This window comes from Nitrosospira sp. Nsp1, from assembly GCF_900100985.1.
GTDB lineage: Bacteria > Pseudomonadota > Gammaproteobacteria > Burkholderiales > Nitrosomonadaceae > Nitrosospira.
Genome location: NZ_FMUF01000007.1, coordinates 1 through 57,671 on the forward strand (window position 1 = coordinate 1; position 57,671 = coordinate 57,671).

A 57,671-nucleotide genomic window follows, 5' to 3' on the forward strand; every position below is an offset into this window, starting at 1 on the left:
ACCCAGAATATCGCTACCAGCAGCATGGTGATGAGCCCGAATTTGTACCACCTCGAGTCATACCACTCCGACATGTCGTAGTCCCGGCCGCTTGCTTTGGCGTGACCCGACGTTCCTAGTGTTGTTGCCATGTTGTTTCCTCCTGTTGCCTTGTTTCGTTGATCAAGTGCTGCGCGCTCTACCGGCTTATCCTGCCCCTTCCGTTCCTGAACTTACCTCTGTTCCTGAACTACTCTACGCCGGTGGAAGCTTCGATAATTTGTTGCTGTCCTTCAATCTGGTGTTGCTCGATACTTCAGGTGTTGCTTATGCTGCGGATGTTGCTCGATACGGCCCAACTTGTTTCATCTGTTTCTCTATGTCTGCGTTTCTGAATACGGTGTTACTAATACGTTACATACCCATAACCCCATAAAGACTATCCCCGAAGATGCCCTAAGTCAAGCAGTTTGTCGGGACTACAATAGAGCATCTTGTATAGCAATTTCCATGCCAAAAATGTTGGGGTTTACATACATTCTTCGCTCATACTGATCTTTATTTGAAACTTAAAAAAAGTAAAATTTGAATTCAGTCTGTTACCGCAAAACTGCATAAGCAGCATCGGCTCAGCTTCTGCTACGGTCGTGCATTGTTATTTCCGCAAGCATATCCCGTGCCAGAATTTTATATATATTTGATATCAATAACTTGTAACTTATTCTCGAATTTTACGCAAATAGCTGTAAAAAAATCCGACATTTTGAGTAAATAGCTAGGCATGGATGAGCCTTGAATACCGCTTTTCATGCCGCGGATCATATCCGCCTTGAATTGTTCCAAGTACGGTATGCTTTGTTTGGATGTGCGCGCAACGATTACAATTTTTTTGGCCTCCTTTTGACCTCTGTAGACCGCCAAAACGGGCTGCCAAAAACCCCATGGACGAGAAACGAGCAGAACAACACTGAATGCGCGTAAAGGTTTTATTTATCAAGCAGGCTGGACGGATCTTTGCTCAATGTTCAAGTTGCCGTTGCGCCGAATCAGCAAGAACCTGGCATGCTGTATTTCCACGATTCTTGCAACGCCAATAAACTCAAACGCGTTTTCAATACACTCTTACCGGCATGCCCATCGTACGCGTCGCGCTTGATGTTCCCCTGAATATTCTGTTCGATTATCTTGCACCGGATACCGAGATAACGGCGCAAGATATCGGCAGGCGCGTGCGCGTTCCCTTCGGAAGAAATACGAAGACCGGGTTGATCATGGAAGTGACTACTCACTCTTCTGTGGACCCCGTCAAGCTCAAGCATATTACCCATATATTCCGGGATATTCCCTCTCTGCCCCCCGCATTGCTTGATCTATTTCATTTCTGTAGCGAGTACTATCATCATCCTCTGGGGGAGGTAGTCATGAATGGGCTGCCGACCCGGCTGCGCAGCAATAAACCTTTTACGCAAAATTTTCCATCTGCATTTCACTATTGCCTCACCGCAGCGGGGCGCGCCGCTGACACCTCAGCGATTCCGGCCCGCAGTATCGTCAAACGAAGACTTTTAGCAAAACTGAGAGAATCGGGTTCGATGACCGCCAGTGAGGCAAAGCAATTTTCGCAGCGGGCTCCCAAGGCCCTGAAGGAACTGGCAGCGCTCCGGTGGGTTGAAGAAATACCCATTATTCCTTTCGAAACTTCGGCTTCCGGTGTCAAAACAGCGCCGGTGCCCATCCTTACCCCCGCGCAGCAAAATGCCATCAATGTGATTGCTCCAAAAATAAATGCGTTCAACACGTGGCTGTTGCACGGGGTTACCGGCAGCGGGAAAACCGAGGTATACCTGCGTCTGATTTCGCTGCTGTTGCAACAAGCGAGGCAAACACTGGTGCTCGTTCCTGAAATCAATCTGACACCACAGTTAGAGGCCGTCTTCCGTGCGCGCTTTCCCGCGGTAAAGCTAGTAAGTCTCCATAGCGGGCTCAGCCCTTCCGAACGTGCCGCCGGCTGGCTGCAGGCGCAGCAGGGCGATGCTGAAATAATATTGGGTACTCGCCTGGCGGTATTCACGCCATTGCCAAAGCTTGGGCTGCTGATAGTGGATGAGGAACAGGACGCCTCATTCAAGCAACAGGATGGCTTGCGCTATTCCGCGCGAGATATCGCCATCTTTCGTGCCAAATATGCCGGTGTGCCGGTAATACTTGGCTCCGCCACCCCGTCGCTCGAAAGTTATTACAACGCCATGTCCGGCCGCTATCTCCGGTTAGGGTTGCCGTCGCGTGCGGTGAAGAACGCTGTCCTGCCGATGGTCCGCTGTATCGACACCCGAGCTGTAAAAACCAAAGAAAGCTTCTCCGAGCCTGTGATCGCCGCTCTTGAGAAGTGCCTTTCGTTAAACCAGCAAAGCCTGGTTTTCATCAACCGGCGTGGTTATGCGCCGGTGCTGCTATGCAAGTCATGCGGATGGACGGCGGTCTGTCACCGCTGCGCCAGCCGCCTGGTCGTGCACCTGCGTGAGAAAAAATTGCGTTGCCACCATTGCGGCCATCAGGAACGATTTCCCGGCTTCTGCCAGGAATGCGGGGATCAGGACATTGCCCCCTTCGGGCATGGCACCCAGCGGGTGGAGGCTGCGTTGATCCAACGTTTTCCCGACGCCCGAATCATGCGCATAGATCGCGACAGCACAAGCCGAAAAGATGCATGGGGGCGAATGCTGAAAGATATTCAGGAGCACCGCGTCGACATTCTGGTTGGGACGCAAATTCTCGCGAAGGGGCACGATTTTCCTAATTTGTCGCTGGTGGTCACCCTGAATTCCGACGCCTCGCTGTTCAGTACGGATTTCCGGGCCTCGGAGCGCCTGTTTGCGCAATTGATGCAAGTCGCGGGCCGAGCCGGACGTGCCGATATACCCGGAGAAGTACTGATTCAAACCGAGTTTCCGGACCATCCGCTGTATCACGCACTACGGCAGCATAATTATGACCTGCTCGCACAAACGCTGCTGGAAGAAAGAAAGACGGCGGGGTTCCCACCATTCGTCTATCAGGTTTTATTGCGTGCCGAAGCGTCCAGAATCGATGCCGCGCTGGATTTTCTCGCCAGTGCGGCATCGATAGCGAAGGCGCCGAAGCAGGTCGAAGTATTCGATCCGGTGCCGGCGCAAATGTCACGCCTGAAGGGAATGGAACGCGGCTATTTACTAGTACAATGCAGGTCGCGTAAAAAATTGCAGGAATTCCTTGCCGGATGGCGGATAAAACTCGACGCACTTCCCAGCTACAAAGTGCGATGGACCTTGGACATAGATCCGCTTGAGTTCTGAACCTGAATGATCTTTTTTACCACCACCCCAAGAAACATTCCTGCGGAACATTCTTTGCTGACCTTGTTACGGATACCGGAGATCACAGATTCTCACGTGCTTCGACGTAGCGGATGGCTATAGAAGGTCCCGGGCAGGTCTTTTGATTTATACTCGTCATTTTCAACCCCTATAACGAAGAACGGCCTGGCAAGGCCATGCACTTCCTTGCACTTCCATTCTGATGAGCGAAACAATGGCAGCCTCAAAAAAGACCGGCACACCGGTTGAAAAAAGCATGAACAAATGGTCGGGCCGATTCAGCGAACCGGTTTCCGAGTTGGTGCAGCGCTACACCGCCTCGGTGAGTTTCGACCGGCGCCTGGCGGAATACGACATTGAGGGATCTCTTGCTCACGCCCGGATGCTCGCAGCGGCAAACATTATTGACGCGGATGACCTGGCGGCCATCCAGCTTGGCTTGGGCCAGATCCGGGAGGAAATCCGCTGTGGCGAATTTGTCTGGCTGCTGGAACTGGAGGATGTACACCTCAATATCGAGAAACGCCTGACTGCCCTCATTGGCGATGCCGGGAAGCGGCTGCACACGGCAAGATCACGCAACGACCAGGTGGCTACCGATATACGGCTCTATCTGCGCGCTTCAATCGACGACATTATCAGCCTCATCCATGCGATGCAGCGCGCGTTGCTGGATCTCGCGGAAAAACATACCGATACGGTGATGCCGGGTTTCACGCATTTGCAGGTGGCGCAGCCGGTCGTCTTCGGCCACCATCTCATGGCATATTTTGAAATGCTGAAGCGCGATGTCGAACGATTATCTGACTGCCGAAAGCGCGTGAACAGATTGCCGTTGGGCGCGGCAGCGCTGGCAGGGACCAGTTATCCGATCAACCGTGACAGGGTGGCGCAAGAACTGGGGTTCGACGGCGTTTGCGAAAATTCGCTGGATGCGGTTTCCGACCGGGATTTTGCCATCGAGTTCTGTGCCGCTGCGGCACTGATCATGACACATCTGTCCCGATTATCCGAGGAACTGATTTTATGGATGAATCCATCGTTCGGCTTCATCGATCTCGCCGACCGGTTCTGCACCGGTTCGTCCATCATGCCGCAAAAGAAAAACCCCGATGTGCCGGAGCTGGTACGCGGCAAGACGGGGCGCGTCAACGGCCACCTGGTTGCACTGCTTACCCTGATGAAGGCGCAACCGCTTGCTTACAACAAGGATAATCAGGAAGACAAGGAACCCTTGTTCGATACGGTAGATACGCTCACTGACACGCTGCGTATCTATGCCGACATGCTGACAGGGGTTCGTGTCAACCAGGATGCAATGTATAAGGCCGCGATGCGTGGTTATGCCACTGCGACCGACCTGGCGGATTACCTGGTGAAAAAAGGGCTGCCTTTTCGTGAAGCGCATGAATCCGTCGCGCAGGCGGTGCGCTTTGCCGATAACAGCGGGCGGGACCTGGGCGCACTTACCCTGCCGGAGTTGCAACAATTCTCGCCGCTCATCGAGGACGACATCTTCGCTGTGCTGACCCTGGAAGGCTCTGTCAACAGCCGCAACCATATCGGCGGAACGGCGCCGGCACAGGTAAGCGCGGCCATCGCCCGCGCACGGAAATGTCTATCCTGATAAAGCGGCCCTTCAAGCGGCCACCTGCTACTTATGCCTGCCTGGTCTGAAATCTCGGCACAGATCAGTCGCTCCACCGGTATTCCATTCGCCGTCGAAACCATTTCTTCCGTTGGTGGCGGCTGTATCAATCAAACGCATCGGATCGAAGGCAACGGCCAGCGATTTTTCGTCAAACTGAATAATGCCGAAAGCCTGGCGATGTTTGATGCGGAAGCGGCAGGTCTCCAGGAAATCCACAATACCCGCGCGTTGCGCGTTCCCATGCCGATATGCCGGGGGAGAAATACATCCGAGGCATGGCTGGTGCTGGAATATCTGGAGATGGGCAGGGCTACTCGCGGCAGCGCGGCAGCTCTGGGCGCGGGGCTTGCCGCCATGCATCATTTTACTTCCGGAAAATTCGGGTGGACGCGCGATAACACGATCGGCGCCACCCCGCAAATCAATCAATCCTGTGCCGACTGGATTGAATTCTGGCGCAGACACCGCCTGGGTTATCAATTGCGGCTCGCCGGCGTGAATGGCTACACCGGAAGACTACAGGCGCAGGGCGAGCAACTGTTGGAGAAACTTCATTTCTTTTTTCCAGGACCGCAACCGGTTGCGTCACTATTGCATGGCGACTTATGGAGCGGCAACCATGACTTTGATGACGCAGCCCGGCCAGTGCTATTCGACCCAGCTGTGTATTATGGCGATCGCGAGACGGATATCGCCATGACCGAACTTTTCGGCGGTTTCTCCGAGGCGTTTTATGCCGCTTACCGGGAAGCCTATCCGCTTGACGCCGGCTATGAAACGCGTAAAACGCTTTATAACCTCTATCACATACTGAACCATCTCAATCTGTTTGGCGACGGCTATCTCCATCAGGCACAGCAAGCGATCAGCAGGCTGCTTGCCGAAGTCAACTAACCGTTAACTCATTTTACCTGTCGAGATGAGTCTGGAATAATAGTCCGGCATGCTCTCGCATTCGATGGAACTGAATATACTTCCAGCTTTCCTCTGCTACGCTCAGTTCCGCTCCATATGAAGCCAGGAAAGTCGGGGCATCGACGACGTCATAGGCTATCCGGTGCGCATTGGTATCGATGAATCGCTTGAGCTCGCGGGAGTCGTCCGCAGTGACCCATCGGGCCAACTGGTACTTGGCAGGCGCGAGCCGGGCATCGACGCCATATTCATGCTTGAGCCGGTGTGCTACCACCTCGAATTGCAAAGTACCTACCGCACCCAGCAGCAGCGTCCCGCCCCAATGAGGACGAAACACCTGAATCGCACCCTCCTCGCCCAACTGTGCCAATCCCAATTTGAGCTGTTTGCTACGCATCGGATCGGCGAGCTCGACCGTCTGGAAGATTTCGGGCGCAAAAAACGGCAAGCCCGTGAATTGCAATCGCTCGCCTTCGGTCAGTGTATCCCCCAGCTGCAGTGTTCCATGGTTAGGGATCCCGATGATATCGCCGGGATAGGCGATATCGAGCAAGTCGCGCCGCTGGGAAAGAAACGACACCACGCCGTTGGTGCGGATATCCTTACCGTTACGCACAATCCTGAGGTTCATGCCGCGATCGAACCGACCCGAGCATATCCTCACAAAGGCGATGCGATCCCGGTGAGCTGGATTCATGTTAGCCTGAATCTTGAACACCACCCCTGAAAATCTGGGTTCACCCGGTTGCACCTGCCGCTGCAAGGCCATACGCGATCCGGGCGGCGGGGCAAGATTAACCAGCGCATCAAGTACTTCTCGCACGCCGAAGTTGTTGATGGCTGAGCCAAAAAATACCGGGGTCTGCTGGCCGGCGAGAAAGGCTTCATGGCTGAATTCGGGTGAAGCGCCGCGTATCAGTTCGATTTCCTGCTGCATGATAGCGGCGCCATCCGCAAAGCGTTCTTCGAGTACCGGGTTATCCAGCCCCTTGATGATCTCGTCTTCATCATCCAGCCTGTCGGACCCAGGCTGAAAAACGCGCATGCTATCGCGCTGCAGGTCGAATACGCCTTTGAAGCTGCGGCCCATGCCCATCGGCCAGGTAAAAGGCACGGCGGCCATGCCCAGCGTTTGTTCGATTTCATTGATAAGATCGAGCGGTTCACGTACTTCGCGATCCATTTTATTCACGAAAGTGAGAATGGGCGTGTTGCGTGCACGGCACACCTCCAGCAGACGCAGTGTCTGGGCTTCGACGCCATTGGCGGCGTCGATCACCATCAGCGCGGCGTCAACGGCGGTTAGAACGCGATACGTGTCCTCGGAGAAATCCTGGTGGCCGGGTGTATCCAGGAGATTGATGACGCAATCGCGGTACTCCATCTGCATCACGGAACTGGCCACCGAGATACCTCGCTGCTTTTCGATCTCCATCCAGTCGGAGGTGGCGTGCCGGCTCGCCTTTCGCGCCTTGACGCTGCCTGCGATATGAATGGCGCCCGCAAACAACAGCAACTTTTCGGTAAGCGTCGTCTTACCGGCATCCGGATGAGAAATTATGGCAAACGTGCGACGCCGCGCCACTTGCTGACCGACCATCATGAGGTTTCCTTATGCTTGTGATTCGAGAGGCGCTGCTGGGTCTTGTTCCTGGGGATAAAGATAACAGTGCGCGGTATGCGTTGGGCTGAATGAACTTGCCGCCGGGTAAATTTCGCGGCAAATTGGCATGACGTGAGGGCAACGAGGATGAAAGTGACAACCGGACGGCGGGTTGGCGGGTGAAGGCAGGTCTCCGTGGAGCCGGATAATATGACGTTTCGATTCAAGCTCGATCACGGGAATCGCCGACATCAGAGCCTGGGTATATGGATGCCTGGGGCTGATCAAAACTTCGTCCACGCTTCCCCGTTCTACAATTCTTCCAAGATACATTACCGCCACTTCATCCGCGAGATATTCAACTACTGAAATATTATGAGTGATGAATAGATAGGCCAATCCCAGATTGTCCTGCAATTCGTTCAACAGGTTCAGAATCTGGGCTTGAACCGATACGTCCAGTGCGCTGGTAGGTTCATCGCACACAATCAGCTTGGGGTTAACGGCCAGAGCACGTGCGATGGCGATACGCTGACGCTGGCCGCCGGAAAACTCATGTGGATAACGCCATTTTGCTTCCGGCGGCAACCCGACACTTTCCAGCAGGGCATCGACTTGAGGCCGCTTCGCGATATCAGGTCGATGCGCCGTATCGTTTGCTTTGCTGTCTTCGACATTCAGGGCATTCATGCCCTCTTCGATAATGTCGACAATGCGCATCCTCGGATTGAGCGATGAATACGGGTCCTGGAATATAAGCTGGAATTCAGAACGTAATTTCCGCAACCGTTTGCGTTCCAACCCAACCAATTCGAGCCCGTTATAACGCACGCTGCCGCTGGATAACGGGATCAGTTGCAGGATACCCTTGCCGACTGTCGTCTTCCCGCAGCCCGATTCTCCCACCAACGCCACCGTCTTGCCCAGGCCAATTTCCAGCGACACGCCATCTACCGCTTTGACATGCCCCACCACCTGTTTCATCAAGCCCTTACGGATGGGAAAGTAGACTTTCAGGTCAGTGGCGGACAACAGGCATGAATGGGAAACATGAGATTCTGGATTCGATATGATCTGGATATTGGACTCATCCGCGCGCCCGGAGTTCAGCGCCAAGACCTCCGGCTCCGCATCCCTTAGCCCTTGCTCATTAACTTGTGATCCCAGGTTCTGATTAAAAAGATGGCACCTGACGTGATGTTCGCCGGCCAGCGCCGCCCACCCCGGCGCCACGTCATGACATAACCCCCAGGCCTGATCACAGCGATCGGCAAAACGGCAGCCTACGAATTCGCGTGACAATGGCGGCACATTTCCGCTGATCGCCGCCAACCGCAAGCCCTGCCGGCGTCTATCCCGCCCCGGCAGCGAGGCAAGTAATTTTCGCGAGTAGGGATGCGCAGGCTCGCGGAAAAATTCTTCGCGCGTTGCTGTCTCTACCATTTCCCCTGCGTACATTATTCCCACCCGATGCGCCATTTCTGCCGCCACACCGAGATCGTGAGTAATCAGCAGGATAGCCATCCCCTCACGTTGCTGCAAATCACGCATGAGATTGAGCACCTGGGCCTGAATGGTAACATCGAGAGCAGTAGTCGGCTCATCGGCGATGAGGAGCTCTGGTTCACCCGCCAACGCCATTGCTATCATCATTCGCTGCTTCATCCCGCCCGAAAACTGGAAAGGATATTCATTCATGCGCTGCGATGCGTCGGGGATTCCTACCTCATTCAAAAGTTCGTATATGCGTTTTTGCGCAGCCGCGCCGCGTAAATTGAAGTGCCGCCGCAGGACCTCGCCAATCTGCTGTGCGACCGTCATTACTGGATTCAGGCTCAGCATCGGCTCCTGGAAGATCATGCTGATGCGCTTTCCGCGAATACTGCGCATCGCGGTCTCCGGCAGCAGCAGAAGGTCCTCTCCATCGAGCTTGACAGAACCCGCTACGATTTCACCTATCTCTGGCAGTAACCGCATGACGGACAAAGCAGTCATGGACTTGCCACAGCCGGATTCGCCCAATAGGGCGAAAGTCTCGCCTCTCATGACTTGCAGCGTAAGCCCGTCCACGGCCCGCACCAGCGCTGCCTCCGTATGCAGGATGGTTTCAAGGTTGCTGATTTGCAGCACGGCGCTCATGAGGAAAGGGGGCCTTCGATTCCAGCGGAAACCGGTTTGGCTTTCGGCGCTTTCCCGGTTTTTTTGCGCCGCAATGTGCCAATTTTTACCGACAGGGTTCTCACGCGTGGGTCAAATGCATTCTGTACCGCATCGGCAAATAGATTAGCGCTCAACACCAGCGCGAACATGAAGCTGAAAGCCGCGAGCAAGGCCCACCATACCACCGGCTCACGCGCCATTTCCAGCCGCGCGGCATTGATCATGGTCCCAAAACTGATCGTCGACGGATCAACCCCGACACCGACGTAAGACAATACGGCCTCCGCGAGAACCAGGCCGCTGAAATCCATGACAGTCGTAATGAGCACGATATGCATTACGTTAGGAAGAATGTGCCGGCTGATAATGCGCCAATGGGAAACACCAAACGCGTGAGCCGCCTGTATATACTCCATTTCGCGCAACTTCAATGTCTCGCCGCGCAGTAGACGGCACAGGCCGGTCCAACTCGTAACCCCGAGTATGATGCAGAGAAACAGCAGGCGCAGGTCCGCCCGCGCGGCAATTGTATCGAATAGCTCAGGGCGGGTCTCGATATAAACCTGCATCATCAGTACCGCCGCTGCGATGAGCAAAACACCCGGAATCGAACTCAGCGTCGTATAGAGGTATTGAATCACATCATCTATCCACCCCCGGAAGTAGCCCGCCGTAATACCCAGAAGCAGCGCAAAAGGGAGCATCATCAACGTAGTCAGGGTTCCGATCACGAGTCCGGTACGGATGCTTTTGAGCGACTGGTAAAAAACGTCCTGTCCTACCTTGTCGGTACCTAATATGTGGTAATTTCCGCACAATGCCAGCGCGGCACCGCTGAGCAATAGTATCAGCAAGAGCACGATAGCCACTGCATTCCATGGGATTGCGGTAGCGCCACGCGAGATGGCGGAAAGCGTCGACATGAAGGTCTCGCCACTGCGGCGCGCCACCCAGGCAGCCAGCGACGCCAGCAGCAGGCACCAGAGGAGTAATCCCAGGCCTCCGCCCGCTCCGGCTCTCGACACAACGTCGGTGATAAGCTGCGCTTCGGGATCCTGCAAATGCGCTCCGCCGAATTTCAGCCGGGGAAATTCCCGTGTTTGCCTGCCATCCGGGAGCTCCACTGTTTCTCGAGCGTAAAGGTGCGCGGCAAAGGGCGCTGAATAGGTCTTTTCCACGTGTACGCGCAGCGGGGTGGCGATCAGATCGAGCAGACTCAACACTTCCACGCTGTATGCCTGCTCACCGGCGCCGCTGTTGGCGTTTCCCACAGCGGGACGTAAATGCACCGTATCGAGTAACCCGATAATGATAAAGAACATCAATACCGTGAGTGCTGCCATGCCGCTCGCACTGTGACTCACGCGCCGCCATGGCACAAGAAGGTGCGGGCTTCGCCGTACATGCCAGACAAATACGAGTACTACTGCCACAAGCAGATAGACCAGCGCGTCTGTCCAGAGAACTACAGGTTTAAAAGCCATGTCTGGTTTACCGGAGCAGCATTATTCCAGCCTTACCCTGGGGTCAACCACGGTATAGGAAATGTCCGTCAATATAAGGCCGACGATATAAAGCAACGATCCCAGAAAGACCATCGCCCGCACTACCGCGAAATCCTGCGAATTGATGGCGTCGATCGTATAGCTGCCCAAGCCGGGGATACCGAAAAACGATTCGGTAATGAGGCTGCCTAAAAATAACAGGGGGATCACCACCACCGCCCCCGTGAGTATCGGAATCATGGCGTTTCGGAGTACGTGCCCGAACAGCACGAAACTTTCCGGCAGACCCTTGGCACGGGCGGTACGGACATAATCCTTGCCCATTTCTTCCAGAAAAATGGTACGGTACCAGCGCGTGTTCGCTCCGGCGCCGCTAATGACGCCGATAATGACCGGAAGAATCAGGAACTTGCCGGCATCCAGTCCCTGTCCATATCCAGAAATCGGCACCAGGTGCCATAATTTGCTGATCAGGAATTGTCCGCCGATTATATAGAATAAGCTGGAGATCGACATGAGCGCGACGCATAGTACCACGCCCCAGAAATCCACGTAGGTAGCCCGAAAAAAAACCATTATCAGCGCGAAGACGATGTAAACGCCCAGCCCCAACAGAAATACCGGCAATGCGATGGCCAGGCTGGGCACCATCCGTGTTCTGATTTCATGGGCAATATCACGCCCGTCGTCGGCAGGGCCGAAACGAAAAGCGAACATGGCAGCCGACTTCTCGAAAAAGATAGTATGCGTAAATTTTGCAAATCCATCCTCTGCATGGTTAAACATCAGTGGCTTGTCATAGCCACGCTCCTGCTTCCACTTGTTGATGGCCTCGGGCGTCACACGCTTGATACCCAGTTGCATCCGTGCCATATCATCGGGCGTATTCACAACGAAGAATAACGTGAAGGTGATCAGGTTGACGCCAATGAGAATGGGGACAGCGTAAAGCACCCGCCTTACAATGTAATTAAGCATTTAAGCGCGTGACCTCGATATCTTCATTTGGCCCGGCACGCCTTATACCGGCGTTCCGCTCCTTGCGGCGATAAACGATTGCAGCGGGAAGCAGGCTGATAGCGAGTATGATCAATCCCCCACCGATAGGCCACAGTACCGGCTTATTCCATTCGCGCCGCTTCTGGTTCCTCACTTCGGCATCGATGCGAAAGTATTTGACATTATTGTTCGATAATCTGTTCGGTTTGACATTGCCATACCAGGAGTGATAAAGCCCGTAATCCTTGGGATGATAGCCCCACAGCCAAGGCGCATCATGACGAAGAATATCTACCATCCTGTCGATGATGTGCTGGCGCCTGGGGCCATTCTCCATATTCTTCATCTGATCGAAAAGGCGGTTATATTCGGGGTTGGAGTAATTGGCGGCGTTTTCACCTTCGTTACCCACCTTCTGCTGGGGACCATGCAGCAGGAACAAAAAATTCTCCGGATCGGGGTAATCGGCATTCCAGCCCCACTCGAAAATTTGAGCGTTGCCCTTGCGAATCTTGTCCTGAAAACGGTTATAGTCGGTACTTCGAACCACGAGCTGGATATTGAGTTTCTGAAACTGTTTGCGCATCCAGTCGAGACTGGATTTGTCCTCCGCCCCGCGGGCGGTCACATCGAAATAAAGCACCAGCGGCTCGCCTGTCTTTCTGTTCATGCCGTCTGGATAGCCGGCCTCAGCCAGTAGTTTTCTGGCCGCTTCAATCGGTTTTCGCTGCGCCCGTCCGTTCACCCAGTCATACACGACTGGATTCATTCCTTCTTTTCCATCGCGGTGTCCTGCAATACCAGGCGCGATAGGGCCCTGCGCCGGAATGCCGCGGCCATTGGCAAATATGGAAACATACTCTTCATAATCGACCGCGATGGAAATGGCCTGGCGCAGCTTTCTGGCAGACTCGCGCCCGTGCTTATCTGTTCCGCCCACTACCGGGTCCAGCATATTGAAGCCCAGGTAATTCGTGGATGCCGCCACCGCCGTCTCCAGACGAATACCCTGCTCTTTCATCGCCTCGGTCACTGTTGCTTCGCCCTGCCCACCCGTCAGTTGGATCGCCTGATCGAAACTATCGGAACCGATTGCGGATGCGTCGTAATAGCCTTGCAGGAATTTGTTCCAGCGGGGAATACTTTCCCTCTCCCGGCTATATATCACCTTGTCGATAAAAGGCAGCAGCTCTCCCGCGTCCCTCAGCAATCCCGCGTCCACATCACCGGGCATGCCTTCGGTCGGATAAGCCTCGCCATGAAAATTGGGGTTCTTCTCCAGTATCATCACACGGTTGGGATCGTTCTCGGTGAGCATATAAGGCCCGGTGCCCACCGGATACCAGTCGAGAGTGATATTTTTTTCCGATAATCCGCTTTGGCTGTAAAAACGCTCCGCTTCCCAGGGAATGGGAGCAAAAAAAGGCATTGCCAGCCAGTACATGAATTGCGGGTATTTACCCTTGATCTTGATGCGATAGGTGTAAGGCCCCAGTACCTCCGCGCCCTCAAGAGGATAGCTACTCAGATCCAGATAAGTATCCTTGCCCCCTTCCTTGAACTGCGCCTCGGCGGCGGCCTGTAGCGTCGCGGAATATTCCTTGAGTCCAACAATGTAATCGGACATCAAGCCAAAAATGGGCGAATGCAGCCTAGGGTGTGCCAGCCGTTTAATCTGAAAAACATAATCCTCGGCAGTCAACTCGCGGGAACCGGTATCCCGAAGATCGCCCAGTTTATGAATATCAGCCAGAGCCTCTACAGTGAGATCATGATAGCGATAATCTCCCCGTTCATTTCTGGCGAAAGCAGGATGAGGCTGATAACGAATACCAGGCTGGATGGAAATTTCATAAATCGTATAAGCGATTTTTTCTGCGTCGGCATCGGCATGCAAATGTACGCCGTTCTTGTCGAGATATTGCGCCACCGGCATTCCCGCCGCCGCTGATGGGATCAACTGGTAGGGGCGTTTCAAATAATGATATTGCAATGGCGGCTCATAGATCTGCGCCGTGATGAGTATTTCGTTGGAACTATAGGATTGCACCGGATCGAGATGCTTTGGACGCTCTGCAAATGCGGCATAGAGAATATTTTTTTCCGAGTCGGAGACCGGATAGGGATTGTTCCATGGATTGCCGCTGCAGGCGCAGATAAAAACGGCGAACGAGGCCAGCAGGTATTTAAGGAGTCGTCGAATAACTCCTCCGGGAGGAACGGTTTCGGCAGGATCGGGCGAGGGATAATTCATGAGTACCGCCGAAAAAGAGGCCGTGGTTCGCTGCTAACATAATGGTCATGCCATAGCGTGTAACGCGATGAACACCCGATTTTACCGTAGATTACAAGGGACGGTGCGCATGGGCAGGTACGGGAGGCGACCTGTTGCAGCAGGTTTTTGCCAAAGTCCCCTACCACGCGGAATGCGCCATTCGCTTTTGGACTTGCTCTTCTTTGGGATATTTCATCCTGAAAAGCGATCGTCATGTTTCCCGCTTGCGAAACCGGAGACGTACCGAGACGTGTCTCGATATCCGTAAGTACAGCTTTCATCGATGCGATTGTATAGCGCAGAGATGGTAAAGAACTGATCGGCACCCAGGCGGCATTTGATGATCTTACAAGGATGAAAGACTTGAAGCTATAATCCAAAGTCCGGCAGTTGACTGGTTTTTTCAGCTTGACGCGCTTACCCGCAACAGCCTTTCGTGTCACTCGATCCTTTATGGTGCTTGCTGCCAGGACCCATTTCCGGATTCAGGACCATTCCGCCATTCAACCTTCGTAAGGTATATTACATGACACTTCTTGCCGATAAACGCATTCTCATCACCGGACTACTGAGTAATCGTTCCATTGCCTACGGCATTGCAAAAGCGATGCATCGCGAAGGCGCGCAACTGGCTTTTACTTATCAGGGAGAAGCGGTGCGCGAGCGGGTTCAAAAAGTAATTGCGGAGTTCGGCAGCGATTTACTTTTCCCGTGCGATGTTTCAAATGATAACGAAATTGCGCAATGTTTCGACGACTTGGGAAAACATTGGGATGGCCTTGACTGTATCGTCCATTCCATAGCCTTCGCTCCGCGCGAGGCACTAAGCGGGGATTATGTCGAAAGCGTAAATCGCGAGGCTTTCCGCATAGCCCACGACGTGAGCTCCTACAGTTTCACTGCCTTGGCGAAAGCTGGAATACCACTGATGCAAGGCCGGAACGGCTCGCTTCTCACACTTACCTATCTGGGTTCGACAAGGGTTATGCCGAATTACAATGTTATGGGATTAGCCAAAGCGAGCCTTGAGGCGAATGTGCGATTCATGGCTTCCAGCCTCGGTCCCAAGGGGATACGGGTCAACGCGATTTCAGCAGGCCCGATCAAAACCCTGGCAGCGGCTGGAATCGGCAACTTCGGAAAACTGTTGAGCTATACCGAAAAAGTATCACCGCTACGGCGTAATGTTTCCATTATGGAAGTCGGAAATGTCGCGGCTTTTCTGTGCAGCGATCTGGCAAGCGGTGTTACCGGCGAGATTACCCATGTCGATGCGGGGTTTAACACAGTCGCATTTGATATCATGTAGCCGCTGACCGCGGCTTGCTTTCTGCTACTTCTCCAGGTTCTCGTTACTCACCGATACCTCATACCGTTTCCTGACCCCGGCCAGATAAGCCGAGAGCTCCTCCTGGGCAATCAACTGCTGCAATTGTCTGGCAAAAGCTTGTTGTTGTGCTGCCTCCGGCGGGGCTGGTTTGGTGACATGCTCGACGCGAATCAAGGTAAAACCGCCTTGGGGATTCGCAATCCCGGTATAGGACGGGAGTTTTGTCGCGTCGGCCTTGAAAACCGCCCGCAGGGTTTCGTTGTCAAGACCATGGGGCTCCTTGCGGGAAATCTGCTGGGTAGCGCCCCACTTGACGGCCCCGTCTTTGCCCTCCTGCAGTTGCGCGAGCTTCTGCTTTCCCTCATTGATAGCCGCCTTGTCAGCTTCCTGCCGCGCGATAAGCCCGGAAATTTTATCCTTCAACTCCGTTATGGAGAGCGTAGTCGCTGGCCGGTAATTCAATAGCCTCGCTGAAACCAGCGTGTTCGGCGAAACTTCGACTGCCTCGGTGTTGCGTTTATCCTTGATGACATCGTCCGAAAAAGCCGCTTGCAGCAGTCTTTCGTTGGTGAAATAAGGTGGCTGGCCGCCGTTCCTTCCAGTCCAGTCGCTCTGCTGTATGGATAAGCCGAATTTCTCGGCGGCGGGCTGCAAGCTATCGCTCTGCTCATATACCATATTGCTGAATTCGTCCGCCATTTCGCCGAAAACCTTCTCGGCTTTCTGTTTCTTCACGTCCTGCTCAACCTGACCTCTTACCTTGTCGAAACTGACCGGTTCCGCGTTCTTGATGGCGGAAAGCTGGATGATATGAAAACCATGATCCGTCTCGACCACCTTGCTGATCTCATCCAGCTTCATCTGGAAAACCGCGTCTTCAAAAGACTTGACCATCATGTTGCGCGCAAAGAAGCCGAGGTCACCGCCTTTGGCCGCGGAACCCGGATCCTGGGAATATTCCCTGGCAAGATCCGCAAAGCGTTCCGGTGCTTTTTTAATTTCCATAAGCAACTGCTCAGCTTTGGCTCGTGCGGCCGCTCGCTCTGATTCCGGCGCCGTTGCGGGCGCGCTCAGAAGAATGTGGCTCGCCCGACGCTCCTCGGGTTGCCCGAACTCACCCCGGTGCTCGTCGAAGTACTTCTCCGCTTCATCAGTACTGACATGCGATTGTTTAATGAGCTCATCCAGCGATAACACCAGATACTCGAGCCGTACCTGTTCCGGCAATTGAAATTCTGCCTGGTGACTGTCATAGTATGACTTGATGGCTACATCATCAGGTTTGATATGGCCCAGAAACTGTTCCGGCCGTATTTGAACCAAGCTAACCTCGCGCTTTTCTTCACTCAACCGAAGGACCCGCTCCGCTACCGTATCGGAAATGAAGCCGCTTTCGCTGTAAGGCGCGATCAACTGCTGGCGCATCAGTTCCTGGCGCACCCGTGCTTCGAACGCTTGCGGACTGAGCCCCTGTCCACGCAACAGTTCTTCATAGCGCGGTTTGGAAAATTTTCCGTCTTCTTGAAATGAAGAGATACTTTGTATTGTTTCCACAAGCTGGGCATCCGGTACAGCCAATCCCACACGAGATGCTTCATGCTTCAGTAAGCGCTGCTGAATGAGCCCTTCCAATATTGCGGATCGCACTTCGGGTTTATCCAGCAGGGCCTCGTCAAAGCCCGCTCCCATCGAAGCCCGCATGGTGTCCTTCTGATTGCGCACGGCCTGATCGAATTCCTGGCGAAGGATCTTTTCGCCGGCTGCGGACGCAACTTGATCTTCGCCCTCCTTGCTTTGATATGATTCGAGGCCCCAGAACAGGAACGGCAGCGTGGCGAGCGCCAGGATGACCTGGACGATTCGTCTTTTTTTATGGACAAAATCAAACATTGATGGACAGAAAATGAATAAAAAAGGCGAACTTGCGTTCGCCCTGGTTTAAGCCAAAATCTGGCGGAGTGGACGGGACTCGAACCCGCGACCCCCGGCGTGACAGGCCGGTATTCTAACCAACTGAACTACCACTCCAACGATCAAAAAGCTACTGGTGGGTGCTGACGGGGTCGAACCGCCGACATTCGCCTTGTAAGGGCGACGCTCTACCAACTGAGCTAAGCACCCCGATTTAAAGGACGCTAGTTTACTGCATCCTTGAGCGCCTTGCCAGCGCTGAATTTCGGTACCTTGGTAGCTTCAATTTTGATAGCTGCGCCAGTGCGGGGATTCCGGCCGGTGCGGGCCGCGCGCTTCCCCACTTTGAAAGTTCCAAATCCAACCAGGGTGACACTTTGGCCTTTTTTCAAAGCCGCTTTAATAGCAGACAACGCACCGTCCAGCGCATTTCCCGCAGAGGCTTTGGAAATGTCGGAAGATTTGGCGATGGCATCGATAAGTTCGGATTTATTCACGTGATTCCCCTTTCGTTATTGTTAAAGAGTTACAAAAACCCTGCAATCGGTTTTATATCAAGCCGCTTGTGCTTGGTCAAGCAATTGTAAAAATATTTCAGAGAACGTTTCATACTACATTTTACGCAGGAATCTTATCCAAAATGAAAGGCCGAAAATAAATATGGTCTATACAGCTTGCTTTCTGCCCCATCGACTGACATGAGGCAGAAATCTTTAGTGCTTGATAACAACGCTCGCTACGCCCCCTTCGGCCGCAACCGGACCAGGAGCGGATACGGGTGAGGCGGAGGGAAGCGGTTCCGGTTTGCGCTCCAAGGCCAGATCCAGGACCTGATCTATCCATTTCACCGGATGAATATCCAATCTATTTTTAATGTTTTCCGGAATTTCCGCCAAGTCCTTGACGTTATCCTCCGGGATCAGCACCGTTTTTATGCCGCCGCGATGCGCCGCCAACAGTTTCTCCTTGAGGCCGCCGATAGGCAGGACCTCACCACGCAACGTAATCTCCCCTGTCATTGCCACAGCCGCCCGAGCCGGAATACTGGTCAGAGCCGATACCATCGCAATGCAGATGCCGATACCTGCGCTCGGGCCATCCTTGGGTGTCGCGCCCTCGGGCAAGTGAATATGAATATCGTTCTTCTGATAAAAATCGTCGGCAATACCCAAGGCTCGTGAGCGACTGCGCACTACCGAGAGGGCTGCCTGAACCGACTCCTGCATCACCTCACCCAATTTTCCGGTTGTGATGGTTTTCCCCTTGCCAGGCAACACCACAGCTTCAATGGTTAATAGTTCGCCCCCCACTTCGGTCCATGCCAGACCCGTAACCTGTCCTACCTGGTTTTTTTCTTCCGCAACGCCATATGTGTAGCGTCTTACGCCCAGATATTTGTCGAGATTCCGTCCTGTGACCGTAATCTTCTTTTGATCACTTTTCAGCAGTAATGCCTTCACGACTTTACGGCAAATTTTCGAGATTTCCCGTTCCATTGCCCGCACGCCGGCCTCACGCGTGTAATAGCGCGTAATATCGCGCAGGGCAGACTCTGATACTGCCAGTTCGTTTTCCTTCAATCCATGGTTTTTTATCTGTTTAGGCAGTAAATAGCGCGTGGCAATGTTCAGTTTCTCATCCTCCGTATAGCCCGACAACCTGATTACTTCCATGCGATCAAGCAGCGCCGGCGGTATATTCAGCGTGTTCGCGGTGGCGACAAACATGACATCGGACAAGTCGTACTCAACCTCGATATAATGGTCCACAAAAGAATTATTTTGTTCTGGATCAAGAACTTCCAAAAGTGCAGATGAAGGATCGCCACGAAAATCCATACCCATCTTGTCCACTTCATCCAGTAGAAACAAGGGATTCTTGACGCTCACCTTGGTCATGTTTTGCAGTATCTTGCCGGGCATCGAACCGATATAAGTGCGGCGATGACCGCGTATCTCGGCCTCGTCACGAACACCGCCCAGTGACATACGCACGAATTTGCGGTTGGTAGCACGCGCAATGGATTGTCCCAACGAGGTTTTGCCCACTCCGGGAGGGCCTACCAGACAAAGAATGGGCGCTTTCAATTTATCCACACGCTGCTGCACAGCCAGGTACTCGACGATTCGCTCCTTGACCTTCTCGAGCCCGTAATGATCCTGCTCAAGCACGACCTCGGCAGCACCGAGGTTCTTGCTGATTTTGCTCCTTTTTTTCCACGGCAGCGCGACCAGCGCATCGATATAATTGCGAACTACCGTGGCTTCCGCCGACATCGGAGACATCAATCGGAGTTTTTTCAGTTCTGCCTCTGCCTTGGCGCGAGCTTCCCTGGACATCTGGGCTGCTTGTATTTTCTTGTCGATTTCTTCCAGATCGGCGCCATCTTCACCCTCGCCCAACTCCTTCTGGATAGCTTTCACCTGCTCGTTGAGATAGTAGTCCCGCTGGCTTTTCTCCATCTGACGCTTGACGCGTCCACGAATGCGTTTTTCCACCTGAAGTATATCGAGTTCAGTTTCCAGCAACCCCAGCAGATGTTCCAGGCGCTTCGGTACATCGAAAATTTCCAGCACTTCCTGCTTTTGCTCAAGTTTCAAGGGCAAATGGGCAGCAATTGTGTCAGCAAGACGCCCTGCTTCATCTATGCCGCTAAGCGAAGTCAGTATTTCGGGAGGAATCTTTTTATTGAGCTTTACATACTGGTCGAATTGAGCCAGCATCGCGCGTCGCATTGCTTCAACTTCATGATTATCGATAGCATCCGGAGGCAGCAATGCTGCCTGACCGGAAAAATACGTGCCGTCGTCGGTTACGTTGATAATGCGTGCGCGGCGGCCGCCTTCCACCAGCACCTTGACGGTACCGTCCGGCAATTTGAGCATCTGCAGCAGGTTTGCAACGGTGGAGACGCCGTAGAGATCCTCCGGCGCCGGCTCGTCCTTGGCTGCAAATTTCTGAGCCACGAGCAAGATGCTCTTGCCGGATTCCATGGCGATTTCCAGCGCTTTTATGGATTTAGGCCTTCCAACGAAAAGAGGAATGACCATATGCGGAAAAACGACGACATCGCGCAACGGTAACAGCGGTAATGAAATTTGAGTAGGATCGTTCACTGGAGAAGACATGTCGGCTCACCTATAAGAGACAAACAAGAGTTATGGGGACGCCGCGGAGAAATTCAACGGACAATGCAAATACGGGACGTGTATTAACAGCTCTTGGCTACCTTCGGCTTATCTGAATAGATCAGGATGGGTTTGATATCGCCATTGACCGAACCATGATCGATTACTACCTTGGCAACATTTTCCAGCGATGGAAGATCGAACATCGTGTCCAGCAGAGCACTCTCCAGAATGGAACGCAAACCACGCGCCCCGGTCTTTCGCGCCAGCGCCTTCTTGGCTATTGCTTTCAGGGCCTGCTCGCGGAATTCGAGATCGACGCCCCCCTCCATGTGAAACATTTTCTGGTACTGCTTGATGAGCGCGTTCTTTGGTTCGGTCAATATTTGAATCAACGCCGACTCATCCAGTTCTTCCAGCGTTGCAACCACGGGCAGACGTCCAACGAATTCCGGTATCAGGCCATATTTGACCAGATCTTCAGGCTCTACGCCTCGTAATACTTCGCCGAAGTCCTTCCGTCCGTCGCGGCTTCTCACATTGGCGCCAAAACCTATCCCTCCCTTTTCGGATCGGGCGCGTATTACCTTGTCGAGCCCATCAAAAGCACCGCCGCAAATGAAAAGAATGTTGGTGGTATCCACCTGCACAAACTCTTGATTGGGATGTTTTCTACCCCCCTGGGGCGGTACCGAAGCGATGGTCCCTTCGATCAATTTCAACAGGGCCTGCTGTACGCCTTCCCCTGAAACATCCCGTGTAATCGACGGGTTGTCCGATTTGCGCGAAATCTTGTCAATTTCATCAATGTAGACTATCCCCTGCTGCGCCTTTTCTGCATCGTAATTGCATTTCTGGAGCAGCTTCTGAATGATGTTTTCCACATCCTCGCCGACGTAGCCTGCTTCGGTCAGCGTTGTCGCGTCGGCCATCACAAAAGGCACATCAAGCAATCGCGCCAACGTCTGCGCGAGCAATGTCTTGCCCGAACCTGTCGGCCCGATAAGCAGAATATTGCTCTTCGCCAGCTCGATTTCATCGGCATCCGTCGCCTTTGCCAGGTTTCTCAGCCGTTTGTAATGGTTGTAAACCGCTACTGACAGGATCTTCTTCGCCTGTTCCTGGCCAATTACATAGTGATCGAGGATCTGGCAAATTTCATGCGGCACCGGCAAATCCGACTTCGTAAGCTTGGCAGCTTCAGCGCCTTGTATTTCCTCACGAATGATGTCATTGCAAAGCTCGATACATTCATCGCAAATGAATACCGATGGGCCGGCAATGAGCTTCTTCACTTCGTGTTGACTTTTGCCGCAGAAGGAACAATAAAGCAGTTTTTCACCGCCAGTTTTCTCTGACATAGTTTTATCCCGCATTATCCGAGCCGTTGCGCTCGTAGACCAGCAATCACTTCCACCCTATCTTTTTCAACTCGTGCTTTCACTCCTGGAAGTTAGCACAGCATCGATCAAGCCGTATTTCGCCGCCTGCTCGGCACTGAGAAAGTTATCCCGGTCTGTGTCTCTCTCGATAGTCTCTATACTTTGGCCGCTGTGCTTCGCCAACAACTCATTCAGCCGGTGTTTTAGAAACAGAATCTCTTTCGCATGTATCTCAATGTCTGAAGCCTGCCCCTGGAAGCCCCCTAACGGTTGATGGATCATAACGCGCGAGTTGGCGAGGCAGAAGCGTTTACCCTTGGCGCCGGCCGTCAGCAACAGCGATCCCATGCTTGCCGCCTGCCCTATGCAGAGCGTGCTGACATCGGGTTTAATATATTGCATGGTATCGTAAATCGCCATCCCGGCAGAAACCAAGCCGCCAGGAGAATTAATATAAAAATGAATATCCTTGTCCGCGTTTTCAGACTCCAGAAACAGGAGTTGTGCCACGATCAGGTTCGCGGAGCCCTCGGTAACCGGGCCCACCAGGAATATGACCCGCTCTTTCAGCAATCGAGAATAGATGTCGTATGCGCGTTCACCTCTCCCACTGGTCTCGATCACCATGGGAATCAGGCCCAACCCGCTCGGCTCGAGACTACGCTGCTTCCAGTCAAGTTGCTGCATTATGATCTTCCCATTAGCTCATCCAAAGTCACTGATTTATCCGCCACTGCGACCTTCTCCAATACCCACATCACGACGTTGTCTTCCAGCGCTGCCGACTCGACCTCATTAAGACGATCCGGCACGGAATAATGCCATTTGATCACCTCCGCCGGATTTTCGTAACTCTGCGCGAGATCCTCTACCACCGCACGCACCTGCTCGGGCTTTGGATGCAGGCCGTGGCTTTTTACCAACTCCCCCAAAATCAATCCCAGGTTGACGCGCCGTTGCGCTCTTTCCAGAAGCAAATCCTCAGGCAACGGCAAGTTCTTGGCGCTCAGGCCGCGCGACGCCAGTTCCTCTCGCGCTTCCTGCATCAAGCGCTCCTGCTCCATCTCCACCAGGGCCTTGGGAGCCTGGATGCTGGTTGCATCAAGAAGCGCCTGCATGACCTGTTCCTTAAGTCTGGTCTTTATACGCCGGGACGCCTCACGCCTGAGGTTGGCCTCGATTTCGACGCGCATTTTTTCAATATCGCCATCGGCGACACCCAGCGATCTGGCGAATTCCATATCGGCATCGGGTAGTCTTGAAGACTCCACCCCGTTTAAAGTCACCTCAAATACGGCAGTCTTTCCGGCGACCTCTTTACCATGATAGTCTGCCGGAAAGGTAACTTCAAATGTTTTGACCTGTCCAGCACTCATGCCGATCAGCGGTTCTTCGAAGTCTTTGAGTAACGTTCCTTCGCCCAGCACCAAGGTAAAGTTCTCGGCTTTACCTCCTGCAAACTCTACGCCATCGATGCGGCCATGATAATCGATATTGATGCGATCGCCCGATTGGGCCTCCCGTTCCGCAGGTTCGTATTGAACGCGTTGTTTGCGCAAAACCTCTACCGTATTATCAATATCGGATTGCGAGATATCGACCACGGGCCGTTCGACGCGAATGGCACTCAAGTCTCCCACAACTACGTCTGGATAGACCTCAAATGTCGCGCTGAATTCAAATTGGGTCGCATTTTCTGCCGGCTGCCTGGGTTCGAAACGAGGATAGCCAGCGATTCTGAGGTTTTTCTCGCGCACAGCCTCGCTGAAATTCTTCTTCAGCACATCGCTGATCACTTCCTGTCGCACCTGCGGGCCATACTGCTGCATGACGATTTTCAGCGGCACTTTTCCCGGCCGAAAACCGGGCAATTTCGCCGTGCGTGCCAAATGCTTCAAGCGGCTTTCAATTTCCGTCTCGATTTTCTCCTGAGGAACCGAAACGTTAAGGCGGCGCTCCAGCGCACCAAGGTCTTCGACATTCGTTTGCATTGCATTTCCTGACTGGTTGATAACATTGTGCAGCGTTAGCGACCAGGGGGAACGCGACAGCCGTCAAGATGCGCTATCGCTCAGACCGCTTACAACTCCCTGGTGCGAAAGGGGGGACTCGAACCCCCACACCTTTCGGCGCCAGAACCTAAATCTGGTGCGTCTACCAATTCCGCCACTTTCGCAGGCCGCTTTTTTTCATTGGTACCGAATAATTATACCTTTTTCTTTCAGCTACAGCAGCCTGTACTACGCATCGCCCCGGCAAAATATCGTTTCGCCGCTGAGTGCTTTACTATCAGGGCCCATCAGGTACAAATAGTATGGCATTAAATCCTGCGGCTGGGGCATGTCCTGCTTGATCTCGGCAGGATGAGTCCGGGCCCGTTGCGGTGTATGCACAGGCCCGGGGATTAAAACGTTGATGCGCAGGTTTGGCAGTATTTCCCATTCCTGGGCCTGAATTTTTACCAACGCCTCTATTGCCGCCTTGGCCACTGCAAAGCCGCCCCAATAGGCGGCAGGTGCGTGACCATGTGTATCCGACGTCATAACGACGCTTCCATCCGGTGACGCTTTCAGCAATGGCAGGCAGGCTCGCGTCAATGCGAATGGGGCAATGAGATTGACACGCAGCAGCGCCAGCCATTGGTCCAGTGTCTGCGCTGCGAGCGGGGTCAAGCTGAACAGGAGCGCCGCATTGTGCAAAATACCGTCCAACCGGCCTAATTGCAGTTTAATGGCTTGGGCAATTGCGGCGAAATCCTTGTCTTCGGCCTTTTCGAGGTCAAGTGGAAAAATTGACGGCTGGGCCCCTCCCGTCGCCTCGATTTCATCGTATACGCTTTCCAGTTTCTTGACATTACGTCCGTGCAATATAACGGTTGCGCCATGCGCGGCGTATGCCAGCGCTGCAGACCGGCCCATTCCCTGCCCCGCCCCGGTGACAAGGATCACGCGGTTCTTGAGCAGATCCTTGGACGGCGTGTAATTTTCGAATTGGTTCATAGAGGGGTTTATCGGTTAAAAAATCCTGCTGGCCAAATCCCAAACCAGGCTACAAGGCGGTGCCGATTCCAGATTGTGCTTACTGCGTCAGTATGACGCTGTAATTCCCGCTGGTTGATGGTGCGCGCGGGCCGCTCCAGCTTTGCCAATGCCAGCCGGAATCGGCGGGGCGACGTGCCTACCCTTTCATCCAGGTCGTCCATGCAATCCATAACTTACGCATCGGCGTAAGTCTCACACGCTGACGAAGAACATGGCAGCCGTCCGCCTTGATCTCCTTCAGCAACGCTTCATATATCCCGGCCATGATGATTCCCGGCCGCTGGTTTTTGCGATCCTCCGCAGGCAACGCTGCGAAAGCCCGGGCGTAATAACTTTCTGCACGCTCGATCTGAAACTCCATCAATTGCCGGAAGCCATCGGTTTCGCGGGAGTTGAGTATGTCTTCGCTGGTTACCCCGAAACGGGCGAGCTCATCCTGGGGCAGGTAAATGCGGTCGCGACACGCATCCTCCCCTACATCCCGTATGATATTCGTAAGCTGAAACGCGAGTCCCAGGTCTTCCGCATATTTCAGGGTTTTCGGATTTTGATAGCCGAATATCTCTGCGGAACAAAGCCCTACCACGCTGGCTACGTGATAACAGTAGTGCCTCAGGGTTTCGAAATCTGCATAGCGGTTATAGTCAAGGTCCATTTCCATGCCGTCTATGATTTCCTTCAGCCGCTGAGCAGTGAGATTGAAAGTCGGCGACACATCGGCCAGCGCTTTCGCCACCGGGTGGCTCGGCTTGTTTCCTTGTCCATCATAAAAGATCGCGTCGACTTCGTGCCGCCACCAGGCGAGTTTCGTGCGCGCCACCGATGCGTCGGTACATTCGTCCACCACATCGTCTACTTCACGGCAAAACGCATATAGCGCAGTAATGGCACGGCGTTTTTCCAAAGGCAAATAGAGAAAACTGTAATAGAAGCTGGAACCGCTTTGAACAGCTTTCTCCTGGCAATACTGGTCTGGGGTCATGATAAATAATTATGGAAGGAATATTTGCCACCACTGCATTGCCGTAACATCGGAATACCCATCATTTCGACTGGCTGCCATCATCTATGCGTCTTGCGTAAAACATATCCATCCAATTGGAAGCCTGCAGGAGATGAAGCCTGTCAATGTGATGTGCAATGATAGCGTCGAAATCGTGGAGCGTCCGGTTCCTGCAAAAATAACAAATCCAAAGGGAATTCCTGAGAAAATCTTCTCTGGGTGTAGCACTTATTGCAACTACGCCGGCAAAATCTGGCAATTATTCAAAGGTTCCTGCACATCACGCATACATCTTTCAAAACGTCAGGTATGGGCTACCGTAAAAAAAACCGCTCATTTTCTCCAGAACGCTTTATACAATAAAAAACCCCACCGGGGCGGGGTTTTTTATTTTGCTGCGTTTTACTACGGCAGCGGCAAACCCTACATATCCATGCCGCCCATGCCGCCCATGCCACCCATGCCGCCGCCCATACCTCCGCCACCGGATTCGTCCTTAGGCAGTTCTGCCACCAGAGCGTCGGTGGTCAGCATCAGGCTCGCCACCGAAGCAGCGTGCTGCAGAGCATAACGCGTGACCTTGGTAGGGTCCAGCACGCCCATTTCCACCATGTCGCCATACTCGCTGGTAGCGGCGTTGTAGCCAAAGTTGCCTTTGCCTTCCAGTACCTTGTTGATGACCACCGAGGGCTCATCGCCGCAGTTGGCCACAATCTGGCGCAGCGGTTCTTCCAGCGCACGCAGAACGATCTTGATACCCGCATCCTGATCGGCATTGTCGCCTTTGATGCTGGCCAGTGCAGCACGGGCACGCAATAAAGCAACACCGCCGCCGGGAACGATACCTTCTTCCACCGCCGCGCGAGTTGCGTGAAGCGCATCTTCAACACGCGCTTTCTTCTCTTTCATTTCAACTTCCGTGGCTGCGCCGACTTTGATCAGCGCTACGCCGCCTGCCAGTTTTGCCACGCGCTCCTGCAATTTCTCCTTATCGTAATCGCTGGTCGCTTCTTCAATCTGGTTGCGGACCTGCTTGACGCGGGATTCGATGTTCTTGGTATCGCCCGCACCATCGATGACGGTGGTTTCTTCCTTGCCGATTTCAATGCGCTTGGCTTGACCGAGTTCCTGCAGCGTTGCCTTTTCCAGAGACAGACCAACTTCCTCGGCAATGACGGTGCCGCCTGTGAGAATGGCGAGATCCTCGAGCATGGCTTTACGGCGATCGCCAAACCCTGGTGCTTTGACTGCACAGGTTTTGAGGATACCGCGGATATTGTTCACCACCAGCGTCGCAAGCGCTTCACCATCCACATCTTCAGCAATAATCAGGAGTGGCTTGCCGGCCTTGGCTACCAGTTCCAGCACCGGCAGCAATTCGCGGATGTTGGATATTTTTTTATCGTGCAGCAGGATAAAAGGGTTATCCAGCAATGCGATCTGTTTGTCGGGATTATTGACGAAATAGGGTGAAAGATAGCCGCGATCGAACTGCATACCCTCGACCACTTCCAGCTCATTTTGCAACCCGGATCCGTCTTCGACCGTGATTACGCCTTCCTTACCTACTTTCTCCATTGCGTCGGCAATGATCTTGCCGATCTCGGGATCCGAGTTGGCGGAAATGCTGCCTACCTGCGCGATTTCCTTTCCGGTGGTACAGGGTTTGGAAAACTTCTTAAGTTCTTCAACCGTCGCGGTAACGGCTTTGTCGATACCCCGCTTGAGATCCATCGGGTTCATCCCGGCGGCAACATACTTCATACCTTCTTTTACGATGGATTGCGCCAGTACGGTAGCAGTCGTAGTACCGTCACCGGCCACGTCCGACGTCTTGCTGGCGACTTCCTTCACCATTTGCGCGCCCATATTCTCGAACTTGTCTTTCAGTTCGATTTCCTTGGCTACTGAAACGCCGTCCTTGGTGATGGTGGGCGAACCGTAGGAACGCTCCAATACTACGTTGCGGCCTTTGGGCCCAAGAGTAACCTTGACTGCGTCGGCCAGTATGTTGACCCCGTTAACCATTTTTTGACGGGCTGAATCGCCGAATTTTACGTCTTTTGCTGCCATAATCTTTTTCTCCTAATTCCAGAAAATGTTGTGTAAGGTAAAAATTAACCTTCGATAACGCCCATGATGTCTTCTTCGCGCATCACGAGAAGTTCGTCTCCGGATACTTTTACCGTTTGTCCGGAATATTTCCCAAACAGCACTTTATCGCCGACTTTCACTTCCAACGCACGGATGGTGCCATCATCGCCGACCTTGCCTTTGCCGACCGCGACAATTTCGCCTTGATCGGGCTTCTCCGCGGCACTGTCCGGAATGACAATACCGGATGCGGTCTTGCGTTCTTCTTCCAGCCGCTTGACAATAACGCGGTCGTGTAATGGACGAATCTGCATGTTTTCTTTCTCCTGTTTTAAAAAATCAAAACGACGAAATCTGGGAAAAGCCGTATCGACGGCCTGATCCTTGGATTTATCACAAATCTGTTAGCACTCACTGCTAACGAGTGCTAATAATATGGTCTATGAGGGTGAATTTCAAGTAGATGAATAATAAATACTTGCAGGAACGCAGTTTAAAGACAGTGTGGCACCCGTGCACCCAGATGAAACAGCATGAATCGATGCCGCTCATCCCAATCGTCCGAGGTCAAGGCGTGTGGCTTTACGACAGTGAGGGCAAGCGCTACCTCGACGCTATCGGTTCCTGGTGGGTCAATCTGTTCGGTCATGCCAACCCTCGCATCAATGCCGCCATCCGTGACCAGCTTGATAAGCTGGAACATGTCATGCTTGCGGGTTTCACGCATGAATCGGTAGTGGAACTATCGGAGCGCCTGCGCAAACTGGTATCGGGGAAGCTCGGCCATTGTTTCTACAGCAGCGATGGCGCATCCGCAGTGGAAATCGCGCTGAAGATGAGCTTCCATTACTGGCACAACATGGGCCATCCCGAAAAAAATCGCTTCGTAAGCTTGCAGAACGATTATCACGGCGAGACGCTGGGGGCGCTGTCAGTCACCGATGTAGCGCTGTTCAAGGATATCTACGCTTCGCTGTTGCGCCCAAGTGCGCACGTCCCAACTCCGGACTGGCGTTATGCGGCTGAAGGGGAATCCCATGGCGATTATGCACTACGCGCCGCCGCCGCACTTGAAGCCTATCTCGCACAACACCATACTGAAACCGCGGCACTTATTGTCGAACCGCTCGTACAGGGGGCGGCGGGAATGGGTATGTATCATCCCGATTACCTGAAGCTGGCGCGAGCGCTATGCGATAAGTACAAAGTACACATGATCGCCGATGAAATCGCGGTTGGCTTTGGCAGGACCGGAACCCTGTTTGCCTGCGAGCAGGCCGATATCGTTCCCGATCTATTGTGTCTCGGAAAAGGCTTGAGTGCGGGTTACCTGCCCCTGTCGGTGGTGATGGTCACGGATGTGGTTTATAACGCTTTCTATCACGACAAGCCTGCATCCGGTTTTCTGCATTCCCATACTCATGCGGGTAATGCGCTTGCCTGCCGCGCCGCGCTGGCTACGCTGGATATTTTCGAACAGGATAAGGTCATTGAAGCCAATCGCATCAAGGCCAGCTATCTCAACCATGCGGCGCAACCGATCGCGTTCCACCCAGGGGTAAAAAACTTTCGTAACTGCGGCATGATCTGGGCATTCGACGTTGAGACGCCCGACCCGGATTTTTCCGGAAAATTTTTTCAGGCGGCTCTCAAGCAGGAATTATCGTTGCGTCCGCTTGGAAATACCGTCTACTTCATGCCGCCGTATTCGATCGATGAACAGGAAATGGATTTACTGGTAGCAGGAACCTTGCGGACACTCGATTCATGGTAAAAACCAGCGCAAGTAATAAACGCTGTGCAAATCGCGCGCGCATGCGTAGATAAATGAAAATTCTGCATCAGCATGTACTTGCTGCCCTGTGTTTCATATCCGCCGCCGTGCCGTTGTCCGCGTCGTCTCACAATCTGCCGGCATCTGTCGATAGAGCGCTTAAGCAAGCACGGATTCCCGAGTCTGCAATTGGTGTTTACGTTCACGAAATCGGCGCGAGCAAGCCGCTGCTAGCCGTTAATGGCAACGCGGCGATGAATCCGGCATCGGTGATGAAGCTTGTCACTACTTTTGCCGGGTTGGAGCTGCTGGGCCCGGCTTATACCTGGAACACGGAGTCGTACGCCGGCGGAATAGTGGAGGATGGCACGCTGCGCGGCGATCTCGTAATCAAGGGTTACGGGGATCCCAAGCTGAATCTCGAAAATTTCTGGCTGCTCACGCGACGCCTGCGCCAGACGGGATTACGCGAAATTACCGGTGACCTGGTACTGGATAGCAGTCATTTCGATCTGCCCGGTGGCGACCCTGCGGCCTTCGATGGCAAACCCTACCGCGCTTACAACGTCCTCCCCGAAGCGCTGCTGGTAAACTACCGGACGCTGGCACTACGCCTGATTCCTCAGCCTGGAAGCAAAACCGTTCGGATTGTTGTCGATCCGCTACCGGCCTCGCTGGATCTTCAAAATAACCTGACACTTACCAATGGCCCATGCAGCGAATGGCGCGACGCGCTCGGTACCGATATTCGTACCGCCGTCAAGGACAACGGTCGCGTATCGGTCTTGCTCAACGGGAATTATTCCAGCGATTGCGGCGAAAAAACCCTGTTTCTCAGCGTACACGATAACGCCTACTATATCTTCAGCCTCTTTCGGCACTTATGGGAAGAACAGGGCGGCGTATTTCGTGGCAAGGTAAGGACGGGCGCGGCACCGGAAGGAATACCGCCACTTGAAATTCATCAATCCCCTCCGCTTACGGACATCGTTCGCGACATCAATAAATTCAGCAACAATACCGCCGCAAGGCAACTGTATCTTGCACTCGGGCTGACTACCGGTCTCCCGGCTGATATGGCTGGAGTCGTGTCTACAGGGGCTGCTGCCGGCGGGAGTATCAGCGCAACCAACGGTACGAGTGACAGTAAATATAAACCGCGCGCGACACTGGCGAAGTCGAACATGGCGATTCAACGATGGCTCGGGTCAAAACGGTTGAGTTTCCCCGAGCTGATCATGGAAAATGGCTCGGGATTATCCCGCAACGAGCGCATCAGTGCGCGTCACCTGGGAGAGCTTCTACTCGCGGCATTTCAAAGCCCGGCAATGCCCGAGTTCATCTCCTCCCTGCCGATCGCGGCGGTGGACGGCACCATGAAGAAACGGCTGAACGGCAGCGCCACGGCAGGCCAGGCCCATATCAAGACCGGCCTGCTCGAAGGGGTGAAAACCATGGCCGGCTACGTACTTGAAAAATCAGGAAGGCGCGTGGTCGTGGTTTTTCTAGTCAATCATTCCAGGTCGGGAAGTGCCCAGCCCGCCATGGATGCGCTGCTGGAATGGGCTTATGAAAGGCGGTGACGGCGACTGATTAATCTGCTGCGGGAATACGAGGAAGTCAGTTTGATTCAGGGCTACCTGCATCGCTACCTGACTGCGATGGCTCTGCCGCAAGCACATAAACAGCCCGACCGTCAGCAACGCATCCGGTGTTATCCGCTGTGGCACGACGAATGACATCATTCTACTCAATCTTGCTATCCAGACCCGCTTCCGCGATCTCCGCCGCGCGCAGTAGTGCCTTGGCTTTGTTCTGCGTCTCTATCCATTCACTTCGCGGAATGGAATCGGCAACGATACCGGCACCCGCCTGCACATACAACGTACCATCCTTGACGACACCGGTGCGAATGGCAATAGCCAGATCCATATCGCCGTTGAATCCCAGATAACCGACGGCGCCGGCGTAAATTCCACGTTTCGAAACTTCCAGCTCATCGATAATTTCCATCGCCCGCACCTTGGGAGCGCCACTTACGGTTCCCGCCGGGAAGGTGGCACGCAATACATCCATTGCGTTCAGGCCGGGCTTGAGCTTACCCTCTACATTGGAAACGATATGCATGACGTGGGAATAGCGCTCGATCTGCATGTTCTCGGTGACTTTTACCGTGCCGGTCTGCGCAACGCGCCCGACATCGTTACGCCCCAGATCCATCAGCATCACGTGCTCCGCACGTTCTTTCGGGTCGGCCAGCAGATCGGCTGCCAGCGCCGCATCTTCCTGTACGGTTTTTCCGCGTGGGCGGGTACCGGCGATGGGACGCGCCGTCACGGTTTCGCCTTCGAGCCTCACCAGAATCTCGGGCGAGGCGCCTACCACGTGAAAACCACCGAGATGATAATAAAACATATATGGCGATGGATTGAGGCTGCGAAGCGCGCGGTAAAGTGCCAGCGGTGAAGCGCCATAAGGCTTGCTGGTGCGCTGCGATAGCACCACCTGCATGACGTCGCCATCGAAAATATAACGCTTGGCGCGCTCCACTGCCGCAATAAAATCCGTTTCGTTGAATTCCGAGACAGCCTCACCGGATGGATACGACGCTTCCGTCGGAATCTCCACAGGCTTGCGCAGATTCGCTAACAGTTCTTTCAGGCGTTTCCTGGCGGCAAGGTATGTGCCGGCCACGCCTGGGTCAGCGTAAACGATAAGGTAGAGCTTGCCGGAAAGGTTATCCACGACTGCCAGTTCTTCGGATAGCAGCAGTAATATATCCGGCGTATCGAGCCTATCGGGGTGGACACCGGGGTGAACGTCACCGGCCAGCTTACGCTCGATATATCGCACCGTATCATATGCGAAGTAGCCCGCGAGCCCCCCGCAGAAGCGCGGTAAAGCGGCGTATGGCGCCGCCTTGAAATCCGACAGATAGGATTCGACGAACGACAGCGGATCATCCACCTCGATTTCTCGCAGTCCTGCGCTATGGATAAGGCTGATGTGGTTGCCGCGTGCCTCGATGCGGGTGGAAGCGGGCAAGCCGATAAATGAATATCGCCCGAAACGTTCACCACCCTGCACCGATTCCAGCAAATATGAATACGGGCGATTGGCAAGCTTCAGATAAACAGACAGGGGTGTGTCGAGATCGGCAACGGTTTCCAGCACTATTGGAATGCGGTTGTAGCCCTGTATTGCGAGATCGTTGAATTCAGCTTCCGTCATGATCTACTCCGCAAAAAACAGAAAAAGAAAGAATGCACAGCGGGATCAAGCACGCCAGCGGGCAAAGGCCTGGCGCCAAGGCCACCAAGCGGTGCCTGCGCATCTTCCAATTTCAGTTTTTTTGGCTATCATGACAATTTCCGGATCAACCTCGTTGCCTCGTAAAGCGACGAAACCACTGCGTCGCAATCGAGTTCACGCACATCCCGCCCTTCGTTGTAACCGTATGGCACGCAAAAGATGCGGCAATCCGCCGCGCGCGCTGCTTGCGCATCGTTCAAGGAGTCCCCGATCAGCAGCATTTCACGCGGCTGAATTCCAAAGTGCTTGCAGGCATGCAGCAGAGGCATGGGGTCGGGTTTTTTTTTGGGCAGGCTATCGCCTGAAACGACAATATCGAAAAAACCGAACAATCCGGTCGCACGAAGCAGCGGCAAGGTGAAGACTTCAGCTTTATTGGTAACGCAAGCCAGACCAAAACCGCTTTCGCGCAAGGCGTTCAACCCTTCCAATACACCCGGATAGGCCTGTGTATCATTGCACAGCGCTCTCGCATATTCGCGCTCATATATCGGCATCGCTCTGCCTAGCAATTCCGCGTCAGGTTCGCCGTCAATACGTCCGGTAAGGGAACGTTTCACTAGTTTCTCTACGCCTTTGCCGATGTAGGACTGGATGGTTTCCAGCGGAAGCTCCGCTTTGCCCAGTTCCCTCAGCATCATGTTGGCAGCTGTGGCCAAGTCCCGCGCGGTATCGAGAAGGGTGCCGTCCAGGTCGATCATCACAGCCTTGATTGGCAGGGGAAATTCTATTTCAACTTCAGAGGCATCCGCAATCGGAGAAAAACTTTTGTTCACGCGTGTTATTCCTATTAGTCGATATGATCATGTTGCACGGAAACGCTGGGAACTCATGAATTCTGAGTGCTCCCCCTGATTGGAGCAGGATCACACAGCTTTGGCATAACCCGCTGCCTCATTGTCAACCATGCTGGGCCAGAATGCAGCCTCGGCACGCGCCTGAGGCGTGGATCATTTTCAGCATTCAGCGGGTTTTCTGCCTTTAAAAGCTGTTGTCAAGCCTTTGCCAGCTCTGCGCGTAAAGCGGCCACTATCGAGTCATAGCGATGCGGATCGCTGTCCCTGCCTGCGCCGTAAATAGCGGAACCGGCAACGAAAGTATCAGCACCCGCGCGTGCAATTTCGGCGATGTTGTCCACCTTTACCCCACCATCGATTTCAAGCAGGATTTTCTTCCCTGACTCATCAATGCGCTTGCGCACCGCCTTGAGTTTTTCCAATGCTTCGGGAATGAATTGCTGTCCGCCGAAACCGGGATTGACCGACATTATCAGTACCAGATCCAGTTTTTCGAGTACATGGTCAAGATAATTCAATGGTGTGGCAGGGTTGAATACCAGGCCCGCCTTGCAACCCTGTTCCTTGATAAGTCCGATAGTACGATCAATATGGCGGGAGGCTTCCGGATGAAACGAAATGATATTGGCGCCTGCCTTGGCGAAGTCAGGAATAATACGATCCACCGGCTCAACCATCAGATGCACATCGATCACCGCGTCCGTCAGCGGACGGATCGCGCTGCATACGAGTGGACCAATAGTAAGATTGGGCACGTAGTGATTATCCATCACATCGAAGTGAATAAAATCCGCGCCGGAATCGATAACAGCGGTGATCTCCTCGCCCAACTTGGCAAAGTTTGCGGAAAGAATGCTCGGGGCGATGCGATAATTAGCCATGAAGGGCTTCCTTGTAAACGAAAAACTGGATTTTAACCGTAAATGGCCGCTTGACGCTAACAGCTTCAGCCGTTAAACCTAAACCCGGTAGTTGAACGGGGTGAGGTGTACGGTTTTTGGGGTGCAGGGCAAGGCGCAACGACGCGGAATGGTCGTTCCATTCCAAGAAGTTGCAACGCAGCCATGTGCCGCAAAAACCGTGCAATTCTCCCCGTAGCGCCCTCACCTGGGAGGTGAGCGTCAAATAATATGAAATATGTTATTAATCATTACACTGATCTATTAAATGAGCGGTCAACTACCGGGTTTAGGTTAAACCCCCGCTCTCTTCAAATTTGGTCAGCCCGGACAATTTTATAATGCGTCACCCTTGCCGTCAGGTGAAAAATAGTGTGCAATGCGGTTATGGCTGAAAGCACAAAATACGAAATTATGGTAAAGGTCCACACGACCTATCTTCCGGAGCAATCGGACGAGGCGCTCGATCGATATGTGTTCGCCTATACGATCGTCCTATCCAATACCGGCACGGTCCCGGCACAGCTGATAAGCCGGCATTGGATTATCGCGGATGGGGGCGGCGGTGTGCAGGAGGTGCGGGGTCTCGGCGTAGTAGGTGAGCAACCGCTGCTGAAACCCGGCGACAGCTTTGAGTATACGAGCGGTACTGCCATTTCGACGCCGGTTGGATCGATGAAAGGGAGTTATCAGATGGTGGCTGAAGACGGTCTTCGTTTCGATGCACCGATTCCGGAATTCATCTTGAGCGTACCGAGGATATTGCATTAGACATCGGTGACCCAGCCTCAGCGATCCTTGGCGCATGCGACGAGAACGCGGCATGTTCGCCCCCCATGCTCTACTGAAACCTGGAGCGAAATCAATAATTATCCATATTTCTTTCGGCCGTATCTGCGGCGGCGATGCGCTTGCTTTGCTTCCGCCTCGCTGAGTGGTGCCGGGCTTTTCCCGGCGTAGGGATTATGTCCAGTCTTGAATTCCACCCGTAACGGCGTACCCTCCAGCTTGAAAGTCTCGCGAAACATATTTTCAAGATATCGCTGATAGGTTTGGGGCACATGATCGAGAGACCTGCCATGGATCACGATCAAAGGCGGATTCGAACCACCCTGATGCGCGTAACGCAGCTTTGGACGAGACATGCCTGCACGCGGCGGTGGTTGCCTCTCTACCGCCGCCATCAGGACACGGGTGAGTTTAGGGGTGGATAGCTGCGCCATCGCGGCGGCATAGGCGGCGTCAATGGATGGGAGTAATCCTTTTAAACCAGTGCCACGTAATGCCGAGATATAGTGGAACTTTGCGAAACTCACCAGGAAAGGCAGTTTTCGGGTGATTTCGCTCTTGATGGTATCGCGTTGATACTCGCTCAGGCCATCCCACTTGTTAATTGCCAGCACCAGCGCGCGGCCCGCTTCCAGAATAAACCCGGCGATGTGTGCATCCTGGTCCGAAATTTCGCTGCTCGCGTCGAGGACCAGAACGACCACGTTGGCATCTTCTACCGCTTGCAGGGTTTTCACTACCGAAAACTTCTCCACCGCCTCGAGCACTTTGCCGCGACGGCGCAAGCCGGCGGTATCGATCAGCGTATACGCGCGGCCGTTACGGTCGAAATCGATATAGATGCTGTTACGCGTCGTACCCGGCTGATCGAAGGCGATGACCCGCTCCTCCCCCAGCATTGTATTCACCAGCGTTGACTTCCCGACGTTGGGGCGCCCGACAATGGCGATTTTTGGATGCTTGTCTTTTGTTTCGTCCGCTTGCGGCGGGGGAAAATGCAGTAGTGCCAGTTCAACCAGATCATTGACATTGTCGCCGTGGATGGCGGAAATGGCGCATGGATCGCCCACACCCAGTTCGTGAAACTCGGCGGTAACGACAGAAGACGCCATGCCTTCTGTTTTATTTACCACCAGTATGACTTTGCGCCCCGTTTTGCGCAGCTGCTCCGCAATGATTCTATCTTGCGGCGCTAGCCCCAGCCTGCCGTCGACGATGAATAGGACCATGTCAGCCTCATCGATCGCCTGTCGCGTCTGCTTGGCCATTTCATGCAGGATGCCCTCCGTCGCCATTGGCTCGAAACCACCCGTATCGACAACGAGATAAGGCTTATCCCCCAGTCTGCCGTGGCCGTAGTGGCGATCTCGTGTCAAGCCCGGAATATCCGCCACGATCGCGTCGCGACTACGGGTCAAGCGGTTGAAGAGCGTTGATTTTCCGACATTGGGGCGGCCGACCAGCACAAGAGTAGGTTTCATGATAGTGATTTTCCGAAAAAAGCCGATTCCTTCTCCCTTTTACATTTCTTCTGTAAAAAGGGTTTTTTCCGGATTTCTACTCCTGCTCGTTGATAGTAATTCACTGACTACGGCGTACAGAATGGAAGCATTGCGCAGAGAAACTGGCTTTGCGGTGATCGCAGTATCGAAGATGACTGGCCGGGCAACAGGGGTGGCGCTGCCATCGATTCCGTGCCGAATGCATAAATTCCGCCCTTCAGAGTTTGTACCGCAAAACCATCGGGTAACGGCACCGGACGGGTAACGATGGCGCCCTCGTCAGTGAGGGATCGCGCAACGATGGCGCCGTTGTCGTTCCTGATGAGATTCACATATCCTAACGAATCGCCCACGACGATGCGAGCCTCGCGAACGAGCGGCTGAGACAATCGGATTCCATCCAGCAGACTCTGCGTCCAGATGCGGGTGCCGTCCGTTTTATCGTAAGCCACCAGCGCACCTCTATTCTCGCTTACGTAAAGGTAATGGTTATCCATGGCAAGGCCGGCGTTGCTTGATACATCCTGCGCCCAAATCTGATTGCCGGTCGTAATTTCGAAGCAAGCAACACGTCCCTGATAGGCGACAGCGCATACCTGCTTCTCATCCGTTACCGGCAAACTGGTGACATCGGCGATCCGCTCCAGCTCGGACGCGCCTTTTGGTCGTGCTACAGCGGCTTCCCAGTTTACACTGCCGGTGGATGAATTTATCGCCACAAGCTTACCTCCCGGGAAACCGGCATAGACGGTGTCATGCGAGATCAGAACGCCCGCAAAACTTCGCACGGTCAACGATGGGGTGGCGCCCTGGTAAATCCACTTGCGCTTGCCGCTGCTCGCCTCCAGGCTGAAGATTCTGCCGTCTCCCGTACGAATCACTACCATACCGTTTGCCGCATGCGGTGGGCTTAGCACCTCGGTGGATACCTGTGCCTTCCATAACCGATTACCGCTTTTCTCATCGAACGCCAGAACTTCGCCCTTGAAGGTTCCAACCAGCAACAGGCCTTCACCCGTGCCAACGCCGCCCGACAATTTGTGTTTCGTATCGATAACGCCCGACGCTTTGCCCGTCGTCGCATTAAAACGCACGAGAAGACCATTCGTGCTGGCTACATATAACGTACCGTTTTCGAATGCCGGCAGAAATACCGCCGCCTGGCCTTCTTCGACGCCAGCCTTCCATAACGTGCGAGCGGGCGGAATGACCTCCAATTGAGCAATCTGCTCCGGACTCATCTGAGGCGCCTTTCCAACGAACAATTCGGTGAAGCCGGAAATATCGATATCCGCCAGGCTGCTTGCCAGATCACGCCCCATATCTATCATGCCGGCGCATCCGGAAAGCACGAATGACGACGTCAGCAGCAGAAAGCACTGCCGTACGGCGTCAGCTATCCTGGCGCGCCTCTGAATGAGTCTTCCGGGGAGCGCCGCCATGGGTATCAATTTGCTAGGGGACATTTTTTGAGATTTACAATAAAAAATGATTGCGCGTCGACGGGTCGCCCGGCCATCATTTCCTTGAGGGGTCAGAATGTGCCATCGACGCCTCATCTTCGATGATTTGTTCTGATTTTATTGAAAGCTCAAATTACCTGCGGATTTCACAAAGCGTCCAGTTTCATTTGAACGATATTGTGATACGTGCCTTGCCTGCCCATCTTGTCGATCGCTATTTGATAAGCGACACGTGCTTCGGCAACTTTGCCTGCGTTGGCGAGCAGATCGCCTTTAAGATCGGCATAGAGTCCATCAAAAGATTCGCCGTGCCCGGCCTCCAGCAGACGCAGGCCGTCATCGTATTTTTTCTCATCCAGCAGGATGCTTGCCAACCGTAGCCGCACCAGGTCTTTCAATTCCTCTTCCTTCGAATTATCCAGCACCCACTGCAAACGGCTTTTTGCATTTTGCAAATCGCCGGCGTCCAGGCTGGACTGCGCAGAGATCAGCGCTGCACGCGAGGCATAGCCGCTGCTGGCAAACCCCGTCATCACCAAACCAGCCGCATCGCTGATTTTCCTGGCATCCCCGCTCCCCTGAACCTGCAGCAGCGAATCGTACAATTCCACCGCCTGGTCAGTCTGTTGCCCCTGGTAGTAATTCCACGCCTGCACACCCGCTATGCTCGCGATAAAAACGGCTATGACCACGATTACCTGCGTGCCATATACCTTCCACCACGTCTTCAGATCTTCTATGTTCTCTTGTTCTTCCGGATCATATGTTGCCATTTAGCTTCCTGAATTATAATTTGCTTTCCCAGTTTCTGTTTTTTTTCAAATCCCTTTGAGCAGGTCCGCTGCTTCCGCGAGCCCGACTCTCACTTGCTCAGCCGCTTCACGCAAAGGCTTGAGGCTTATTTCACCGGCTTGCGCTTCATCGTCACCAATGATGATGGCAAAACGCGCCCCGCTGGCATCCGCTTTTCTCATCTGGACTTTGAAGCTGCCATCTCCGCAATGTAAAATTGCCTTGAGCCCTCTGTCCCGTAAGTACCTGACGGTTTTCCAGGCAAAGCCATCCGCAATTTCGCCACGATGTATTACGTAAGCGTCCGGTACGGAATGCGGTATGTCGCCCGCACTTTCCATCGATATCAACGCCAGCACGCGCTCCACCCCCAGTGCAAAACCGCACGCCGGTGCCGCCGAAGCAGCCCTTCCGCCGATCTGTTCCACCAGGCCGTCATAACGTCCGCCGGCACATACTGCGCCTTGTGCACCGAGCTTGCCGGTTATCCACTCGAACACGGTACGGTTGTAATAATCCAGACCCCTCACCAGCCTCGGATTGATCTCGAAATCCACGCCCTGATCGCGCAGCAGTCGCTGCAACCCCTCGAAATGCGCCAGCGAATCCTCATCCAGGTCATCCAGTAATCGCGGCGCGCCGTCGATAACCTCTTTCATTTCGACATTCTTGCTGTCGAGTATCCGCAACGGGTTACTGTGCAACCGCCTGCGAGCATCGTCATCGAGCTTGCCCAGATGCCGCTCCAGGTATCCGATCAATCGAGATCTATGCACGGTGCGGGACGCGGCGCTTCCAAGCGTGCCGATTTCCAGGCGCAGATTGGAAATACCCAATCTTTTCCATAATTCCGCACACATGATTATGAGTTCGGCATCGATATCCGGACCGGCGTAACCCAGCGCTTCGGCGCCTACCTGATGGAATTGGCGGTAACGGCCTTTTTGAGGACGTTCATGGCGAAACATCGGGCCCGAATAATACAGTCGTTGCGAACCCGCATAGAGCAGGTTATGTTCCAGCACTGCACGCACACAGGAAGCGGTTCCCTCGGGACGCAGCGTCAGGCTGTCGCCGTTCAGCTGATCGGAAAAAGAATACATCTCTTTCTCGACGATATCCGTTACCGCACCAATCGACCTCACGAACAAGTCGGTCTGCTCGACAATTGGCATGCGGATGTTCCGGTAACCAAAAGCCGCCATACAGTCATGCACGACTTGCTCGAAAAACTCCCACAGGTATATCTGATCGGGCAGGATGTCATTCATCCCGCGGATGGCTTGCAGCGTTCTACTGGACATCGACCGTTTTCTTCGGATATTTCATCTGCACGTATTCATCGACGATCTGGCGAAACTCTCCCGCGATATTATCGCCTTTCAAGGTCACCGACTTCTGCCCATCCACGTAAACCGGCGCAACCGGCCTTTCTCCCGATCCGGGCAGGCTGATGCCGATGTTGGCATGCTTGCTTTCGCCGGGGCCGTTGACCACACATCCCATCACAGCCAGCGTCATGTTTTCCACGCCATCGTATTCTTCGCGCCATACCAGCATCTGGCTGCGCACATAGCCCTGGATACTTTCAGCCAGCTCCTGGAAATAGGTGCTGGTGGTGCGGCCGCAACCGGGGCATGCCGCGACCAGAGGCACAAATGCGCGCAGCCCCGTGGTCTGCAGGATTTCCTGGGCAACGATGACTTCACGTGAGCGGTCACCGCCGGGCTCAGGTGTAAGCGATATGCGTATGGTGTCGCCTATGCCTTGCAGAAGCAGCACGGATAGCGCAGCGGTGGAAGCAACGATTCCTTTGGAACCCATGCCCGCTTCCGTCAACCCCAGATGCAGGGCATAGTCGCATCGCGCTGCGAGGTCACGGTAAACGGTGATCAGGTCACGCACGCCACTCATCTTGCAGGACAATATAATCCTGTCGCGCCCCAATCCAATCTCTTCCGCCCTGGCCGCACTTTCCAGCGCAGAGGTAATCAACGCCTCATGCATCACGAGCGACGCGTCCTTCGGATCAGGGGAACGCGCGTTCTCATCCATCATGCGCACCAGTAACTCCGGGTCAAGGCTACCCCAGTTGACGCCGATACGCACCGGCTTGTCATATTTACAGGCTGTTTCTATCAGAATGGAGAATTGCTCGTCGCGCTTCTTTCCATGCCCGACATTACCGGGATTGATACGGTACTTTGCCAGCGCCTTCGCACAACCGGGGTAGTCGGTTACCAGCTTGTGGCCGTTGAAATGGAAGTCGCCTATCAGCGGCACGTGACAATCCATGTCATCGAGGCGCGCCCGGATAGCCGGCACCGCTTTCGCGGCGGCCGGGGTATTGACGGTAATACGCACCAGCTCGGATCCCGCGCGCGCGAGTTGCGCCACTTGTACCGCGGTGGCAACTTCATTTTCGGTATCGGTGTTGGTCATGGATTGCACCACCACCGGTGCACCACCGCCAATCCTGATCTTATCCACGTAAACACCCACACTGTTTCGACGTGGAGGAAAAGTATTTTGAGACATAGTCATGATAAGTATGAGAATCTTATAAATGTTGAAATTCTATTCGAGTGACAACCGCGCCGTTCCACCATAGGCATTGGTATAGGGCGCCAGATCAACCGGCTTGTTATTGTAGACCAGCTTGACCTCAGCCGCGTTCCCGATCGTCAGGACGAATGGCGGCGTACCTTGCAGAACATGCTCGGTGCCCCGGGGGTTGATCCGTGAAAGGAGCAATCTGCCTCTGCCATCTTTGACTTCGGTCCATGATTCTCCCGAAAATATCAAGCGAATACCGTTTGCTCCACCATTCGCGACTGGAGAGGCAACGGCCGTATTCGCCGATTGACTCGTCGACCCTGCGGAAACCGCATTTGCCGGTTCAGGCATGGTGGCCACCGGCGCTGCTTGCCGCGCCGGTGGCGGAGACAAAACGAGCGCAGGGGCGGGAACAAGAAGCTGCGCAGCACTTTCTTTCTCGCCTGCTGCGGCTTCCTCGGCAGGCGAGACCACGCCACCCTCGCCGCCTGGCGTTACGTCAGGGGATTGAAGTTGCGACGGCTCGGTTGCTTCCTCAACCCCAGTTCCGGTTTCGCTGCTCACGCTGGGCTGCTTGCCGATATTAGCAATATTAGCCTCGTTACCACGATAAATTTCATATATCAGCAGCAGCAACGCCAGAATGATCACACCCGCGATAATCAGGTTGCGACTTCCAGATTTCTGCTTCGAAGGAAACGGAACACCTTCGATCTGATAGGTAATGGTTTGAGGGGCAGACGGCGGAAGCGACTGATCCAATTGTTGCAATAACGGTGCGGCATCCATCTGCAACAGCTTGGCGTAATTGCGTACGAATCCGCGCGCAAATGTTCCACCCGCCAGCTTGTCGTAGTCATCCTCCTCGAGCGCCGTAACCTGCCGCACCGCCAAACGCAATTGCCGCGCCACATCCTCGATGCTCAAGCCACGCGCCACTCGTTCCGCTCGCAATAATTCGCCCACGCCCGTTTCAGTCCGGGCTGGCTTTTCGTCCGCCCCAGGGGTGACATCTCCGTTATCAGGCGCGTCCATTACTCGAATCCGTCATTGTGCCAACCTTGCCTCTTATTCGGAAATCAGCTCTATAACTGTATACGAATGATGCCTGTAGAAATCCGTCGAGTCTGCTTCATCTTGCCACTTCCATCGATCCGCGGCTCTCCCGTCGGGTTTTATCATGGACTTTTCCCGCCAACTGACCGCACGCAGCGGCAATATCGTCGCCGCGCGTCTTGCGTACCGTGGTTACCAGCCCGGCCTGCATCAACACATCCCGAAACGAGGATACCGCTTCCGGCAATGAGCGCTTGTAACCGGAATTCGGAAACGGATTAAACGGAATCAGGTTGAACTTGCAAGGCGTATGCCGTACCAACTGAACCAATTCACGTGCATGAGCCACACTATCGTTAATCCCATCCAGCATGACGTATTCAAAAGTAACGAAATCTCTGGGTGCGGATTGAAGGTAGCGCTCGCATGCCGCCAGCAATTCCTTGATAGGGTACTTTTTATTGATTGGCACCAATTGGTCGCGCAGCGCATCGTTGGGCGCATGCAAGGATACCGCCAGTGCCACCGGGCAACGTTCCCGTAACCGGTCCATGGCGGGTATCAAGCCTGACGTACTGACGGTTACGCGCCGCCGCGAAAGTCCATAGGCATTATCATCCAGCATCAGGTCGAGCGCAGTCACGACATTTTCAAAATTGGCCAGGGGCTCGCCCATCCCCATCATTACTACATTCGTCACAGCCCGATCCCGAACCGACTCGCCGCCGAACGCGCCCGCCAGCGCTTTATTTGCCCACCACAACTGGCCGATGATTTCCGCTACCGACAAATTCCGGTTGAATCCCTGCCTGCCGGTAGAGCAAAAGGTACACGCCAGCGCGCAACCAACCTGACTGGAAACGCACAGCGTCCCACGGTTGGCTTCAGGTATGTAAACTGTCTCGATTCCATTACCCGCACCCACTGACAATAGCCATTTGCGGGTACCGTCGGCAGCGGCATGATCGCTGATAACGTGCGGGGATTCGATCACGGCGGTTGCAGCAAGCTTATCGCGCAATTCTTTCGCCAGGTCGCTCATGCCACCAAAATCCGCCTGGCCACATCGGTGTATCCAGCGCAGCAACTGCCTGGCGCGAAACGGCTTCTCGCCAATTTCCGTAAAAAAGCCGGCGAGCCCTTTCGCATCAAAGTCGAGAAGATTAACGCTCATAGCCGAACTGTAGTTTTCCTAGCGAGAATAAATGTTGAGTTGTGGAAAAAAATAGGAGATTTCGTTTGCCGCAGTTTCCGGCGCGTCGGAACCATGCACGGCATTCGCATCGATACTATCGGCGAAATCCGCACGAATAGTACCACTCTCGGCTTTTTTCGGATCCGTCGCGCCCATCAGTTCCCGGTTCTTGCCGATCGCACCTTCGCCCTCGAGCACCTGCACCATCACCGGCCCGGAAATCATGAACTTCACCAGATCGTTGAAAAATGGGCGGCTGCGATGCACCGCGTAAAAACCTTCCGCATCGGCCTGCGACAGGTGTAGCATGCGCGCCGCGATTATTTTCAATCCCTTGCTTTCAAAGCGGGAATAGATTTCGCCGATCACGTTTTTAGCAACCGCATCAGGTTTGATGATGGACAAAGTTCTCTCGACAGCCATTAAATACTCCACTAAATTAAGAAATTAAAGCGTATTTTAACAAAAAACCCACCCTTACGCCGGGAAATCGGAAGACCGCTGACTGACTTGGCTATGCCCTGGAATAAATAACGGACCAGTTGAAAAACGATTTTTCCATCTAGGCTGATGCCAGATGGCTTCGAGATCGATTGCTGATGCCAGAATGAGCAGGCACATTGCCTTATCCAGCGCGCGACCATATTCCCTCCCAGCGGATAAGAGCCGATTACCGGGCCATGTGAAGGGGAGAATCTCCTGATTGAAAATTCAAATTAATTATACCGGTTTGGTCATAGGCCGGTTTGGTCATAGGCGGCAATGCGGAAATCTCCCGGGCTAAAATAGCGAATGAGACTTATGACACAGCGCAAGCCGCTTTCGCATGCTCGCTGGATCTGCGGGCTAACAAAGGTTTAAATCATTCCATCTTGAGGCGAACGTCGATACGTTGACGGTTCCCGTTGTATACACCTGATCGCTGATACTTCTACGGGTCGAGTAGGTATTTCAGGAGCGACCACGTTACTTCGACTGTGCCGCAAACCTGAGGTTTTCCGGTAACCAGCGCAACCCGGTTAATTTCGCGCCTGCGAAACTGGCTAAATCCGTTTTCTTGAGCTTCGTCAGCGTACCGATTTCCGGGAAACCACCTTTGCCACGACTTCAGCGATGAGGTCTTTGCCGACAATCGACACGCAACTGCAAGCGAGGGGTTTCCATCAGTCGGTCATGCTCATATCAAGCTCGCGGGCCACGCATGTTATCGCCGCCGCGGGCGTGTTCTCACGGCCTGAAACCGTATTTACCGCAGCGGAAACGCGCTCATATCGCATTCATAGCCCATCCAGTTAACCCTTGGCGGCTTCTCGTCAGTTGCCCGATCGATCGCAATGCTCGGCGTGGTAATGCATTGATGCCATTGCGTCCTGGTTGATCTCAATAAGTTCCCGGCAAATTCAAAAAAAATAAAATTTTCGTTTAATCTTCACATAAACCTCACATATAATTCACACCCACTTCACATATTAATCACATAAACTTCACAAACGTGATGAAATATGAAGTGAATATTTCCAACACACAAAAAGAAAGTGAATAGAAATGTCACCAAAATTGGGATCGGATAGGAGTAATGGAAGTGCAATAACTGGCATGAAAAAACGTTTTGGTCTTTTTCTGTTTCTTGCAGCCGCCTGTATGTCATCCGCTGTATTTGCGCAAACAGACAACGAACTCAGGAAGAGGCTGGAAACCCTGGAGGCCAGGATTATGGAGCTGGAAGGACGCCTGGAGGCTAAGGGCAGCCATGGTACCGAAATCGGAAGTCAGGGCTTGGATAGGGAAAATTCCCGTGATGACGCAATCTTGAAGCAGGGCTCCCCCGCCGCGCTTACGCGAGTAAATCACAAGCCTGAGAAAAAACCAGAAACCTTGAAGGTCCCGGTCGCAGACCTGGAAGGAATCCCGGAGGATAAGGGCTGGCATGATACCGAACGCGAAGGTCACCACTTTGGCAAGAAAAAATTTCACGGTGGCGTGACCTTGAAACAGGATGCATTTTTTGGTTTCCAGACCATACTCGATGCGGGTTATGCAGTTACTGACAATATCGACTTTACCTTTTATAGCTGGCTCTGGACCAGCCCCAATTTCGGCCGCAGCCGGGTGATTTCCGGTCCGCAGGGTACCCAGGTTGATGCCGGTGGCAATGGACTCTGGACTGAAGTTGGCATGGGCCTGAATTTCCGCTTTCTCAATGACGCATTAACCATCAATCCCCAGATCGGCATGCTGAATGGCGCCCTGCTCTCCAGCCGGGTCGTCGGCAGGGGTATCCGGGCAGCGGAAGGTGTGGTGCCCAGTATGACGATTTCCTACGATGACGATTTTGTAACCGGGCAGATGTATCTTGCCTACTATCTGGCCATTCGCGATGAACGAGCGAGGGACTTTATCCATAACTGGATCAACGTCGGCATCAAGCCCGCGCTGTTCAATTTTAAAAACGTACCGGTCAGTTCCATTGGCGTTCATTGGGAACACCTGCGATTTCATAAAGACCGAATCGAAGGAAATACCGGGACGGTTTACAACTGGATAGGCCCCTATGTCGAGTTTGCACTGCCCATGAGCATTGCCCTGCGCTTCGCGGCGGGCGCCGATCTCAAAGGCGAAGTGTCCAAGGAATTTTATCAGGCCAGCATCAAGCTCCATTTTTAAAGTTGAAGACAGCTTGGGCGAATGGGTTGCTCAATGAAGGCCATCGGGTAGGTTCCATGCCCGGGCACAATATCTGGCAGACCTATGCAGCGGATGAGCATGGCTATCGCATCAAGATCGCCTCGCTATCTGTACGCCCCATATTGAACCTAAATCTGGTAGTTGGACGGGGGGAAGTGTACGGTTTTTGGGGTGCAGGGCAAGGCGCAACGACGCGGAACGGTCATTCCATTCCAAGAAGTTGCAACGCAGCCATGTGTCCCAAAAACTGTGCAATTCTCCCCGTAGCGCCCTCACCCGGAAGGTGAGCGTCAAATAATATGAAATATTGTGATTAATCATGATTCTGATCTATCAAATGAGCGGTCAACTACCGGATTTAGGTTGAATGCAGGAGGTCTCGATAGCGATGCCGTGCGCATCGACATGCGCAGCCATGACGAGCAATTGCCCTGCCACTGGTTGGGGGAAGGACGGGAAACATGACCGAGTTCAAGCAGGCACAAACGGTTCAGGTGCGGGCAGCCGACCTGGTGCGCCAGGTCGGCCCCGGCGTCCACACCGGGATCACCGGTCTTGGGGCCGAATGGCGGCTCCCGCCACTGGAGATGCGGGAGAAGACAGATCATATGACAAGCGCGGAGCTACAAGCCGTGATAGCGGAACTGCGGCCGCCGGATGCACGCGATCTGGTGGAGCGCGACCACGAGATACTGGCGGCCCGCCAGGCCTGTGATTCGTTGGCGGAGCAGTTGCGGCAGGCCAGGGTGGATGAAGCGAACGCAAGCCATCAGATGGACAATTGGCGATTCGCCCACCCGTTTCGGGCCATAATTCATGATCTCGGGCTGCGGTCGTCCGGATTTCTTGCCGAGTACGAAGAGATCAAGGCCATCGCCGAAACAGAGGCACTAAAGCTGGCCTCGCGTGTTCATGACGCCGCAGAGCATGTTGCGAACAGGGAAAACGAGGTTGAGGCCCGTATACGGCTGGAACAGGCGCCGGTACGCGAGTACATGACCGAACTGGAGCGCCTCAAACGGCAGAAGGCTGCGCGGGAAACGGCCGAGCGGTGGCAAACACAAGAGTTGGACGATGCCCTGATAGCGTTCACGACGCACGCGCTCAAGCGCGAGATGAGAGCTTATGGCTACGGTGATGCCGGCACTCACTGGCAAGCCTTGCCCGAATCGTTGCGCATCACCATTGACAACTTCAACCGGTTGCCCAGAGAGGCGCGACCGGCAGTATTGGAGGAAGATGCAAAAATGCTCACGCAGGAGCTATGCCTGAGTGAGGAACAGGGCCAGGATCAGGGAAATATGCCGCTGACCATGACAAGCCAGGGCGGGCGACGTAGCAACTGGCGTGATCTGTAACAGCGGGCAAACCCATCCTGAATCTTTCGCGGGTTCGAAATTATGCTGTTCAGGAATGTGATTCCGATCAACACCATGCCTGTCCTAGGCAAGTATCTATTTGGACGAGGCCGTCGGTCGCGATTCTTACCGGCAAACCGCGCGCTCATCTTCATGGGCCGCGCTATCGCCATCACTTCGAAATTCAGATTATGAGCGGCATAGACCCATCCTGACACCAATAGCCAGGATGTTACCTGGCAATCCTGTTGTGCCGGTTACATCGACACGGATCGATTTGCCTCACTTTGGGCTGCATTCATAAATTTCTCGAATCTATCTGCCGGCAGCGGTTCGGAGAACAGATTGCCTTGCCCGTAATCGCACCCGGCGAGAGCCAGAAGGTCGCGCTGTTCTGACGTCTCTATACCTTCGGCGATCACTTTTATCCCCAGCTTATGTGCCATCACAATGATGGCCTCGCATAGTGCCAGATCATCGGAATCCGGAGCCAGGCTTTGTACAAAGGATTGATCTATTTTCAGGTGATCGATGTCGAATTTCTTGAGATAACTCAGGGAGGAATAACCGGTTCCAAAATCATCCATGGAAACCTCGATGCCTGCCTCCCTGAAGCTACGCAGCTTCGAGGTAACGTCGGGGCTGACGTCCATCAGCAAACCTTCAGTAATCTCGATGGCGATACTTTGCCCGGGCAACTCCAGTTCCTGTAAAAAATCAAGCCAGGGCTTGTGGAGATCGACATTCTTGCGAAACTGCACGGGAGAAGTATTGATGCTGATCTGAAATGGAGCAGAGTGCGATGCACGCCAAACCTTGGCTTGCTGCGCTGCCATCCGAAATACCCAGTCGCCGATATCGACGATCATTCCGGTTTCTTCCGCGATGGAAATAAAATCGACGGGGCTTACGAGGCCGAGCTTTGGGTGGTGCCAGCGCAACAATGCTTCCGCCTTATGGACTCGCCCGGTTTCGAATTCCACGATGGGCTGATAGTGCAGTTGAAGCTGGTTGCCAGCCAGCGCGCTACGCAAGTCGCCGGCCAGGCGCATGCGGATCTGTGCAGCTTCCTGCAGTGTATGGGTGAAGTAGCTAAAGCAGTTCCGGCCCTTATTCTTGGCCGCATACATGGCTTGATCGGCGTTCCTCACCAGGGATTCCGCGCCGGCGCCGTCATGCGGGTAAAACGTCACGCCGATACTGGCTGACACATAGGCTATCTCATCCCCTAATTTGAATGGTTCGGACATCCTATGCAGGATGTCCCGGATGACACGATTGATACTGATGAGGCTTTTTAGCGACCCCAGGATCACGGTGAATTCATCCCCCCCAAGTCGCGCTACCTGATCGATGCCGCGAACGCAACTGCTCAGACGCCACGCCGCTTCCTTGAGCAAAAGATCGCCAACGTTATGTCCGTAGACGTCATTGACCGCTTTGAAATTATCCAGATCCAGAAGAATCAAAGCTATCGATGATCCAAAGCGATCCGCTTTCTTGATTTCCTGCTTCAGCTGATTATGGAACATATGGCGGTTGGGCAGACTCGTCAGGGGATCGAAGTTGGCTTGCTGCCAGATCAGTTCTTCCGATTTCTTCTTCGCGGTGATGTCCGAGAACAAGGTTACCCACCGGTGTACCGAACCGTCGTCATTGTAGATGGCATTCATCGTGCGCCACTCGATGTAGACATCCTTGTTCTTGCGCCGGCCTTCCATTTCTCCCTCCCAATAGCCGTTGGCCACGAGGGAGGTTTTCATTGCTAAAAGGGAAGCCTCTCCTTGAAGACCGGCATTCAGAATGTCGGGACTCTGCCCCACGATTTCGTCTGACGTATAGCCTGTCACTCTGGTAAAGGCCGGGTTTACGGTGATGATGATATTTTCGGCATCGGTCACTATCATTGCCTCGCTGCTATTCTCAAATATCGCAATAGCCTGTCGCATGGATTCCTCGGTTTCCTCTCGCTTGCCGATATCCTGCTCGATTGCCAAAGCCATGGAGTTGAACGCACCGCCGAGCTCGGCCAGTTCGTTATGCGTTTCAATATGGCAGCGGGCAGCGTAATCGCCTTGTGCAATATTCATTACCTCGCTACGGAGTTGGGCCAATGGAAGCAGAACTGCGCGGCGAGCATAGAAAATCGTAGCAGCGACGGCAAGCATCGCGATAACGATGAGCGTCATTACTACCAGAATGTGGCGATGTAGGCGAGCAAGGCCATCCTTTACTTCCGCTTGTGTTCGTGTATCGAGCAAATCGCTAAATTGCTGAATAGGCGCGATGACGGCGGCTTTTTCTGCGATGTAGCGTTCTCCGAACAAAAGGTCGATGGAGAGTTGCCGTTCAGGTGACCAGTGGATTGTGAGCTTATCCTTGCCACGTGCCTGTATCTCGTCCACCGCGGCGATTGCCTGTTTCTCCAGTATGGTTAATTTATCGGACTTTATTTTGGCTTCCCATAGCAGGGCAGTCTCCTGCTTGTCGAGACCTTCGTTACGCATCATCTCGAACAAGGAAACAGGCTCGCCCAGCTCAGCAACGGAACTTTTTCCCACATCCGCAAGATGCCAGTAGGTGTTGGGATAATTTTGCAGGCGCGGCTTGATACCTTCCCGGATATCGAGAATATCGAAAAAATAATGCTTATAAATCGGATTTCCTGTGGTTACGTATGTGCGGGCCATGCGCGTGAGGTCTTCAGAGCTTTGAAACAACTCACCGGCAAGCAGCAAAGAGCGATAGCGGTGATCCTCGCTGGAGGCGACGTCATCGCGGATACCCAACGCCTGAAAAACCATTATTCCAATTGCACAAAGAAGCAGCATCAGGATGACAGTGAACAGCTTGGTAAAAAAACCAATTCTCATGAAATCATCCCCCACCTCGTCAAATTAGGTATTTGCTATCTTGTTTTCTTGCACCGCAGGTGTTGTATGTAACGAAGCATGAGCATGCCCCGCCGCTCATATTTAAGCTGCATGGACAATAACGGCTGCAATGCAGGACTACTAAAGCCGATGGGTAAATTTACCCCAAAGACGAGAATGATCACCTGCCATCACGAAATGTCGCGTCCGAGTGTTCAGGCAGTAACTCTTGTCCCCCAGTCGCCATCCATCCACATTGGTGGTTGCGCCTCAATAGCCCAGGTCCCGCAATACCGGCCTTACTGTGCCTGCGGACGGCGCAATGACGCGCATGCGCCATGACTCGTCGGTATTTCTTACAATATGTGAAGTCAGCGCGGATTTATTTATTATCCACTTGATCCAACAGGTATTTTTTTTCTGGAACGATTTTTGCTTAACAAGGAATACTGACTCATCCCGGCATTTCATTCGATTACCTGACTTAGGCAGATCCAGCACAAATGATTCCTTCCCCGTTCTCTTTTCCTTCCTCGCTCTCCGATGAGCATCTGGAACGGTACTTCCGGGTTATACGGGAAGGAATAGCTGTGCAGAGCCATTCCGACCTGTTGAGGTGGCTGCAGGGGGAAATACAGCATTATCTTCCCCACGAAATCATGCTCGCGGTCTGGAATGATTCTGGCGCGAACTCTCTTCGACATGACCTTGTTTCCGTATTGCCCGGCGTCAGAACCGAGCATTTACATTCGGAAAATCTTTTGGCCTTGCAACGGGGGTTGTATAGCTGCTGGGTCGAATTGGGCAAGGCGCCCTACCGATTAAGCCTCGGCGCGTGTGGTTTTCGATTTGGAGACCGTGGGCCGCTATGCGCTTTTCGCGAAGCATTGCACGACATGCGCTCTCTGCTCGTACACGGCATCAGCGACGAACGCGGAGGCCAGGACTGCCTCTATGTAATATTCAGTTCAACCGACAACCTCAACGATTCCCCGCTGGGCGCAATGGAGAACCTGCTGCCTTATCTTGACACTGCATTGCGCCGGGTCCAGCCCTTGGCTCGCCGGAATAGCGCTGCGCCATCCCCGGCAGATGCGTCACAAAATAGCGAAAGTTACGGGCTGAGTACGCGTGAAGTCGAAATACTGGATTGGGTCAGGGCGGGCAAAACGAATGCCGAGATCGCCTCCATCCTGGCGATCAGCATTTACACGGTTAAAAATCATTTGCGGCGCATCTTCAAGAAACTGGATGTTTACAACCGGGTGCAGGCCATTTCCAAGACTGGCCCGGCACAAATAGCTGAAGCCGGTTCGGAGCTTTCCCTTCAGTCCGTTTCGACTTCAAAACACTAAAGCCCATGCGACACCAATTGTTGAACCTGAATCCGGCAGTCCGCTTGCAGCTTATGGACAAGGGTCATTCATCATCCCGCCCAACCAATAACCTATTTGGCTATTGGGCGGTCTGCATCAAACCTTTCTCCAGCGATCCAATGGGTCTTGTTCTATGGCTCTTAAGCATGGTCAATAGCACTAGAGAGCTATCGAAATCAACCCGTCGGGCTATTTCATCTTCCTGCTTTTATGCCAATAATAACAACTGAAGAAATGGGTTTAGCTCGAGGACCGCCACAGAGTAAACTGGTGGCCTTCTCGCTGGATCGGACGACGCTGCGCAGCGTCGGACCGCTCATGGCGTGGGGGCGGTTCATGGGACTTCTCCGCTGACAGGCACTTGACGTGAAAGTTTACGAAAAATCAAAAACCCTGGGTAGACGTGATCGGGATCATTTCTGCTTGAAATATTATGCAAACCCTGCAACTGCAAAATTAAGGAGATAAAATAAAATGAACAAAAAAAATAAATTCTTTTCCACGATACTCGCAACACTGGTTGGCGCAGCCATCTGGATACCGTCTGCACAAGCAGCGTTCATACTTGACACTAAAATAGGAGAGGCCCTCCTTAAAAGCTCCGGAGATGCGGCTGAGCTTGACGCTATGAAAGCTGCGGCCGGTAACAACAATCTGGTACTGGATCTCAAGGTTAACTCGTTCATCGCTTATGAGAATGGTGCAGGTTCAGGTGAATGGTACCTGGATATCAACCCGGACACGCCAGGTTATTTTCTTTTGAAATTTGGTACTGGTAGCGACAAAGATATAGCGAATACTTATTTCTTTCAAAATATCGGGGAAATGACAAAACTGGTTTGGTCCAATGAACAGGTGGGACTCCTTTCCGGAGGGAGCGCCGGCGGCAATATTGGCAGGCTAAGTCATTACACAACGTTTGACCCCACGTTTCACCAAACTGGCGAGATTCCGGAACCGGCAACCCTTGCCTTGGTTGGGCTCGGCCTTTTCGCTATCGGGGCCATACGCAGGCGTAAATCGTAAAGCTCCCGAATGCACGGACGAACAAACCCGCTTCAGCGGGTTTTTTTGTTATTGCAGATACCGCCGAACCTTGTAGAACTTACCAAAGCGCAAAGCAATTCGGGCCGCTTTAGCTATTGCCTATCGATCCATGCGCGAGCTTCCACGCCAGCAGCTTCACCCGCCTGGTCCTGATCGGCCAGAGGTTCGACAAAGCTTTCATAAACAACGATTCCTTTGTCATCAAGAATCCTGTAACGGCCGTTCCAGAGACCGGTGGTATCGTCGTGATCGGCACCGGCAACAATACTGTATCCTTTATAATTGGCATTCATATCCTCTCCATAAGTAGTAGGTGTATGAAGAAATAATAGTCAGGTTTCACTGAAATATCCATGCTCGAAGATGAATACTTGCCTCTGTGGCAAGTCTCATCATCGCGATCGCCGTTTTCTTTCTCGGCGCTATTACAGTTTCAATTGAAGACTTCGCATAAGAAGGGAGCGGGAGCGAATGCGGGAACATGATACGAATCGCTAAATCCACCGTTTGCAGCGCAGGTTTCCCGGTCGCGGTACAGCACGGCCGGAAATGACGTATAGCGTATAGCGGCTATTAGTCGAGCTTTACCATCGGCGCGCGCGTTGGCCATGCGCCGCGTCCGATCACCTTCGAACCATTGAATATGACATAGCTCTGGCGACCATAGTGCGGTAGCGGCCGCGTTAGCGCAGCGAGAGATGTGATGTCCCGCGCGGATATCACCGCGAGTGTCACGCCATCGGGACGGCTCACCGTCCAGGCTTGCGCCGAACCTTTGCCGCGCACGATGTCAGGCCGTGCAGGCAATTGATGTCTTGCAAGCCAGGCATCCACCTGCTCTTCGAGGCCGATCACCAGCGTCGGCACCGCTGGTGGCGTCTCCGTGCCCGAAGCCAGTATTGGGGTGCGGTGTTGAAGTTTTTCCGCCAGTGTTCCGGCAGTGCTGTGCACATCCCCGCTTTCAGGAAGCAGAATGGTAGCGGCTGTCCGGTCTACCATCACCTGCCGCAGGATCGGCGGGGCCTCATCGGGCATCAAACGCCGGAACAACCGTAAATCCGGATCGAGTGTCACCTGCAGCGGTTGGGCGCTAACGTCAAGCGTGAACACCTGACGCGTTTTCTCAAGGTCAAGCGTGTGAAATTCTTCGCCCCCGGCGGTACGGACCGCGACAGGCACACTTAACCGGTATGCGGGTTCCGTTTGCTCAAGCGTCACCTTGACACGATGATGTACGGCTGCCGCCGAGCCCGGCTTTGCGCGTCCCGCTTCCGCAATGCGTATAACCGGCGCGCCTTCACGAGTGAGCCACTGGTCGAAGAAAACACTCAGATCCCTCCCCGATGCTATCTCAAACGCACGCTGCAAATCCATCCATGATGCGATGTGGAAGCGTTGCTCCCGCCAGAATGCCTGGAGAGCACGATCGAAAGTTTCGCGCCCGAGCATATCGCGCAGCATGAGGAAGACCATTGCCGATTTGTTGTAACCAACTATCTGGGTCGCCCCATGCGTACGCGAGGTGAATGTGCTGAGCGGCGCGTCCTGCCCGGACGATAGCGCGGCGAAATCGCGTAGCCATCCGCGCCGCATGTCCAGCGCGGCTTCGGGATTTTCACGCTCCTTATATGCATAATCCGCCATGAAGGTGGTCAGTCCCTCTGACCAGTTGCCGTGTGCGTAGTCGGTGTATACGCCATTTCCCCACCAGTTATGCAGCACCTCGTGGCCCAGCGACGTGTAACGAATGAACGGAAGCCGCAGCACCTCCGTCCCGAGATAAGTGAGCGTCGGCATGCCGAAGCCTGTCGGCGTAGGACTGGAAACGACGCTGAATTCGGTAAATGGATACTCGCCGATCCAGGATTCGTAGAGATCGATATAGCCCTCCACCGAATCGAGATATCCACTTGCAAGGTCTGCGAGTTGCGGGTGGAAATAGGTCCGCAACTGGATGGGCTTGCCGCCGGCGCCGCGCATCGTACGCGTTTCGACGCTATAGGGGCCGGCCATGAGGTCGATACCGCCGGTCGGTGCCAGAAACTCAAAATGTGCACGGTATCCGTCGGCCGATTCGGACTCTTCCACCAGGCGGCCTGGAACAATCGCCCGTTGCCCGGCCGGAAGTTCGATGCTGACGCGATAGCTGGCGAGCTTTCCCGCAATGTACGGATACCAGCCGCTTGAATCAGGCAGGAAGGTTCCGGCCTCGCTACTGGCCGGCTCATCCCGCCCCAGCGTCTGAGCATGATCGAGCGAAGTATCGAGCGGCGTCAATTCGCCGCGCCAGCGAACCTCGATACGGCGCGGCAGGCCCTTTTCGTTGAAAACCCGCCAGGCCCGAACTTTTCCCATACTGGCGGCCGGCCCCAGCGATGTGCCGTTGACCTGCGCACTCAGCACGCCGAAACGACGGCCCAGCACGAGAGTCAGTTCTTCCGACGAGTTCGCCATGATGACGCTGCGACCCTCGATACTGTGCGCCACCGGGTCTATTCGAACCTCAATTTCATAGGTGATCTCAACGGCATCGGCCGCCTCGGGGGATGTGGCGGATGCGGCGGATGCGCTGTTTGAAATAAGCGCCGACAGAATCGAAAACAGGAAACAGACGATGCTTCCATGGATATTCAAACTATGCCGCCCTTTCATCAACCTTATCATTCGCCTCCCTTCAGTATCGCTGGAAACTTGGCGATACTCTCGATTGTATCCCCGCCGCGCTTCAATTTGAGCGGCAACCACGTTCCCGGGGCCTGGCGTTTGACTATTTCGACAATATCATCCATTTGCTTCACCGGCACGCCGGCGGCTTCCCTGATCACGTCGCTTTCGCGAATACCCGCTGCCTCGGCAATGCTTCCCTTCTCTACCTGCAGTATGCGCGCGCCACCATCCTGTGCCATTTCAAAGCGGATGCCAAGGCGCTGCCTTGGACGTTCATGCGATGCCACCGATGGCAATGCAACACCGAATACCGCATCGGCCAGCCCCATGGCAATCTGTCCGCAAGCGGTACCGCTATTCCAAGGGAGCAACGTGCCAACATCGGTCACCCCCAGGTCTTTTAGTTGGTGAGGAACGCCATAACCGTATTTGATATGCCCCGAACCCATGATTCCGATGACAAGAGGACGCTCTGTGCGACCCGCCGCTGAATTCAACGCTTGAGCCATGGCGCGGTCCCAGAGCTGCTGACTCTCGACGAAGCGCCGGAAATTCGGATTATCACGACTGGCCTCGCCGTTCTTCTTGCCGCCGCGCTCGTGCTCGCTGTAAATCGGCAGCAGATAGTCGAGATAAGCCGTGCTCGGCGCGGCGGGAGCCATCACGCCTTCGCGTTCATGCTCCGGCACGCCGGAGAAACCGTGCGTCGAAACCGATTTTCTCAAACGCGTATCGATATTGAGTGCCAGCATCGGTATTCGATTCATGCGTGCAAAACGGAATAATGGCAGGTAGAGATTCGCGTCCGTGCTCCAGACGGCATTCCAGTCCGAGGCAGCAAGAAACTGCGATTCGGTAAGCTCGCCCGCTACCCATTGGTCCAGCGCCTTCTGTACGCGCCTCGGAAACATTTCAAATCCGATCACCATGTCCGGCCGCAACGCATGCAACGCGGCCAGCGTCTGTAATTGCCAACGATGGTGTTCGGGATTGTCGTGCATTTCACCCAGCAGCACGACCGAACGCCTGGCAGCGCGATTGATGACTTCGGTGCCGGATATTTTCCCGTCACCGGGCACGATCCAGTTCCCGGCCGGCACACAGTCCAGATTATCCTTGCCAGCGGTTTTTGTTTGCGCCGACACGATATCGAGGGAGAGGCCGGAGGCAATCAATGCGAGACCAACGTATACGGAAAAGG

41 protein-coding genes and 3 tRNA genes (1 of these 44 running past the window's edge) are annotated in these 57,671 nt (G+C 53.8%); 11 read left to right on the forward strand and 33 right to left on the reverse strand.

From position 1 onward, the window contains the following. Window positions 1–1,109 precede the first annotated feature (1,109 nt). From BLP78_RS05955 to BLP78_RS05965, 3 genes are all read left to right on the forward strand, one after another. Window positions 1,110–3,311, forward strand: coding sequence for a primosomal protein N' (locus tag BLP78_RS05955; RefSeq protein WP_090457539.1), 2,202 nt, complete (start codon window positions 1,110–1,112; stop codon window positions 3,309–3,311). Window positions 3,312–3,546: 235 nt separating this feature from the next. Next, window positions 3,547–4,959: an argininosuccinate lyase gene (gene argH / locus BLP78_RS05960; protein ID WP_090457783.1), complete on the forward strand. Its 1,413-nt coding sequence runs from the start codon at window positions 3,547–3,549 to the stop codon at window positions 4,957–4,959. 33 nt (window positions 4,960–4,992) lie between these two features. Then, on the forward strand, window positions 4,993–5,877 hold the full coding sequence (locus tag BLP78_RS05965) for a fructosamine kinase family protein (RefSeq protein ID WP_090457541.1): 885 nt from the start codon (window positions 4,993–4,995) through the stop codon (window positions 5,875–5,877). Between the two features lie 13 nt (window positions 5,878–5,890). Here BLP78_RS05965 and BLP78_RS05970 read toward each other — a convergent pair whose 3' ends face one another. Genes BLP78_RS05970 through BLP78_RS05990 form a run of 5 tightly spaced genes read right to left on the reverse strand, consistent with a single transcriptional unit; the run spans window position 5,891 to window position 14,419 of the window. After that, complete coding sequence (locus BLP78_RS05970; RefSeq protein WP_090457543.1) at window positions 5,891–7,501, reverse strand: peptide chain release factor 3; 1,611 nt, start codon at window positions 7,499–7,501, stop codon at window positions 5,891–5,893. A 9-nt stretch (window positions 7,502–7,510) separates the two neighbouring features. Next, entirely contained in the window at window positions 7,511–9,640 is a 2,130-nt protein-coding gene (locus BLP78_RS05975) for an ABC transporter ATP-binding protein (RefSeq protein ID WP_090457545.1), read from the reverse strand. Further along, entirely contained in the window at window positions 9,637–11,145 is a 1,509-nt protein-coding gene (locus BLP78_RS05980) for an ABC transporter permease (protein ID WP_090457547.1), read from the reverse strand. Before BLP78_RS05980 ends, BLP78_RS05975 begins: the two co-directional genes overlap by 4 nt. A 21-nt stretch (window positions 11,146–11,166) precedes the next feature. Then, entirely contained in the window at window positions 11,167–12,144 is a 978-nt protein-coding gene (locus BLP78_RS05985) for an ABC transporter permease (protein WP_090457549.1), read from the reverse strand. Beyond that, window positions 12,137–14,419, reverse strand: a complete 2,283-nt coding sequence (locus BLP78_RS05990) for an ABC transporter substrate-binding protein (protein ID WP_090457551.1) — start codon at window positions 14,417–14,419, stop codon at window positions 12,137–12,139. The genes BLP78_RS05985 and BLP78_RS05990 overlap by 8 nt, the downstream gene beginning before the upstream one ends. Before the next feature lie 547 nt (window positions 14,420–14,966). Between BLP78_RS05990 and BLP78_RS06000 the strand changes: the two genes are divergently transcribed. Next, on the forward strand, window positions 14,967–15,749 hold the full coding sequence (locus tag BLP78_RS06000) for an enoyl-ACP reductase FabI (protein WP_090457785.1): 783 nt from the start codon (window positions 14,967–14,969) through the stop codon (window positions 15,747–15,749). A gap of 24 nt (window positions 15,750–15,773) precedes the next feature. Here the strand turns inward: BLP78_RS06000 and BLP78_RS06005 are convergent, their stop codons facing one another. From BLP78_RS06005 to groES, 13 genes are all read right to left on the reverse strand, one after another. Continuing rightward, window positions 15,774–17,660: a SurA N-terminal domain-containing protein gene (locus BLP78_RS06005; protein WP_090457555.1), complete on the reverse strand. Its 1,887-nt coding sequence runs from the start codon at window positions 17,658–17,660 to the stop codon at window positions 15,774–15,776. Window positions 17,661–17,721: 61 nt separating this feature from the next. Continuing rightward, window positions 17,722–17,798, reverse strand: a tRNA-Asp gene (locus tag BLP78_RS06010). Between the two features lie 17 nt (window positions 17,799–17,815). After that, window positions 17,816–17,891 (reverse strand) — tRNA-Val (locus BLP78_RS06015). 14 nt (window positions 17,892–17,905) lie between these two features. Continuing rightward, window positions 17,906–18,178: an HU family DNA-binding protein gene (locus BLP78_RS06020; RefSeq protein ID WP_025041659.1), complete on the reverse strand. Its 273-nt coding sequence runs from the start codon at window positions 18,176–18,178 to the stop codon at window positions 17,906–17,908. 216 nt (window positions 18,179–18,394) lie between these two features. Continuing rightward, entirely contained in the window at window positions 18,395–20,809 is a 2,415-nt protein-coding gene (gene lon, locus BLP78_RS06025) for an endopeptidase La (protein ID WP_090457558.1), read from the reverse strand. A gap of 83 nt (window positions 20,810–20,892) precedes the next feature. Further along, window positions 20,893–22,170, reverse strand: a complete 1,278-nt coding sequence (clpX, locus tag BLP78_RS06030; protein WP_025041661.1) for an ATP-dependent Clp protease ATP-binding subunit ClpX — start codon at window positions 22,168–22,170, stop codon at window positions 20,893–20,895. A gap of 66 nt (window positions 22,171–22,236) precedes the next feature. After that, a complete protein-coding gene (gene clpP / locus BLP78_RS06035) occupies window positions 22,237–22,878 on the reverse strand; it encodes an ATP-dependent Clp endopeptidase proteolytic subunit ClpP (protein ID WP_090457560.1) in 642 nt (213 codons plus the stop codon). Beyond that, complete coding sequence (tig, locus tag BLP78_RS06040; protein ID WP_090457563.1) at window positions 22,878–24,182, reverse strand: trigger factor; 1,305 nt, start codon at window positions 24,180–24,182, stop codon at window positions 22,878–22,880. The genes clpP and tig overlap by 1 nt, the downstream gene beginning before the upstream one ends. 100 nt (window positions 24,183–24,282) lie before the next feature. Next, a tRNA-Leu gene (locus BLP78_RS06045) sits at window positions 24,283–24,367 on the reverse strand. Between the two features lie 64 nt (window positions 24,368–24,431). After that, window positions 24,432–25,190, reverse strand: a complete 759-nt coding sequence (locus BLP78_RS06050) for a YciK family oxidoreductase (RefSeq protein ID WP_090457565.1) — start codon at window positions 25,188–25,190, stop codon at window positions 24,432–24,434. A 178-nt stretch (window positions 25,191–25,368) separates the two neighbouring features. Beyond that, on the reverse strand, window positions 25,369–26,214 hold the full coding sequence (gene hpnD, locus BLP78_RS06055) for a presqualene diphosphate synthase HpnD (protein ID WP_090457567.1): 846 nt from the start codon (window positions 26,212–26,214) through the stop codon (window positions 25,369–25,371). 444 nt (window positions 26,215–26,658) lie between these two features. Next, a complete protein-coding gene (gene groL / locus BLP78_RS06060) occupies window positions 26,659–28,308 on the reverse strand; it encodes a chaperonin GroEL (protein WP_090457570.1) in 1,650 nt (549 codons plus the stop codon). Between the two features lie 44 nt (window positions 28,309–28,352). After that, window positions 28,353–28,643, reverse strand: a complete 291-nt coding sequence (groES, locus tag BLP78_RS06065) for a co-chaperone GroES (RefSeq protein WP_025041667.1) — start codon at window positions 28,641–28,643, stop codon at window positions 28,353–28,355. A gap of 149 nt (window positions 28,644–28,792) precedes the next feature. Between groES and bioA the strand changes: the two genes are divergently transcribed. Next, entirely contained in the window at window positions 28,793–30,103 is a 1,311-nt protein-coding gene (bioA, locus tag BLP78_RS06070; RefSeq protein WP_090457573.1) for an adenosylmethionine--8-amino-7-oxononanoate transaminase, read from the forward strand. Window positions 30,104–30,156: 53 nt separating this feature from the next. Then, window positions 30,157–31,686, forward strand: a complete 1,530-nt coding sequence (locus BLP78_RS06075; protein WP_176752795.1) for a D-alanyl-D-alanine carboxypeptidase/D-alanyl-D-alanine-endopeptidase — start codon at window positions 30,157–30,159, stop codon at window positions 31,684–31,686. Window positions 31,687–31,849: 163 nt separating this feature from the next. Here BLP78_RS06075 and trpE read toward each other — a convergent pair whose 3' ends face one another. From trpE to rpe, 3 genes are all read right to left on the reverse strand, one after another. After that, window positions 31,850–33,334: an anthranilate synthase component I gene (gene trpE, locus BLP78_RS06080; protein ID WP_025041671.1), complete on the reverse strand. Its 1,485-nt coding sequence runs from the start codon at window positions 33,332–33,334 to the stop codon at window positions 31,850–31,852. 128 nt (window positions 33,335–33,462) lie between these two features. Next, window positions 33,463–34,191, reverse strand: a complete 729-nt coding sequence (locus BLP78_RS06085; RefSeq protein WP_371128860.1) for a phosphoglycolate phosphatase — start codon at window positions 34,189–34,191, stop codon at window positions 33,463–33,465. A 218-nt stretch (window positions 34,192–34,409) separates the two neighbouring features. Next, entirely contained in the window at window positions 34,410–35,093 is a 684-nt protein-coding gene (rpe, locus tag BLP78_RS06090; RefSeq protein WP_025041673.1) for a ribulose-phosphate 3-epimerase, read from the reverse strand. Window positions 35,094–35,498: 405 nt separating this feature from the next. Between rpe and apaG the strand changes: the two genes are divergently transcribed. Next, entirely contained in the window at window positions 35,499–35,882 is a 384-nt protein-coding gene (apaG, locus tag BLP78_RS06095; protein ID WP_090457575.1) for a Co2+/Mg2+ efflux protein ApaG, read from the forward strand. A gap of 98 nt (window positions 35,883–35,980) precedes the next feature. Here apaG and der read toward each other — a convergent pair whose 3' ends face one another. The 8 genes from der to ndk all read right to left on the reverse strand — a co-directional run bounded on the left by der (window position 35,981) and on the right by ndk (window position 44,887). Then, window positions 35,981–37,381 (reverse strand): ribosome biogenesis GTPase Der, encoded by a 1,401-nt coding sequence (gene der / locus BLP78_RS06100; RefSeq protein ID WP_090457580.1) that lies wholly within the window; start codon window positions 37,379–37,381, stop codon window positions 35,981–35,983. A 107-nt stretch (window positions 37,382–37,488) separates the two neighbouring features. Next, a complete protein-coding gene (bamB, locus tag BLP78_RS06105) occupies window positions 37,489–38,844 on the reverse strand; it encodes an outer membrane protein assembly factor BamB (protein ID WP_256330117.1) in 1,356 nt (451 codons plus the stop codon). A gap of 167 nt (window positions 38,845–39,011) precedes the next feature. Then, window positions 39,012–39,638, reverse strand: a complete 627-nt coding sequence (locus BLP78_RS06110) for a tetratricopeptide repeat protein (protein ID WP_090457584.1) — start codon at window positions 39,636–39,638, stop codon at window positions 39,012–39,014. A 45-nt stretch (window positions 39,639–39,683) separates the two neighbouring features. Beyond that, window positions 39,684–40,961, reverse strand: coding sequence for a histidine--tRNA ligase (gene hisS, locus BLP78_RS06115; protein WP_090457587.1), 1,278 nt, complete (start codon window positions 40,959–40,961; stop codon window positions 39,684–39,686). Beyond that, window positions 40,951–42,195: a flavodoxin-dependent (E)-4-hydroxy-3-methylbut-2-enyl-diphosphate synthase gene (ispG, locus tag BLP78_RS06120; RefSeq protein WP_090457589.1), complete on the reverse strand. Its 1,245-nt coding sequence runs from the start codon at window positions 42,193–42,195 to the stop codon at window positions 40,951–40,953. Before ispG ends, hisS begins: the two co-directional genes overlap by 11 nt. A gap of 39 nt (window positions 42,196–42,234) precedes the next feature. Next, window positions 42,235–43,248: a RodZ domain-containing protein gene (locus BLP78_RS06125; RefSeq protein ID WP_090457591.1), complete on the reverse strand. Its 1,014-nt coding sequence runs from the start codon at window positions 43,246–43,248 to the stop codon at window positions 42,235–42,237. Between the two features lie 97 nt (window positions 43,249–43,345). Further along, the gene (gene rlmN, locus BLP78_RS06130; protein ID WP_090457593.1) at window positions 43,346–44,443 is read right to left on the reverse strand and encodes a dual-specificity RNA methyltransferase RlmN; all 1,098 of its coding nucleotides are present in this window, start codon (window positions 44,441–44,443) and stop codon (window positions 43,346–43,348) included. A gap of 18 nt (window positions 44,444–44,461) precedes the next feature. Continuing rightward, the gene (ndk, locus tag BLP78_RS06135) at window positions 44,462–44,887 is read right to left on the reverse strand and encodes a nucleoside-diphosphate kinase (protein WP_090457595.1); all 426 of its coding nucleotides are present in this window, start codon (window positions 44,885–44,887) and stop codon (window positions 44,462–44,464) included. 1,173 nt (window positions 44,888–46,060) lie between these two features. Here ndk and BLP78_RS06140 point away from each other — a divergent pair. Beyond that, on the forward strand, window positions 46,061–47,128 hold the full coding sequence (locus BLP78_RS06140; protein WP_256330118.1) for a DUF6733 family protein: 1,068 nt from the start codon (window positions 46,061–46,063) through the stop codon (window positions 47,126–47,128). Window positions 47,129–47,610: 482 nt separating this feature from the next. After that, window positions 47,611–48,507 (forward strand): hypothetical protein, encoded by an 897-nt coding sequence (locus BLP78_RS06145; protein ID WP_090457600.1) that lies wholly within the window; start codon window positions 47,611–47,613, stop codon window positions 48,505–48,507. Window positions 48,508–48,764: 257 nt separating this feature from the next. On the opposite strand, the gene BLP78_RS06150 is transcribed toward BLP78_RS06145, so the two are convergent. Beyond that, entirely contained in the window at window positions 48,765–51,380 is a 2,616-nt protein-coding gene (locus BLP78_RS06150) for a bifunctional diguanylate cyclase/phosphodiesterase (RefSeq protein ID WP_218118927.1), read from the reverse strand. 503 nt (window positions 51,381–51,883) lie between these two features. On the opposite strand from BLP78_RS06150, the gene epsA reads away from it, so the two are divergent. Both epsA and BLP78_RS06165 read left to right on the forward strand, forming a co-directional pair. Further along, complete coding sequence (gene epsA / locus BLP78_RS06160; protein WP_090457604.1) at window positions 51,884–52,735, forward strand: XrtB/PEP-CTERM-associated transcriptional regulator EpsA; 852 nt, start codon at window positions 51,884–51,886, stop codon at window positions 52,733–52,735. 495 nt (window positions 52,736–53,230) lie between these two features. Further along, the gene (locus BLP78_RS06165) at window positions 53,231–53,782 is read left to right on the forward strand and encodes a PEP-CTERM sorting domain-containing protein (protein WP_090457606.1); all 552 of its coding nucleotides are present in this window, start codon (window positions 53,231–53,233) and stop codon (window positions 53,780–53,782) included. A gap of 113 nt (window positions 53,783–53,895) precedes the next feature. Here BLP78_RS06165 and BLP78_RS06170 read toward each other — a convergent pair whose 3' ends face one another. The 3 genes from BLP78_RS06170 to BLP78_RS06180 all read right to left on the reverse strand — a co-directional run. Next, window positions 53,896–54,096, reverse strand: coding sequence for a hypothetical protein (locus BLP78_RS06170; protein WP_090457608.1), 201 nt, complete (start codon window positions 54,094–54,096; stop codon window positions 53,896–53,898). A gap of 280 nt (window positions 54,097–54,376) precedes the next feature. Beyond that, window positions 54,377–56,455 carry a M1 family metallopeptidase gene (locus BLP78_RS06175; protein ID WP_176752796.1) on the reverse strand — a complete coding sequence of 693 codons (2,079 nt, stop codon included), beginning with the start codon at window positions 56,453–56,455 and terminating at the stop codon, window positions 54,377–54,379. An 8-nt stretch (window positions 56,456–56,463) separates the two neighbouring features. Continuing rightward, window positions 56,464–57,671, reverse strand: partial view of a ChaN family lipoprotein gene (locus BLP78_RS06180; protein ID WP_256330119.1) — the 3' portion only. 31 nt of this gene lie beyond the right edge of the window; only the last 1,208 of its 1,239 coding nucleotides appear in the window; its start codon lies off the right edge, out of view; it ends in the stop codon at window positions 56,464–56,466.

Excerpts from the sequence above, each read along its gene's own strand:
- BLP78_RS05955 (WP_090457539.1), top strand. The coding sequence starts at position 1,110 with ATGCCCATCGTACGCGTCGCGCTTGATGTTCCCCTGAATATTCTGTTC.
- argH (WP_090457783.1), top strand. The coding sequence starts at position 3,547 with ATGGCAGCCTCAAAAAAGACCGGCACACCGGTTGAAAAAAGCATGAAC.
- BLP78_RS05965 (WP_090457541.1), top strand. The coding sequence starts at position 4,993 with ATGCCTGCCTGGTCTGAAATCTCGGCACAGATCAGTCGCTCCACCGGT.
- BLP78_RS05970 (WP_090457543.1), bottom strand. The coding sequence starts at position 7,501 with ATGATGGTCGGTCAGCAAGTGGCGCGGCGTCGCACGTTTGCCATAATT.
- BLP78_RS05975 (WP_090457545.1), bottom strand. The coding sequence starts at position 9,640 with ATGAGCGCCGTGCTGCAAATCAGCAACCTTGAAACCATCCTGCATACG.
- BLP78_RS05980 (WP_090457547.1), bottom strand. The coding sequence starts at position 11,145 with ATGGCTTTTAAACCTGTAGTTCTCTGGACAGACGCGCTGGTCTATCTG.
- BLP78_RS05985 (WP_090457549.1), bottom strand. The coding sequence starts at position 12,144 with ATGCTTAATTACATTGTAAGGCGGGTGCTTTACGCTGTCCCCATTCTC.
- BLP78_RS05990 (WP_090457551.1), bottom strand. The coding sequence starts at position 14,419 with ATGAATTATCCCTCGCCCGATCCTGCCGAAACCGTTCCTCCCGGAGGA.
- BLP78_RS06000 (WP_090457785.1), top strand. The coding sequence starts at position 14,967 with ATGACACTTCTTGCCGATAAACGCATTCTCATCACCGGACTACTGAGT.
- BLP78_RS06005 (WP_090457555.1), bottom strand. The coding sequence starts at position 17,660 with ATGTTTGATTTTGTCCATAAAAAAAGACGAATCGTCCAGGTCATCCTG.
- lon (WP_090457558.1), bottom strand. The coding sequence starts at position 20,809 with ATGTCTTCTCCAGTGAACGATCCTACTCAAATTTCATTACCGCTGTTA.
- clpX (WP_025041661.1), bottom strand. The coding sequence starts at position 22,170 with ATGTCAGAGAAAACTGGCGGTGAAAAACTGCTTTATTGTTCCTTCTGC.
- clpP (WP_090457560.1), bottom strand. The coding sequence starts at position 22,878 with ATGCAGCAACTTGACTGGAAGCAGCGTAGTCTCGAGCCGAGCGGGTTG.
- tig (WP_090457563.1), bottom strand. The coding sequence starts at position 24,182 with ATGCAAACGAATGTCGAAGACCTTGGTGCGCTGGAGCGCCGCCTTAAC.
- BLP78_RS06050 (WP_090457565.1), bottom strand. The coding sequence starts at position 25,190 with ATGAACCAATTCGAAAATTACACGCCGTCCAAGGATCTGCTCAAGAAC.
- hpnD (WP_090457567.1), bottom strand. The coding sequence starts at position 26,214 with ATGACCCCAGACCAGTATTGCCAGGAGAAAGCTGTTCAAAGCGGTTCC.
- groL (WP_090457570.1), bottom strand. The coding sequence starts at position 28,308 with ATGGCAGCAAAAGACGTAAAATTCGGCGATTCAGCCCGTCAAAAAATG.
- groES (WP_025041667.1), bottom strand. The coding sequence starts at position 28,643 with ATGCAGATTCGTCCATTACACGACCGCGTTATTGTCAAGCGGCTGGAA.
- bioA (WP_090457573.1), top strand. The coding sequence starts at position 28,793 with ATGAATAATAAATACTTGCAGGAACGCAGTTTAAAGACAGTGTGGCAC.
- BLP78_RS06075 (WP_176752795.1), top strand. The coding sequence starts at position 30,157 with ATGAAAATTCTGCATCAGCATGTACTTGCTGCCCTGTGTTTCATATCC.
- trpE (WP_025041671.1), bottom strand. The coding sequence starts at position 33,334 with ATGACGGAAGCTGAATTCAACGATCTCGCAATACAGGGCTACAACCGC.
- rpe (WP_025041673.1), bottom strand. The coding sequence starts at position 35,093 with ATGGCTAATTATCGCATCGCCCCGAGCATTCTTTCCGCAAACTTTGCC.
- apaG (WP_090457575.1), top strand. The coding sequence starts at position 35,499 with ATGGCTGAAAGCACAAAATACGAAATTATGGTAAAGGTCCACACGACC.
- der (WP_090457580.1), bottom strand. The coding sequence starts at position 37,381 with ATGAAACCTACTCTTGTGCTGGTCGGCCGCCCCAATGTCGGAAAATCA.
- bamB (WP_256330117.1), bottom strand. The coding sequence starts at position 38,844 with ATGGCGGCGCTCCCCGGAAGACTCATTCAGAGGCGCGCCAGGATAGCT.
- BLP78_RS06110 (WP_090457584.1), bottom strand. The coding sequence starts at position 39,638 with ATGGCAACATATGATCCGGAAGAACAAGAGAACATAGAAGATCTGAAG.
- hisS (WP_090457587.1), bottom strand. The coding sequence starts at position 40,961 with ATGTCCAGTAGAACGCTGCAAGCCATCCGCGGGATGAATGACATCCTG.
- ispG (WP_090457589.1), bottom strand. The coding sequence starts at position 42,195 with ATGTCTCAAAATACTTTTCCTCCACGTCGAAACAGTGTGGGTGTTTAC.
- BLP78_RS06125 (WP_090457591.1), bottom strand. The coding sequence starts at position 43,248 with ATGGACGCGCCTGATAACGGAGATGTCACCCCTGGGGCGGACGAAAAG.
- rlmN (WP_090457593.1), bottom strand. The coding sequence starts at position 44,443 with ATGAGCGTTAATCTTCTCGACTTTGATGCGAAAGGGCTCGCCGGCTTT.
- ndk (WP_090457595.1), bottom strand. The coding sequence starts at position 44,887 with ATGGCTGTCGAGAGAACTTTGTCCATCATCAAACCTGATGCGGTTGCT.
- BLP78_RS06140 (WP_256330118.1), top strand. The coding sequence starts at position 46,061 with ATGAAAAAACGTTTTGGTCTTTTTCTGTTTCTTGCAGCCGCCTGTATG.
- BLP78_RS06145 (WP_090457600.1), top strand. The coding sequence starts at position 47,611 with ATGACCGAGTTCAAGCAGGCACAAACGGTTCAGGTGCGGGCAGCCGAC.
- BLP78_RS06150 (WP_218118927.1), bottom strand. The coding sequence starts at position 51,380 with ATGAGAATTGGTTTTTTTACCAAGCTGTTCACTGTCATCCTGATGCTG.
- epsA (WP_090457604.1), top strand. The coding sequence starts at position 51,884 with ATGATTCCTTCCCCGTTCTCTTTTCCTTCCTCGCTCTCCGATGAGCAT.
- BLP78_RS06165 (WP_090457606.1), top strand. The coding sequence starts at position 53,231 with ATGAACAAAAAAAATAAATTCTTTTCCACGATACTCGCAACACTGGTT.
- BLP78_RS06170 (WP_090457608.1), bottom strand. The coding sequence starts at position 54,096 with ATGAATGCCAATTATAAAGGATACAGTATTGTTGCCGGTGCCGATCAC.
- BLP78_RS06175 (WP_176752796.1), bottom strand. The coding sequence starts at position 56,455 with ATGAAAGGGCGGCATAGTTTGAATATCCATGGAAGCATCGTCTGTTTC.